Annotated in this window: 55 protein-coding genes; 31 read left to right on the forward strand and 24 right to left on the reverse strand. The window is 66.4% G+C overall.

Going from position 1 to position 56753, the window contains the following annotated elements; genetic code table 11:
• Positions 1-333: 333 nt before the first annotated feature.
• The 5 genes from K6T56_03000 (at position 334) to pssA (ending at position 5167) form a co-directional block, all read left to right on the forward strand.
• Positions 334-2040 (forward strand): acetolactate synthase 3 catalytic subunit, encoded by a 1707-nt coding sequence (locus K6T56_03000; protein MCL6555312.1) that lies wholly within the window; start codon positions 334-336, stop codon positions 2038-2040.
• Positions 2041-2049: 9 nt separating this feature from the next.
• Entirely contained in the window at positions 2050-2541 is a 492-nt protein-coding gene (ilvN, locus tag K6T56_03005; GenBank protein ID MCL6555313.1) for an acetolactate synthase small subunit, read from the forward strand.
• Between the two features lie 102 nt (positions 2542-2643).
• Positions 2644-3660, forward strand: coding sequence for a ketol-acid reductoisomerase (gene ilvC / locus K6T56_03010; protein ID MCL6555314.1), 1017 nt, complete (start codon positions 2644-2646; stop codon positions 3658-3660).
• 38 nt (positions 3661-3698) lie between these two features.
• Positions 3699-4346, forward strand: a complete 648-nt coding sequence (locus tag K6T56_03015; GenBank protein MCL6555315.1) for a phosphatidylserine decarboxylase — start codon at positions 3699-3701, stop codon at positions 4344-4346.
• 56 nt (positions 4347-4402) lie between these two features.
• Positions 4403-5167, forward strand: a complete 765-nt coding sequence (gene pssA / locus K6T56_03020) for a CDP-diacylglycerol--serine O-phosphatidyltransferase (protein MCL6555316.1) — start codon at positions 4403-4405, stop codon at positions 5165-5167.
• A 21-nt stretch (positions 5168-5188) separates the two neighbouring features.
• Here the strand turns inward: pssA and K6T56_03025 are convergent, their stop codons facing one another.
• Positions 5189-5374, reverse strand: coding sequence for a hypothetical protein (locus tag K6T56_03025; GenBank protein ID MCL6555317.1), 186 nt, complete (start codon positions 5372-5374; stop codon positions 5189-5191).
• 308 nt (positions 5375-5682) lie between these two features.
• Here K6T56_03025 and K6T56_03030 point away from each other — a divergent pair, with 308 nt between their 5' ends.
• A complete protein-coding gene (locus K6T56_03030; protein MCL6555318.1) occupies positions 5683-7221 on the forward strand; it encodes a 2-isopropylmalate synthase in 1539 nt (512 codons plus the stop codon).
• Between the two features lie 2 nt (positions 7222-7223).
• On the opposite strand, the gene K6T56_03035 is transcribed toward K6T56_03030, so the two are convergent.
• The 4 genes from K6T56_03035 to K6T56_03050 are packed head-to-tail and all read right to left on the reverse strand — an operon-like array spanning position 7224 to position 11221.
• Positions 7224-9104, reverse strand: coding sequence for a hybrid sensor histidine kinase/response regulator (locus K6T56_03035; GenBank protein ID MCL6555319.1), 1881 nt, complete (start codon positions 9102-9104; stop codon positions 7224-7226).
• 4 nt (positions 9105-9108) lie between these two features.
• Entirely contained in the window at positions 9109-9870 is a 762-nt protein-coding gene (locus tag K6T56_03040; GenBank protein MCL6555320.1) for a flagellar brake protein, read from the reverse strand.
• Complete coding sequence (locus K6T56_03045; protein ID MCL6555321.1) at positions 9867-10268, reverse strand: hypothetical protein; 402 nt, start codon at positions 10266-10268, stop codon at positions 9867-9869. Before K6T56_03045 ends, K6T56_03040 begins: the two co-directional genes overlap by 4 nt.
• Positions 10265-11221 carry a phosphoribulokinase gene (locus tag K6T56_03050; GenBank protein MCL6555322.1) on the reverse strand — a complete coding sequence of 319 codons (957 nt, stop codon included), beginning with the start codon at positions 11219-11221 and terminating at the stop codon, positions 10265-10267. The genes K6T56_03045 and K6T56_03050 overlap by 4 nt, the downstream gene beginning before the upstream one ends.
• A 272-nt stretch (positions 11222-11493) precedes the next feature.
• Here K6T56_03050 and K6T56_03055 point away from each other — a divergent pair, with 272 nt between their 5' ends.
• The 9 genes from K6T56_03055 to K6T56_03095 all read left to right on the forward strand — a co-directional run bounded on the left by K6T56_03055 (position 11494) and on the right by K6T56_03095 (position 19690).
• Positions 11494-12018, forward strand: coding sequence for a hypothetical protein (locus tag K6T56_03055; GenBank protein ID MCL6555323.1), 525 nt, complete (start codon positions 11494-11496; stop codon positions 12016-12018).
• Positions 12015-12524, forward strand: coding sequence for a TlpA family protein disulfide reductase (locus K6T56_03060; protein ID MCL6555324.1), 510 nt, complete (start codon positions 12015-12017; stop codon positions 12522-12524). The genes K6T56_03055 and K6T56_03060 overlap by 4 nt, the downstream gene beginning before the upstream one ends.
• A gap of 98 nt (positions 12525-12622) precedes the next feature.
• Complete coding sequence (locus K6T56_03065) at positions 12623-14071, forward strand: radical SAM protein (GenBank protein ID MCL6555325.1); 1449 nt, start codon at positions 12623-12625, stop codon at positions 14069-14071.
• 3 nt (positions 14072-14074) lie between these two features.
• Positions 14075-15322: an ATP-grasp domain-containing protein gene (locus K6T56_03070; protein ID MCL6555326.1), complete on the forward strand. Its 1248-nt coding sequence runs from the start codon at positions 14075-14077 to the stop codon at positions 15320-15322.
• Positions 15323-15378: 56 nt separating this feature from the next.
• Positions 15379-15921, forward strand: a complete 543-nt coding sequence (gene rfbC, locus K6T56_03075; protein ID MCL6555327.1) for a dTDP-4-dehydrorhamnose 3,5-epimerase — start codon at positions 15379-15381, stop codon at positions 15919-15921.
• A complete protein-coding gene (rfbD, locus tag K6T56_03080; protein MCL6555328.1) occupies positions 15918-16841 on the forward strand; it encodes a dTDP-4-dehydrorhamnose reductase in 924 nt (307 codons plus the stop codon). Before rfbC ends, rfbD begins: the two co-directional genes overlap by 4 nt.
• A 24-nt stretch (positions 16842-16865) precedes the next feature.
• Entirely contained in the window at positions 16866-17744 is an 879-nt protein-coding gene (gene sucD / locus K6T56_03085) for a succinate--CoA ligase subunit alpha (GenBank protein ID MCL6555329.1), read from the forward strand.
• Positions 17741-19342: an NAD+ synthase gene (locus K6T56_03090; GenBank protein MCL6555330.1), complete on the forward strand. Its 1602-nt coding sequence runs from the start codon at positions 17741-17743 to the stop codon at positions 19340-19342. Before sucD ends, K6T56_03090 begins: the two co-directional genes overlap by 4 nt.
• 9 nt (positions 19343-19351) lie before the next feature.
• Positions 19352-19690, forward strand: a complete 339-nt coding sequence (locus tag K6T56_03095) for a P-II family nitrogen regulator (GenBank protein MCL6555331.1) — start codon at positions 19352-19354, stop codon at positions 19688-19690.
• Positions 19691-19698: 8 nt separating this feature from the next.
• Here K6T56_03095 and K6T56_03100 read toward each other — a convergent pair whose 3' ends face one another.
• Positions 19699-20487, reverse strand: coding sequence for an outer membrane protein assembly factor BamD (locus tag K6T56_03100; protein ID MCL6555332.1), 789 nt, complete (start codon positions 20485-20487; stop codon positions 19699-19701).
• Here K6T56_03100 and K6T56_03105 point away from each other — a divergent pair.
• The 4 genes from K6T56_03105 to K6T56_03120 all read left to right on the forward strand — a co-directional run bounded on the left by K6T56_03105 (position 20486) and on the right by K6T56_03120 (position 26025).
• Positions 20486-21439, forward strand: a complete 954-nt coding sequence (locus K6T56_03105) for an RluA family pseudouridine synthase (GenBank protein MCL6555333.1) — start codon at positions 20486-20488, stop codon at positions 21437-21439. The two genes, K6T56_03100 and K6T56_03105, sit on opposite strands and share 2 nt — an antisense overlap.
• Positions 21436-22182 carry a peptidoglycan editing factor PgeF gene (pgeF, locus tag K6T56_03110; GenBank protein ID MCL6555334.1) on the forward strand — a complete coding sequence of 249 codons (747 nt, stop codon included), beginning with the start codon at positions 21436-21438 and terminating at the stop codon, positions 22180-22182. The genes K6T56_03105 and pgeF overlap by 4 nt, the downstream gene beginning before the upstream one ends.
• Before the next feature lie 194 nt (positions 22183-22376).
• Positions 22377-25193: a diguanylate cyclase gene (locus tag K6T56_03115; protein MCL6555335.1), complete on the forward strand. Its 2817-nt coding sequence runs from the start codon at positions 22377-22379 to the stop codon at positions 25191-25193.
• 55 nt (positions 25194-25248) lie between these two features.
• Entirely contained in the window at positions 25249-26025 is a 777-nt protein-coding gene (locus tag K6T56_03120) for a ZIP family metal transporter (protein MCL6555336.1), read from the forward strand.
• Here the strand turns inward: K6T56_03120 and K6T56_03125 are convergent.
• Positions 25960-26166 (reverse strand): hypothetical protein, encoded by a 207-nt coding sequence (locus K6T56_03125; GenBank protein ID MCL6555337.1) that lies wholly within the window; start codon positions 26164-26166, stop codon positions 25960-25962. The two genes, K6T56_03120 and K6T56_03125, sit on opposite strands and share 66 nt — an antisense overlap.
• Positions 26167-26292: 126 nt before the next feature.
• Here K6T56_03125 and rimO point away from each other — a divergent pair, with 126 nt between their 5' ends.
• Positions 26293-27609, forward strand: a complete 1317-nt coding sequence (rimO, locus tag K6T56_03130) for a 30S ribosomal protein S12 methylthiotransferase RimO (GenBank protein MCL6555338.1) — start codon at positions 26293-26295, stop codon at positions 27607-27609.
• Between the two features lie 74 nt (positions 27610-27683).
• The gene (locus tag K6T56_03135; GenBank protein ID MCL6555339.1) at positions 27684-28724 is read left to right on the forward strand and encodes a hypothetical protein; all 1041 of its coding nucleotides are present in this window, start codon (positions 27684-27686) and stop codon (positions 28722-28724) included.
• Between the two features lie 34 nt (positions 28725-28758).
• Here K6T56_03135 and K6T56_03140 read toward each other — a convergent pair whose 3' ends face one another.
• The 3 genes from K6T56_03140 to K6T56_03150 form a co-directional block, all read right to left on the reverse strand.
• Positions 28759-29055 carry a hypothetical protein gene (locus K6T56_03140; GenBank protein MCL6555340.1) on the reverse strand — a complete coding sequence of 99 codons (297 nt, stop codon included), beginning with the start codon at positions 29053-29055 and terminating at the stop codon, positions 28759-28761.
• Positions 29056-29235: 180 nt separating this feature from the next.
• Positions 29236-29445: a copper ion binding protein gene (locus tag K6T56_03145; protein ID MCL6555341.1), complete on the reverse strand. Its 210-nt coding sequence runs from the start codon at positions 29443-29445 to the stop codon at positions 29236-29238.
• A gap of 22 nt (positions 29446-29467) precedes the next feature.
• Positions 29468-31849, reverse strand: coding sequence for a heavy metal translocating P-type ATPase (locus tag K6T56_03150; GenBank protein ID MCL6555342.1), 2382 nt, complete (start codon positions 31847-31849; stop codon positions 29468-29470).
• Positions 31850-32204: 355 nt separating this feature from the next.
• Here K6T56_03150 and K6T56_03155 point away from each other — a divergent pair, with 355 nt between their 5' ends.
• A complete protein-coding gene (locus K6T56_03155; protein ID MCL6555343.1) occupies positions 32205-32462 on the forward strand; it encodes an acyl carrier protein in 258 nt (85 codons plus the stop codon).
• Positions 32459-33691 (forward strand): beta-ketoacyl-[acyl-carrier-protein] synthase family protein, encoded by a 1233-nt coding sequence (locus K6T56_03160; protein MCL6555344.1) that lies wholly within the window; start codon positions 32459-32461, stop codon positions 33689-33691. Before K6T56_03155 ends, K6T56_03160 begins: the two co-directional genes overlap by 4 nt.
• A 15-nt stretch (positions 33692-33706) precedes the next feature.
• On the opposite strand, the gene lysS is transcribed toward K6T56_03160, so the two are convergent.
• The 5 genes from lysS to K6T56_03185 form a co-directional block, all read right to left on the reverse strand.
• Entirely contained in the window at positions 33707-35221 is a 1515-nt protein-coding gene (gene lysS / locus K6T56_03165; GenBank protein MCL6555345.1) for a lysine--tRNA ligase, read from the reverse strand.
• A gap of 131 nt (positions 35222-35352) precedes the next feature.
• Positions 35353-36457, reverse strand: a protein-coding gene (gene prfB, locus K6T56_03170) for a peptide chain release factor 2 (protein ID MCL6555346.1) whose coding sequence is annotated in 2 segments (ribosomal slippage) — positions 35353-36375 and positions 36377-36457 — 1104 coding nt in all. Because the reading frame shifts where the segments join, the coding sequence is not laid out codon by codon here.
• A gap of 117 nt (positions 36458-36574) precedes the next feature.
• The gene (locus tag K6T56_03175; GenBank protein MCL6555347.1) at positions 36575-37840 is read right to left on the reverse strand and encodes an MgtC/SapB family protein; all 1266 of its coding nucleotides are present in this window, start codon (positions 37838-37840) and stop codon (positions 36575-36577) included.
• A complete protein-coding gene (gene recJ, locus K6T56_03180; protein MCL6555348.1) occupies positions 37840-39531 on the reverse strand; it encodes a single-stranded-DNA-specific exonuclease RecJ in 1692 nt (563 codons plus the stop codon). The genes K6T56_03175 and recJ overlap by 1 nt, the downstream gene beginning before the upstream one ends.
• Before the next feature lie 27 nt (positions 39532-39558).
• Entirely contained in the window at positions 39559-40596 is a 1038-nt protein-coding gene (locus K6T56_03185; protein MCL6555349.1) for a hypothetical protein, read from the reverse strand.
• A gap of 54 nt (positions 40597-40650) precedes the next feature.
• Here K6T56_03185 and K6T56_03190 point away from each other — a divergent pair, with 54 nt between their 5' ends.
• Entirely contained in the window at positions 40651-41100 is a 450-nt protein-coding gene (locus K6T56_03190; protein MCL6555350.1) for a histidine phosphatase family protein, read from the forward strand.
• Positions 41101-41133: 33 nt separating this feature from the next.
• Here K6T56_03190 and K6T56_03195 read toward each other — a convergent pair whose 3' ends face one another.
• The 4 genes from K6T56_03195 to K6T56_03210 all read right to left on the reverse strand — a co-directional run bounded on the left by K6T56_03195 (position 41134) and on the right by K6T56_03210 (position 45695).
• The gene (locus K6T56_03195; GenBank protein MCL6555351.1) at positions 41134-41916 is read right to left on the reverse strand and encodes an MBL fold metallo-hydrolase; all 783 of its coding nucleotides are present in this window, start codon (positions 41914-41916) and stop codon (positions 41134-41136) included.
• A 12-nt stretch (positions 41917-41928) separates the two neighbouring features.
• A complete protein-coding gene (locus K6T56_03200; protein ID MCL6555352.1) occupies positions 41929-43167 on the reverse strand; it encodes a methyl-accepting chemotaxis protein in 1239 nt (412 codons plus the stop codon).
• Positions 43168-43275: 108 nt separating this feature from the next.
• Positions 43276-45366, reverse strand: a complete 2091-nt coding sequence (locus tag K6T56_03205; GenBank protein ID MCL6555353.1) for an EAL domain-containing protein — start codon at positions 45364-45366, stop codon at positions 43276-43278.
• Positions 45363-45695, reverse strand: coding sequence for a hypothetical protein (locus K6T56_03210; protein ID MCL6555354.1), 333 nt, complete (start codon positions 45693-45695; stop codon positions 45363-45365). Before K6T56_03210 ends, K6T56_03205 begins: the two co-directional genes overlap by 4 nt.
• A gap of 191 nt (positions 45696-45886) precedes the next feature.
• Here K6T56_03210 and K6T56_03215 point away from each other — a divergent pair, with 191 nt between their 5' ends.
• Positions 45887-47131: a lipoprotein-releasing ABC transporter permease subunit gene (locus K6T56_03215; GenBank protein MCL6555355.1), complete on the forward strand. Its 1245-nt coding sequence runs from the start codon at positions 45887-45889 to the stop codon at positions 47129-47131.
• Positions 47124-47825 (forward strand): lipoprotein-releasing ABC transporter ATP-binding protein LolD, encoded by a 702-nt coding sequence (gene lolD / locus K6T56_03220; protein ID MCL6555356.1) that lies wholly within the window; start codon positions 47124-47126, stop codon positions 47823-47825. The genes K6T56_03215 and lolD overlap by 8 nt, the downstream gene beginning before the upstream one ends.
• A gap of 11 nt (positions 47826-47836) precedes the next feature.
• Here lolD and K6T56_03225 read toward each other — a convergent pair whose 3' ends face one another.
• Positions 47837-48148, reverse strand: coding sequence for a hypothetical protein (locus K6T56_03225; protein ID MCL6555357.1), 312 nt, complete (start codon positions 48146-48148; stop codon positions 47837-47839).
• A 146-nt stretch (positions 48149-48294) separates the two neighbouring features.
• Here K6T56_03225 and K6T56_03230 point away from each other — a divergent pair, with 146 nt between their 5' ends.
• A complete protein-coding gene (locus tag K6T56_03230) occupies positions 48295-48987 on the forward strand; it encodes an SDR family oxidoreductase (GenBank protein MCL6555358.1) in 693 nt (230 codons plus the stop codon).
• A 3-nt stretch (positions 48988-48990) separates the two neighbouring features.
• Here the strand turns inward: K6T56_03230 and K6T56_03235 are convergent, their stop codons facing one another.
• The 4 genes from K6T56_03235 to K6T56_03250 form a co-directional block, all read right to left on the reverse strand.
• A complete protein-coding gene (locus K6T56_03235) occupies positions 48991-49302 on the reverse strand; it encodes an AF1514 family protein (protein ID MCL6555359.1) in 312 nt (103 codons plus the stop codon).
• Between the two features lie 2 nt (positions 49303-49304).
• Entirely contained in the window at positions 49305-49844 is a 540-nt protein-coding gene (locus tag K6T56_03240; GenBank protein ID MCL6555360.1) for a glycine cleavage system protein R, read from the reverse strand.
• 144 nt (positions 49845-49988) lie between these two features.
• Positions 49989-51332, reverse strand: a complete 1344-nt coding sequence (locus K6T56_03245; GenBank protein ID MCL6555361.1) for a cyclic 2,3-diphosphoglycerate synthase — start codon at positions 51330-51332, stop codon at positions 49989-49991.
• A 238-nt stretch (positions 51333-51570) separates the two neighbouring features.
• Positions 51571-52224 (reverse strand): 2OG-Fe(II) oxygenase, encoded by a 654-nt coding sequence (locus tag K6T56_03250; protein MCL6555362.1) that lies wholly within the window; start codon positions 52222-52224, stop codon positions 51571-51573.
• Between the two features lie 154 nt (positions 52225-52378).
• On the opposite strand from K6T56_03250, the gene K6T56_03255 reads away from it, so the two are divergent.
• From K6T56_03255 to K6T56_03270, 4 genes are read left to right on the forward strand one after another with little or no spacing between them, the layout of a single operon-like run.
• Positions 52379-52936, forward strand: a complete 558-nt coding sequence (locus K6T56_03255) for a 2-oxoacid:acceptor oxidoreductase family protein (protein ID MCL6555363.1) — start codon at positions 52379-52381, stop codon at positions 52934-52936.
• Positions 52920-54089: a pyruvate ferredoxin oxidoreductase gene (gene porA / locus K6T56_03260; protein MCL6555364.1), complete on the forward strand. Its 1170-nt coding sequence runs from the start codon at positions 52920-52922 to the stop codon at positions 54087-54089. The genes K6T56_03255 and porA overlap by 17 nt, the downstream gene beginning before the upstream one ends.
• 26 nt (positions 54090-54115) lie before the next feature.
• Complete coding sequence (locus K6T56_03265) at positions 54116-55072, forward strand: pyruvate ferredoxin oxidoreductase (GenBank protein MCL6555365.1); 957 nt, start codon at positions 54116-54118, stop codon at positions 55070-55072.
• The gene (locus K6T56_03270) at positions 55063-56748 is read left to right on the forward strand and encodes an FAD-dependent oxidoreductase (GenBank protein MCL6555366.1); all 1686 of its coding nucleotides are present in this window, start codon (positions 55063-55065) and stop codon (positions 56746-56748) included. The genes K6T56_03265 and K6T56_03270 overlap by 10 nt, the downstream gene beginning before the upstream one ends.
• The last annotated feature ends 5 nt before the right edge of the window (positions 56749-56753 follow it).

Genomic DNA, 56753 nt, shown 5'->3' on the forward strand with positions numbered 1-56753 from the left:
CGCCTGAACTGGAAAACACCTCATCAGGTATTTATGCAATCATACAGCCGCGTTGCACTTCGAGATTGAATCCACCCCTCATTTTAGCGCGAAAGCGCGCCGCCTTTCCCAAGCCGGCTGGCGATGCCCCTTGGCTTCCTTATAACGGGGCGGCGGCCAGGGCGCTGGGGCGAAGGGGTGCCGTGGGCCGGCGCCAAAGCCCTGTTTTTCCGCCTTCCCCTTGACCGGAATGCAGCCAAACGTTAGTGTTCCAAGTTCTTTTTCCAAAATCCCCACACCCGGCGGGATGCGGGGCATCACCTCTGGCAATCACCTTTGGAGCTGACGGGCATCATGGAGCTGACGGGCGCCGAGATCGTCGTGCGCTGCCTGCAGGAGGAGGGCGTGGAATACGTCTTCGGTTATCCGGGCGGCGCGGTGCTGTACATCTACGACGAGATTTTCAAGCAGAACAAGATCAAGCACGTCCTCGTGCGCCATGAGCAGGCGGCGGTGCATGCCGCCGACGGTTTCGCGCGGGCTTCCGGCAAGGTGGGCGTAGCCCTGGTCACCAGCGGGCCCGGCGCCACCAACGCGGTGACCGGTATCGCCACCGCCTACATGGACTCCATCCCCCTGGTGGTCATCAGCGGCCAGGTGCCCACCGCCGCCATCGGCATGGATGCCTTCCAGGAGGTGGACATGGTGGGCATCACCCGTCCCTGTGTGAAGCACAACTTCCTGGTGAAGGACGTCCGCGAGCTTGCCCTCACGCTGAAAAAGGCCTTCCACATCGCATCCACCGGGCGGCCGGGGCCGGTGGTGGTGGACGTGCCCAAGGACGTCACCATCCAGAAAGCCGAATTCGACTACCCGAAAAAAATCAGCCTGCGTTCGTACAACCCGGTGCTGCGCGGCCATCCAATGCAGATCAAGAAGGCGGTGCAACTTCTTTTGTCCGCCAAACGGCCCTATGTCTATTTTGGCGGAGGCGTCATTCTCGCCAATGCGGCGGACCGTCTCACCCGTTTGGTGAAGACGCTGGGGGTGCCCTGCACCGGCACCCTCATGGGCTTGGGTGGCTTTCCCGCCACCGATCCCCAGTTTCTGGGCATGCTGGGCATGCATGGTACCTACGAGGCCAACATGGCCATGCAGCACTGCGATGTGTTGCTTGCCGTGGGCGCCCGCTTCGATGATCGGGTGATCGGCAATCCCGAGCACTTCTACCAGGAAAAGCGGCAGATCATCCACATCGACGTCGATCCCTCCTCGATTTCCAAACGCGTGCGGGTGGATGTGCCCATTGTCGGCGATGTGGGCAACGTCCTCGAGGAAATCCTCAAGCTGGTGCAAACCTCCAAGGAGCGCATCGATCCCGCCGCGCTGAAGACGTGGTGGGCCCAGATCGAGCTTTGGCGGGCGAAGAACTGCCTCAAGTACGATCGCACTTCCAAGATCATCAAGCCCCAGTTCGTCATCGAGAAACTGTGGGAGGTCACCAAGGGGGATGCCTACATCACCTCGGATGTGGGGCAGCATCAGATGTGGGCGGCGCAATACTACAAATTCGACAAGCCGCGGCGCTGGATCAATTCTGGGGGGCTCGGCACCATGGGCTTCGGCCTGCCCGCGGCCATGGGGGTGAAGCTTGCCTTCCCGCGCGCCACCGTGGCCTGCATCACCGGGGAGGCGAGCATCCAGATGAATATCCAGGAACTGTCCACCTGCAAGCAGTACCATCTGCCGATCAAGATCATCAACCTCAACAACCGCTACATGGGCATGGTGCGCCAGTGGCAGGAGTTCTTCCACGGCAACCGTTATTCCGAATCCTACATGGATGCCCTGCCCGATTTCGTCAAACTGGCCGAGGCATACGGGCACGTGGGGATGCGCATCGAAAAACCCGCCGACGTGGAAGGGGCGCTGCGGGAGGCCTTCAAGCTCAAGGACCAACTGGTGTTCCTGGATTTCGTGACCGATCAGACGGAGAACGTCTATCCCATGGTGCCGGGCGGCAAGGGACTGTCCGAGATGATCCTGGCCGAAGACTTGTGAAGAAAGAACATGCGCCACATCATTTCCATCCTCATCGAGAACGAAGCGGGTGCCCTGTCGCGGGTGGCGGGGCTTTTCTCCGCCCGGGGTTATAACATCGAGTCCCTCACCGTGGCGCCCACGGAGGACGCCTCGCTGTCGCGCATGACCATCGTCACCAGCGGCTCGGAGGAGGTGATCGAACAGATCATCAAGCAGCTCAACAAGCTCATCGACGTGATCAAGGTGCTCGACCTCAACGAGGGTGCCCACATCGAGCGCGAGCTGATGCTGGTCAAGGTGAAGGCCGAGGGCGAGGCGCGTGAGGAGATGAAACGCATGTCCGACATTTTCCGCGGCCGGATCATCGACGTTGCCGACAACACCTACACCATCGAGCTGACCGGCAATGGCAGCAAGCTCGATGCTTTCCTGGAAGCGCTGGATCCGGCGCAGATCCTGGAAACCGTGCGCACCGGTGCCTGTGGCATCGGCCGCGGGGCGCGCGTGTTGAGGGTTTGAGGGGTCCTGCCGCCGCGGGCATGACCTCTGGTTTCACCACAAAGGCGCAGGGTGGGCCTGTGTCTCTGTGTCCCGATGGTTGCTCATGAAAAGGAAGACGAAATGAAAGTGTATTACGACAAGGACGCCGACCTCTCCATCATCCGCAAAAAGAAGGTGGCCATCATCGGCTACGGTTCCCAGGGGCATGCCCATGCGCTGAATCTGCAGGATTCCGGGGTGAAGGTGACGGTGGGGCTGCGCAAGGGAGGCGCTTCCTGGGAGAAGGCGAAGAAGGCGGGCCTCACCGTGAAGGAAGTGGGCGCCGCGGTGAAGGATGCCGACGTGGTGATGGTGCTGGTGCCGGACGAGCAGCAGCCCGCCGTCTATACCAACGAGATCGAACCCAACATCAAGAAGGGTGCGGCACTCGCCTTTGCCCATGGTTTCAACATCCATTACGGGCAGATCAAGCCCCGTGAGGACCTGGACGTGATCATGATCGCGCCCAAGGGACCGGGGCATCTGGTGCGCTCCACATATACCCAGGGCGGGGGTGTGCCCTCCCTCATTGCCGTCCACCAGGACGTTTCCAAAAAGGCGCGGGACATCGCCCTGTCCTATGCGGCGGCCAATGGCGGCACCCGCGGGGGGGTCATCGAGACCACCTTCCGCGAAGAGTGCGAGACCGATCTCTTCGGCGAACAGGCGGTGCTCTGTGGTGGCGTGGTGGAGCTGGTGAAGGCAGGTTTCGAGACGCTGGTGGAGGCCGGTTATGCGCCCGAGATGGCCTACTTCGAGTGCCTGCACGAATTGAAGCTCATCGTCGATCTCATGTACGAGGGCGGCATTGCCAACATGAACTACTCCATCTCCAACAACGCCGAATACGGCGAATACGTGACCGGCCCGCGGGTCATCAACGAGCATTCGCGGCAGGCCATGCGGGAGGCGCTGGCCAACATCCAGAATGGCAGCTACGCCAAGCAGTTCATCCTGGAAGGCCGCATGGGCTATCCCGAGATGACGGCCAGCCGCCGCCTCATCGCCGAACACCCCATCGAGACGGTGGGCGCCCGGCTGCGCGCCATGATGCCCTGGATCGCCAAGAACAAGCTGGTGGACACCTCCAGGAACTGAGGCCGGATGCAGGGCGCGCGCCCTGCACCGTTTGCGGCATGCGTTACCCCCACCCCATCATCGCCCGCGAGGGCTGGCCGATTCTCGCCGCCTCCCTGCTCCTCGCCCTCCTCGTCCATGCGCTCGCCGGCCGCTGGGCGGCGTTCCCCTTCTGGTTGTGGGCGGTCTTCGTTTTGCAGTTCTTCCGCGATCCGCCGCGCATCCCCCTGGCAACCGGGCCCGACGTCGTGCTGTCGCCGGCGGATGGCCGGGTGATCGTGGTGGAAAAAACCCTGGACCCCTACCGCCAGTTGCCGGCCCTCAAGCTGAGTGTGTTCATGAACGTCTTCAATGCCCATTCCCAGCGCAGTCCGGTGAGCGGCCGGGTGGAGGCGGTGAACTACTTTCCCGGCGCTTTCGTCAATGCTGCGCTCAGCAAGGCATCCCGGGAAAACGAACGCAACGCCGTGCTGATCACCACCGATAGCGGGCAGCCGGTGACCGTGGTGCAGGTGGCTGGTCTCATCGCCCGCCGCATCCTCTGCTATGCCAAGGCTGGCGATCACCTGCAAGCCGGGCAGCGTTACGGGTTCATCCGCTTCGGCTCCCGGCTGGATGTCTATCTGCCCCCAGACAGCACCCCCGAGGTCAGTCTGGGGGAGAAGGTCTATGCCGGGCGGACGGTGCTCGCCCGGCTGCCCGCCTGAGGGAAAGCAGCGATGGGCCTGCCGAGGGCAAAATTGAGTTGAGTGGGCTTACCGTCATGCCGGAACGCCGTCCCTGGATCGATCCCACGCTGCGCCGCAAGGGCATTTTCCTCCTGCCCAACTTGTTCACCACGTCGGCGCTCTTTGCCGGGTTCTATGCCATCGTGCAGGCCATGAATGGCCGGTTCGAACATGCGGCGGTGGCGATTTTCGTCGCCATGATCCTCGACGGCCTCGATGGCCGGGTGGCGCGTCTCACTAAGACCCAAAGCCCCTTTGGCGCCGAGTACGACAGCCTGTCCGACATGGTCTCCTTCGGTGTGGCGCCGGCGCTGGTGATCTATGTCTGGGCGCTCAAGGACCTGGGCAAGCTGGGGTGGATTGCCGCCTTCATTTTCTGTGTGGGCGCGGCGTTGCGTCTGGCCCGCTTCAACACCAAGCTGGACGTGGCCGACAAACGCTGGTTCCAGGGCCTGCCCAGCCCTTCCGCGGCAGCCCTAGCGGCGGGGCTGGTGTGGGTGATGACGGATTACGGCATCCCCGGCCGCAGCGTCGCCTGGGGGGCCTGGGCGCTCACGGTCTTCGCCGGCCTCAGCATGGTCTCCAACCTGCGCTACTACAGCTTCAAGGAGATCAACATGCGCAAAAGCATCCCCTTCGTCGCCCTGCTCCTCATCGTGCTGGGGTTTGCGCTGCTGGTGTACAAGACGGCGCAGGTGCTGTTTCTCTTTTTCGTCGGCTATGCCCTGTCCGGCTACGTGCTGGCCGTGGCGGACCTGATCCGGCGCCGCGGGCGGCCCGGCATCCCCGGTGCCCGCTGAAGGAGGGGCAACTTTCCGCCGTCAGCGGGCATGGAGGCGGCCAAGGCAGCCCGCCACCATCAGCCCCACCCCGGCGTTGAAGAGGGTCATCGCCTCGAAACCGCCCAAAGTGAAATGCCCGGTGAGGCGGGCAAGCCCCGCCACCAGGCACACCGCCACTCCGATTACGCCCACGACGCTGCCAAGCCACCCGACAAGATTTGCCATGACGTTCTCCCCCGACGTTTTGGCGTAGATTAACCCAAAAACCGCGGGAAGCGTTTCCACCCCCACCCGTGGAGCCGGCCATCTTGCAGGGGGCGGGGGAAGCCGTTATATTCCAAGCATGTCCAACGCTCATCGTCACCGGTTCGTCTCCTTCCTGGCCAACGTCCTCCTGGCCAGCCTGCTGCTGCGCCCCGGGCGCTGAAAGCTTCTTTTCCACCCCCTTCGCGGTTTTCGGTCCAATCGGCTAAACTGCCGGTTTCATTGAGTTTTTTGGTATGCCTCGGCATGCCCTGTTGCGGGAGCCCACCATGGCCAAGGAAAAGTTGATCATTTTCGACACCACCCTGCGGGATGGCGAGCAGAGTCCCGGTGCCTCCATGACCCGGGAGGAGAAAGTCCGCATCGCGCGCCAGTTGGAGCGCATGCGGGTGGATGTCATCGAAGCCGGTTTCCCCGCCGCCTCCAATGGGGATTTCGAGGCGGTGAAGGCGGTAGCCGATGTCATCCGCGACAGCACGGTGTGTGCGCTGGCCCGCGCCCTGGAGCGGGACATCGACCGTGCCGGTGAGGCGATCCGCGGCGCCGTCTCCGGCCGCATCCACACCTTCATCGCCACCAGCCCCATCCACATGGAGAAGAAGCTGCGCATGACGCCGGAGCAGGTGTTGGAGCAGGCGGTGAAGGCGGTGCACTGGGCGCGCAAGTGGACGGACAACGTGGAGTTCTCGCCGGAGGATGCGGGCCGTTCGGAGCTCGATTTCCTCTGCCGGGTGATCGAGGCGGTGATCGACGCCGGGGCCACCACCATCAACATCCCGGATACCGTCGGCTACAACCTCCCGCACCAGTTCGGGGAGCTCATCCGCCAGTTGCGGGAGCGCGTGCCCAATTCCGACAAGGCGGTCTTCTCCGTGCACTGCCACAACGATTTGGGGCTGGCGGTGGCCAATTCCCTGGCCGCCGTGCTCAATGGGGCGCGTCAGGTGGAATGCACCATCAACGGTCTCGGTGAGCGGGCCGGCAACGCCGCGCTGGAGGAGATCGTCATGGCGGTGCGCACGCGGCAGGACGTCTTCCCCTGCGACACCACCATCGACACCACGCAGATCGTGCCCGCCTCACGCCTGGTGGCGTCCATCACCGGTTTCGCCGTGCAGCCCAACAAGGCCATCGTCGGTGCCAATGCCTTCGCCCACGAATCCGGCATCCATCAGGATGGTGTGCTCAAACACCGCCAGACCTACGAGATCATGCGCGCTGAAGATGTGGGCTGGACGGCCAACCGCATGGTGCTGGGCAAGCATTCCGGGCGCAATGCCTTCCGCACGCGCCTCAAGGAATTGGGCATCGAACTGCCCTCCGAGGAGGCGCTCAACGCCGCCTTTGCCCGCTTCAAGGAGCTCGCGGACAAGAAGCACGAAATCTTCGACGAGGACCTGCACGCCCTGGTGAGCGACGAGGCACAGTTGCTGGAAAGCGAGATTTACCGTCTGGTCTCCCTGCGCGTGTGCTCGGAGACGGGGGAGATTCCCCATGCCCGCGTCGTCATCGCCGAACACGGCGTGGAGAAGGCCGCGGAGGCCGATGGCAGCGGTCCGGTGGATGCCTCCTTCAAGGCCATCGAGGCGGTGGTGAACAGCGGAGCCGAGCTGCTCCTCTATTCGGTGAACAACATCACCAGCGGCACCGATGCCCAGGGCGAGGTGACGGTGCGCCTCACCCGGGGCGGGCGCATCGTCAACGGCCAGGGGGCGGACACCGACATCGTGGTCGCTTCCGCCAAGGCCTACATTCACGCCTTGAACCGGCTGCATTCCCGGCTGGAGCGGGCGCACCCGCAGGTCTGAGCTCAACCCGTCGCTTCGGCGCGGGGCTGGATGCTGGCCACCAGGGCGCGCAGCTTGGCCGGCGGCACCGGTTTGTGCAGAACCGGGTAGCCGTGTTCCCGTGCCTGTTTCAGGTGTTCGGCGGCAGCATCGCCGGTGATGAGCACCGCCGGTGTGTTCGTGCCCACCGCCTCCTGGATGGTGCGGATGGCATCGATGCCGGTGCGGCCGCCGGCCAGCCGGTAGTCGGCGATGATGAGGTCCGGGGCGCGGCCCAGTTGGCTCAGCTGGCTCACCGCTTCCTCGGCGCTGGCGCTGGCGATGACCTTGCAGCCCCAGTCGGAAAGCAGCGTCTGCGTCGCTTCGCGGATGATGCGTTCATCCTCGATCAATACCACGGTGCGTTCGCCGGTAGCGCGCAGGGCATCGAAGACGGCCGCCGTTTCTTCCGGCGCGCTGCTTTGCCGCAGCACCCCCCGCGGCACGGTGACGGCGAAACAGGAACCCACGCCGGGCTCCGAGCGCACTTCGATGGGATGGTGGAGCAGCTCCGCCAGCCGTTTGACGATGGCCAGACCCAGCCCCAGCCCCTTGCTGCGGTCCCGCTCGGGATTGGCGATCTGATAGAACTCCTCGAACACCCGCTGCTGCTCTTCGCGGGGGATGCCGGGCCCACTGTCCCACACTTCGATGCGCACCAGCTTGCCCCTTCGCCGTGCGCCGATCACCACGCCCCCCTGTTGCGTGTAGTTCACCGCATTGGCCGCCAGGTTGCGCACGATGCGCTCCAGCAGCACCGGATCGCTGCGCACCACCAGGCTGGTGTTGGCCACCTGGAAGCGGATGCCCTTGTGGTGGGCCTTGCCGGTGAAATCGCGGCGCACGTTGTCGAAGAGGTCCTGCAGCCTGAAGCTGACGATACGCGGCTGCACGGCCCCCGCGTCCAGCTTGGAGATGTCGAGGAGGGAGTCAAAGAGGCTGGTGAGAGCGATGATGGAAGCCTGCATCTGGTCGGCGATGTGGCGCACCTCTGGGTAGCGCAGGCGTTCGACGAGGGTGGCGGCGAAGAGGCTTAAGGCGTGCATGGGCTGGCGCAGGTCGTGGCTCGCCGCGGCGAGGAAACGGGACTTGGCGCGGCTCGCTGCTTCCGCCTGATCCCGTGCCCGTTCCGCGGCGATCTTTTCCACGGTGAGGGCGGTTTCCAGGCTTTCCCGGCGCGCGATTTCCGCCAGAAGCGTCTCATTGGCCAGGCGTTGCGCCTCCAGGGCGGCGAACTCCCGCCGCCGCAGTTGGCTGAACCGGTAGGCGGCCACGGCACCGAAGCTGTTGATGAGGAGCAGCACCCCGAGAAGCGACAGCGTGGTGGTGCGGTCGGGCTGGGCCCAGCCGTAGAGATAGACGAGGAAGGAGAGCGTTCCCACCAGCGCCACGCCCAGGGCGGGCAGGAAACGGTTGGGGACAAACACGTACACCGCGACCAGGATCACGATCATGGCGCTGGCGTGGGCGGTGAGATCCGCCGGTCGGCTGAGGAGAATGACGAAATTGCCGGCGATGGCGAGCAGCTCGATGAAGCTGGGCACATAGCCGCTGCTCAGCCAAACGGGATGCCGCGCCGCCCAGAAGACCATCAGGATGGCCGTGGCGGTGATGGATGCCCGCAGAAGGAAAAGCCGCCAGAAGGTGGCCGTATCCCCCAAGGAGGTGTAATCGGCAAGGGCAAAGGCGAAGTAGAAAAAGGCGCCCACCGCCACGGTGGCGCGAAAGTCGGTCCACAGTTCGGGGTGGAAGGCCTCGCGGTAGCGCCGTTCCAGCTCAGGGTCGGCGAATTCGGCGGAAAGGGGGGACAGGCGCGCATCCAGCGACGCAGCCGCTGAAGGGGTGGTCGCGGCAGTCTGCCTCACGTCCTCACTCCCGCACCAGGGCGCGCCGGGTCTGTTCCACCTTGACCAGGAAACGTTGCAGGCGCGCCTGATCGGCCGCGGGAAGGTCGAGAAAACGGAGTCCCACGTGGACTTCCACCCGGCCGCCGCGCAAATGCACCGGGGTGACATGCCTCACCTCCACCGCCACCCGCAGATCCCCGAGGGGTTCGCCGAGAGCAAGGATGCAGTCTTCGAAGCGGTCCAGGATTTGTGCCCGGGCGAGCTGCTCGTTGGCGATCACGCACACGCCGCCGACGCTGATGTCGTGGATGCGCAGACCCTCGCGGCCGCTTCCCACCGCCGGCAGATGCGCCCGCGCGCCCATGGAGAGGGGCACCACGGCGCGGAAGAAGTTCCGCCGCTGCAAGCGGAGGACACTGCCGGGCAGCCAGGCGACGAAGGCGGGGCTGCCACCGAACTGGGTCCTGGCCGCCGGCCCCGTGCTCCATTGCACCCGGATACCGTCCTGACTGCCGACGAAGACGAGGCGGTCACTTTTGAGCAGGCGTTCGTTCATCTCCGCCTGGCTGCCCACATCGAAGACGAAGGTCTCCTGCGCCGGACGCACCTCAAGCAGGGCGGTGAGGATGAAATGGCGGCCCTGGTCGAAATAGACGGCCAGGGATTCGGCGCGGGTGTTGAGGCATTTCAGAATCTGCACCACCTCGGTGCGGGATTCCAGATAGTACTGCCCCAGGTCTTCCTGACCATCGATGGGGGTCAGGCCATGCTCGGGCGCACTCATGAGGTCTCCCCCCCGGTGATGGTGCCGGCGGGGCGATGGCAGCGGATCACGCCTTCCGAGACTCGCTGGGCCACGCCGAGGGCATCATGGGCAAGGCCCTGGGTGTACTCCAGGATGGTGTAGCCGGCGCAACCCTGGGTGGCGACGATTTCCTCCGCCCGGCGGCGGAAGATGGGCTCCGCCTCCCCCTGTCCGCTGCGGGTGAGTTTGCCCTGACGCACGGTGATGCGATAGAGGTCCGGCCCGATTCTGCGATCCTCCACCTCCCAGCGGAAGCCGTCGTGGGTGTAATACACCACCGCCGCCGCAGCCAGCACCTCCTTGTTGGAGAGCTTGGGCAAATCGAGGGTGGAACACCCTGCAACCAGAGGCAGCAACCACGGCAGGAGGCGCTTCATGTCCGTCGGCGGGGCCGTTTCCGTCCCGCGATGAGTTCCTCGATGAGGGGCGAGCAGATTACCTCCAGGGCAAGCCGCAACTTGCCCCCCGGCACCACCATGGTGTTGGGGCGCGACATGAAGGAACCGCTGATGCGCCGCAAAAGGTCGGGGAAATCGAAAAGATGGGGATCGCGGAAATGGATGACGAGGATGCTCTCGTCCGCGGTGGGCACATCACGGGCGATGAAGGGGTTGGAGGTGTCCACCAGGGGCATGCGCTGGATGTTGATGTCGGTGATGCCGAACTGGGGGACGATGAAATGCACGTAGTCGCGCATGCGGCGCAGAATGGTGGCGGTGACTTCCTCCACGGTGCAGCCGGCCTTGGAACAGTCGCGGTGGATTTTCTGGATCCATTCCAGATTCACCGCCGGCACGATGCCGATGAGCAGGTCCACGTACTGGGCGGCGTTGACGCCATTGCCTCCCTTGCCGCGTCGGTCGGGCATGCCGGTGGGGAGATGGGCGGGGCTTGCGCGGCGGCGTGTCCAGGTGTGGGCCGCCACTCCCCCGTGCATGCCTTCGTAGAAAAGCAGATCGGTGCCCTTGGGCAAAGGCTCCCAGGGGGTGAAGGTGCCCACCGGCTGGCCAAAGCGCCGGGCGTCGTCCTCGTCGCGGACGTAGTGGCGGATCATGCCGGTGCCCGAGCGGGAATAGGTGGCGAAAAGCTCCTCCAGCTTGTCGAAGAGATTGCACTCCGGGCCGAACAGGCTCACCGGCTTGCCCGCCGCGGTGGATTCGGCGATGAAGCGGTCCATCTCCGGCTTTTCGAAACGGAAGAAGGCATCGCCTTTCACGAGGGCGGCGTTGATGCCCTGGCGGCGGAAAATGTCGGTGAAAGCATGGCGAACGGTAGTGGTCCCCGCCCCCGCCGAACCGGTGATGGCGACGATGGGATGTTTGGCTGACACGGCGGCTCCTCCCGGTGGCGCTTGCTTCATGCTTTGCGCATGGGCGAGAGCATAGGCCAAGGGCGCGGGGATTAGCAAGGCAGGGCAGTGGTCAGTGGTCAGGGAGCAGGGAGCGGGGGCGGTTCCGTGGTTTCAGTTTCCGCGCCAGGATGGGCGCTGTTGGGGCGGTGTTTCTGCGTTAAGATGCGGCCATGCGGTGTGGTTTTTCCCTGAATGGGGCGGGTGTGCGCCGTGGGTGGGCTTGCGCGCGGGGGTGGCGATGCGCCGGCCGCATGGGATGGATAGCGCTCGGTTTGGCCCTGCTTGCCACGGCGGGCGCGCAGGCGGAGCGGGTGGAGGGGGCGGGCCTCAACTTTTCCGTCTCGGTGCGCACGCCGGAGCAGCTTGCCGCTTTCTATTCCGCCCGGGGGTTTGCGCCGGAGACGGTGGCGCTCATCAGCCGCGCCTGTTTCCTCACCGTGGGCCTCACCAACACGCGGCAGGAGGTGGTCTGGCTTGTGCCCGCCCGCTGGCGGTTCGAGACCATGGACGGCCACCCCGTCCGGCGCATTGCCCGCGCCGACTGGGAGGCCGCCTTTGCCGCGGCGGGGGTGCCGCTTGCCCATCGCGCCACCTTCGGCTGGACCCAGTTGCCGGAAAGCCGGGACCTTCAGCCGGGGGAGCCGGTGGGCGGCAACGTGACCGTGGAACCCCCCGCAAAGCCGCTTCGCCTGATCGCCGTTTTTCCCACCGGCGAGGATGGCAAGGGATCGCCCATCGAGCTGCGGGTAGAGAACCTGAGCTGTCCTGCGCCATGAGGGTTTTCCTTCTCCTCGTCCTCTTCCTCTGTGAGGTCGCGCTGGCCGCAGAGCCCCCCGGCCTGATGCGGCTCACCCCCCGCCCCGCGCCGCCCCTGGTGCTTGCCGACATGGATGGGCGCGTGACCGATCTTGCGAGCCTGCGCGGCCGCTGGGTGATGGTGCATTTCTGGGCCAGTTGGTGCGGCCCCTGCCGGCGGGAAATGCCCACCCTGGTTTCCGTGATGCGCACCTTGCCGCGGCAGCAGCTGACGGTGCTCCTCGTCAACACGGCGGAAGGGGACGACGAGGTGTTCGCCTTTCTTGCCAGCGTGGCACCGGAACTGGATACCCTCATGGACCGCGACGGGCAGACCACCGCGCGTTGGGCACCGCGGGGTTTGCCTTCCACCTTCCTCGTCGATCCCGAAGGACGCCTGCGTTACATTGCCTTAGGGGGCCGCGACTGGTCGGCACCGCTCTATCTCGATTTCCTACGGGCGCTCACCGAGGCCAGGGGGCCCTGACCGCAGCAGCCTTCTCCCTGGTGGCGGAAGGGCTGTTAATTGCAGGGCGACGCGACGCCCGGTAGGCTAGATGCCTTTCCCCATCCGTTCCGCGTCCCATGCATCGCGATCTGCCTGCCCCTGCCTGCTGTACAGCCTCTGCCCCCCCCGCCGGCGGGGGATTCCGTGTCGTACTCATCAACCCTTACGAGCTGGGTCGGCAGTCTTTCGCCATCGCCGAGGCTTCCGCCTGGTTCAAGCGGGCGGGCATGGAGGTGATCTGCCTCGACCTTGCCCTTGAGAAGCTTTCCCCCGAGGCGCTCGCGGGCGCCGGCGCCGTGGCCATCCATCTGGGCATGCACACCGCCACCCGGCTTGCGCTCGAGATTCTGCCCCGCCTGCGGGCCTGGGCGCCCGCTGCGGCGCTGGCCGCCTTCGGTCTTTATGCGCCGGTGAACGAGGCACTGCTTCGCGAGTTGGGGGTGGAGGCGGTGTTTGGTGGTGAGTCGGAGCCGGACCTCGTGCGTTGGGCGCAGGCGGTGCGCGGCGGCAGCAGGGGGGCGGTGGGGCGCGTACACACGGGAAGGATCGAATTTCTCCCCCCCGACCGCTCGGGGCTGCCCCCCCTTTCCCGCTACGCCCAGCTCGTTCTCCCCGATGGCAGCCGGCGGGTCGCGGGCTTCGTGGAAACCACCCGCGGTTGCAAACACCTCTGCCGCCATTGCCCGGTGGTGCCTGTGTACGAGGGACGCTTCCGGGCGGTGCCCCTGCCGGTGGTGATGGCCGACATCGAACAGCAGGTGGCCATGGGGGCGCAGCATATCTCCTTCACCGACCATGATTTCCTCAATGGTCCCGGCCATGCCCTGAAGGTGGTGCGGGCGATGAAGGCGCGCTTTCCGGGTTTAAGCTTCGATGCCACCATCAAGGTGGAACACCTGGTGCGCCATGCCGCGCTGCTGCCGGAGCTTGCGGCCGCCGGCTGCACTTTCGTCATCAGCGCGGTGGAATCCCTTGACGATGCCGTGCTGGGTTATCTGGCGAAGAACCACACCCGCGCCGACTTCCTCCGGGCGGTGGCCCTCATGCGCGAGGCCGGATTGCCCCTTGCCCCAACTTGGGTGGCCTTTCATCCCTGGACCACGCTGGAAGGCTATCTCGATCTGCTTGCCACCCTGGTGGCGCTGCGGCTGGTGGAGGCGGTGGCGCCAGTGCAGCTTTCCATTCGCCTGCTGGTGCCGGCGGGCTCGCGCCTTTTGGAACTGCCGGGCTTCCGGAGGCGGCTTAAGGCCTTCGATCCCCGCCTGCTGGGTTACCCCTGGGTGCATGAGGATCCGCGTGTGGATCACCTCCAGCAGGAGGTCTCGGCCCTGGTCGCGGCAGGGGAGCGGGCCGGCCAGCCGCGCCGCGCCATTTTCGAAGCCGTCTGGCAGGCTGCCCATCGTGCCCTCGGGCGGGAGCCGGAAAGCCTGGCAGGTCGGGATCTGGGCGAGCCTGTGGCCCATCTTTCCGAGCCCTGGTATTGCTGTGCCGAGCCCACCGAACAGCAGCTCAAGGCCCTGTTCTGACCCATGAAACGCGTGCTGCTCCTGTTGCCGGTGGCAAGCTACCGCAATGAGGATTTCCTCGCCGCCGCCCGCCGTCTGGAGGTGGAGGTGATCCCCGTGGCGGACTATTGTCCCCGGCTTGCGCCCCGCTGGGGGCTTACGCCGCTCTTGGCCGTGCCCTTCGACCGGCCGAAGGTGGCGGTGGAAATTGTGTTGGCGCATCTTCGCCAGCGCATCGATGCCGTGCTGGCGGTGGACGATCACGGGGTGGAGCTTGCCGCCCTCCTGCGGGAGAGGCTTGGGCTGCCGGGCAACCCCCCGGCGGCGGTGGCGCGGCTGCGGGACAAGCTGGCCTTCCGCGAGCTCCTGGCGCGGGAGGGTTTCCTCCATCCGGCGTTTGCGTGGTTGCCAGAGACGGTGGACCCGCAAACCTGGCCGGCACGCCCCCCCTTCCCTCTGGTGGTGAAGGCGCGCCGGCTGTCGGGCAGCCGCGCTGTGATCCGGGCCGATGACGGGCCTGCCTTCGTCGCCGCCGTGGAGCGGGCACGGCGCATCCAGCGCCGCGCCGACCGCGAGGCGGCAAGCCTGGGTCTTGTGGTGGAGTCCTTCATCCCGGGCGCGGAGTTCGCCCTGGAAGGCCTTCTCGATGGGGGGCGGCTCACCGTGCTGGCCCTCTTCGACAAGCCCGATCCCCTCGATGGCCCCTATTTCGAGGAAACCCTCTATGTGACGCCCTCCCGGCTGCCGCCAGCAAGGCAGACGGAAATTGCGCAGACGGTGGAGCACGCCTGCCGGGCGGCGGGGCTTGTCAGCGGCCCGGTGCACGCGGAAACGCGCGTCAATGACGAGGGCATCTTCCTGCTGGAGATCGCCCCCCGTTCCATTGGCGGCTTGTGTGGGCGGGTGTTGCGCCATTGTCTGGGGATGAGCCTGGAGGAGCTCATCCTCCGCCACGCCCTGGGGGAAAGCCTGCCGCGCGCCCGGATGGAGGGCGGCGCCGGGGTGATGATGATTCCCATCCCCCGCCGCGGCATCTACGAAGGCGTGAGCGGCGTGGCGCAGGCTCGCGCGGTGCCGGGGGTGACCGGGATCGACATCGCCGTGACTCCCGGCACGCTGCTCCTGCCGGTGCCGGAGGGGGCGGCCTATCTCGGCTTCCTCTTCGCCCGCGCCTCCTCCCCGGCGGCCGCGGAAGAGGCCCTGCGCCAAGCCCACGGCCAGCTGCGCTTCCACATCCGGCCGGAAGTGGAGATCGCTCCCGCCGGACGGTAGACTAGCGCCTTCGCGATCATCACGCCCATGGTCTGGGCGAAAGGAAGGTAACCCGCGTGAAGGTGGAGGCGACGATCCTGCCCGAAGTGTTGCTGCTCACGCCGACGGTGTTCAGCGATGAGCGCGGGTTTTTTTTCGAAAGCTACAACCGGCGGGCGTTTGCCAGCGCCACCGGGCTCGATGTGGAATTCGTGCAGGACAACCATTCCCGTTCCGTCCGCAACGTCCTGCGCGGTCTCCATTACCAGATCCGGCGGCCCCAGGGCAAACTCATCCGGGTGGTGGCGGGGGAGGTGTTCGACGTGGCGGTGGATCTGCGCCGTTCCTCGCCGCGCTTTGGCCGCTGGGTGGGCGTGCATCTTTCGGCGGAGAACAAGCGCATGCTGTGGGTGCCGCCGGGCTTCGCCCATGGTTTCCTCGCCCTGACCGACGCCGAAGTGCTCTACAAGACCACCGATTACTACGCGCCGGAACACGAGCGTTGTCTGCGCTGGGACGATCCGGACCTTGCCATCGCCTGGCCCCTGGCTTCCGCGCCGCTCCTGTCGGCCAAAGACCGGCAGGGGGTGGCGCTTTCTCAGGCCGAGGTGTATCCGTGAACATTCTCCTCATCGGCCGCAACGGCCAGGTGGGCTGGGAGCTGGCCCGCGCCCTGGCCCCGCTGGGACACATCACCGCCCTAGGCAGCCGGGAACTCGATCTTGCCGACGGCGAGGCGATCCGCCGGACGGTGCGCCATCTGGGGCCGGACCTCATCGTCAACGCCGCCGCCTACACCGCCGTGGACCGGGCGCAGCAGGAGCGGGAGCGGGCCTATGCCATCAACGCCGAGGCGCCCCGGGTGCTGGCCGAGGAGGCGCGCCATTGTGGGGCCGCCCTCATCCACTACTCCACCGATTACGTCTTCGACGGGGCGAAGGGTGCGCCCTATCAGGAAATCGATCTGCCGCGGCCCCTCAATGTCTATGGCGAATCGAAGCTCGCCGGCGAGCGGGCCATCGAGGCGGCGCAGGTGCCCCATCTGATTCTGCGCACGAGCTGGGTGTACGGCCTTAGGGGCCACAACTTTCTCCTCACCATCCTGAGGCTTGCGCGGGAGAAGGACCGGCTGCGGGTGGTGGAGGACCAGATCGGTTCACCCACCTGGAGCCGGGCGGTGGCCTCCGCCACCGCCGCCATCATCGCCCAGGCCCATGCCCACGGTGGCATCCGCGCCCTGCTAGAGGACAAGGGCGGCCTTTATCACCTCACCGCCGGCGGCCAGACGAGCTGGTGGGGGTTTGCCCGAGCCATTGTGGAGGCCGCGCCAGGCCTTGCCCGCCGGCCACCGGTGGAGCCCATCCCCAGCGCGCAGTATCCGCTGCCGGCCCCCCGCCCGGCCTATTCGGTGCTGGACAACGGGCGCCTTACGCGCAGCTTCGGGATCGCGCTGCCGGACTGGCGGGCGCTGCTTGCCCTGTGTCTGATGGATCTCGAAGCCTGTGCCGCGGTCACCCCCATTGTTAGTGTCAGCCGGTAGAATGATGCTTTTTACGCCAGTCCCATGAGCATCCTCGTTGACAAGCACACCAAGGTCCTCTGTCAGGGTTTCACCGGCAAGCAGGGGACCTTCCATTCCGAACAGGCGATTGCCTACGGCACGCGCATGGTGGGTGGAGTCACCCCCGGCAAGGGGGGCCAGACCCACCTGGGGCTGCCGGTGTTCAACACCATGCGGGAAGCGGTCGAGGCCACCGGCGCCGATGCCAGCGTGATCTATGTGCCTTCCCCCTTCGCCGCCGATTCCATCATGGAGGCGGCCGACGCGGGGGTGCGACTCATCGTCTGCATCACCGAGGGGATCCCCGTGCTGGACATGCTCAACGTCAAGGCAGCGCTGCGGGCCAATGGTGCCCAGCTTATCGGTCCCAATTGCCCGGGCATCATCACCGCCGGCGAATGCAAGATCGGCATCATGCCCGGCTTCATCCACAAACCCGGCAAAATCGGCATCGTCTCCCGGTCCGGCACCCTCACCTACGAGGCCGTCTACCAGACCACCCAGCTCAACTTGGGACAGACCACCTGCGTGGGCATCGGTGGCGATCCCATCAAGGGGCTGGACTTCATCGACTGCCTCGCCCTCTTCGAGGCGGACCCGGCCACGGAAGGCATCATCCTGGTGGGGGAGATCGGTGGCACGCGGGAGGAGGAAGCCGCGGAGTACATCAAGGCCCACGTGAGCAAACCCGTGGCCGCCTACATCGCCGGGGTGGGGGCACCCGCGGGCAAGCGCATGGGCCATGCCGGGGCCATCATCAGTCAGGGCAGGGGAACGGCGGCGGACAAAATCCGGGCTTTGGAAGCGGCCGGGGTGATGGTGGCGCGCTCGCCGGCGGAGATTGGGCTCGCCATGCAGCGGGCGCTGGGAGGGGCGGCGTGAAAATCGCCTTGGCCCAGATCAATGTGGTGGTGGGCGATCTCGAGGCCAACGCCGCCCGCATCCTCGATAGCGCGCAACAGGCCAAGGCCGCGGGGGCAAGCCTCCTCGTCACGCCGGAGCTTGCGCTGTCGGGCTATCCCCCCGAGGACCTGCTCCTGCGCAAGGGTTTCAACGAGGCTTGTCTTGCCACGCTTGAGCGCCTGAGCGCGCAGGTGGCGGGAATCACGGTGGTGGTGGGGCATCCCGATGTCCGCGGTGAGCAGCGCTACAACGCCGCCTCGGTGCTGCAGGATGGCCGGATCGTGGCCACTTACCACAAACACAAGCTCCCCAACCACACGGTGTTCGACGAGGTGCGTTATTTCACGCCGGGCAACGCGCCTTGTGTGTTCGAGCTGGAAGGGGTGAAGATCGGCATCAACATCTGCGCCGACATCTGGGAGCCGGAGCCGGCGCAGCAGGCGCGGGAGGCGGGCGCGCAGCTGCTCCTCGTGCTCAATGCCTCGCCCTATCACATGCACAAGCAGGCGAGCCGGGAGGAGGTGGTCTCCCGCCGCGCCCGGGAAACCGGCATGGCCATGGTCTATTGCAACCTGGTGGGGGGTCAGGACGAGCTGGTCTTCGACGGCGCTTCCTTCGCCGTGGACGCCGCCGGCAATCTCACCCACCGCCTGGGCTTCTTCGAGGAAACCCTGGGTTTCATCGAGCTTGCCGGCGCGACCCCCAGGCCCGGCGAGATCGTGCCGGAGCCGGCCCTGGAGGAACTGGTCTATCGCGCGCTGCGCCTGGGGGTGCGGGACTATGTGGAAAAGAACGGCTTTCCCGGCATCGAATTGGGGCTATCCGGGGGCATCGACTCCGCCCTCACCCTGGCCATCGCCGTCGATGCCCTGGGCGCCAAGCGGGTACATGCGGTGATGATGCCCTCCCAGTTCACCGCCAACATGAGCCTGGAGGATGCGCGGGAGATGGCGCGCGCCCTGGGGGTGCGCTATTCGGAAATCCCCATCAAGCCCATCTACGATGCTTTCCTCAACAGCCTGGCTGACGAGTTCGACGACCTGCCCTTCGACACCACCGAGGAGAACATCCAGGCGCGCATTCGCGGCACGCTGCTCATGGCGCTGTCCAACAAATACGGCACCATCGTGCTCACCACCGGCAACAAGAGCGAGCTCGCGGTGGGGTATGCCACCCTCTATGGCGACATGGCGGGCGGTTTCGCCGTGCTCAAGGACATTCCCAAGACTTTCGTCTATCGTCTGGCGCGCTGGCGCAACAGTGTCGCGCCGGTGATTCCCGAGCGGGTCTTCACCCGCCCCCCCTCGGCGGAGCTGCGCGCCAATCAGACCGACCAGGACAGCCTGCCGCCCTATGACATCCTCGATGCCATCATGGAGCGCTACGTGGAGCGCGACCGCTGCCCGGAGGAAATCATCGCCGAAGGCTTTGACCCGCAGGTGGTGCGGCGGGTGGTCACCCTCATCGACCGCAATGAATACAAGCGCCGTCAGGCACCGGTGGGCGTGCGTGTTACGCCGCGCGGTTTCGGCAAGGACCGCCGCTACCCCATCACCAACCGCTACCGACCCGAGTGAGGACCTGCCATGAAAAAGATCGAAGCCATCATCAAGCCGTTCAAGCTGGACGAAGTGCGTGAAGCCCTGGCCGAGGTGGGCGTGACCGGCCTCACTGTCACCGAGGTCAAGGGCTTCGGCCGGCAGAAGGGGCACACCGAGCTCTACCGCGGCGCGGAGTACGTGGTCGATTTCCTGCCCAAGGTGAAGATCGAGCTGGTGATCGCTGCCGACAAGGTGGACGCCGCCATCGAGGCCATCGTCCGTGCGGCGCGCACCGGCAAGATCGGCGATGGCAAGATTTTCGTGAGCTCCGTGGAACACGTGGTGCGTATCCGCACCGGCGAGACCAACGAAGCGGCGATCTGAGGGGCCCGCTACCAGAACTGGTACCAGGGGCGGGGATTGCCGGGCTGTTTCCCCCTGAGATAGGCGCTTTGGGGGAAATTGCGCTCCAGGATGCGCCGCGCATCGTCGCGCAACTCGGTGAGGCCCAGTTTGTCGTAGCTCGCCCAGAGGATGGCCAGCGCATCCTCATTGGCCGGAGCCTGGGGATACTGTTTGAGCAGGTTCTGGGCGCGGTTCACCGCGGCCACATAGGCGCCGCGGCGAAAGTAGTAGTGGGCCACGGCCGCCTCGTGTTTGGCCAGCGCATCCAGAAGGTAATTCATGCGCGCCAGGGCATCCGGGGTGTACCTGCTTTCCGGGAAACGGGTCACCAGCTCCTTGAAGGCCTCGAAGGCATCCCGCGCCGCCTGGGGATCGCGGTCGGACAAATCCTGCGTCACCAGATAGCCGAGGAAACCCAGATCGTCGTTGAAGTTGATCAGCCCCTTGAGATAGTAGGCGTAGTCCACATGGGGATGATTGGGATGCAGCTTGATGAAGCGGTCCGCCGCGGCCAGCGCGGAAGCGGTTTCGCGGGATTTGTAGTAGGCGTAGGCGATTTCCAGTTGCGCCTGCTGGGCGTAGCGGCCGTAGGGAAAGCGGGCTTCCAGGGTTTCGTAATATTTGATGGCCTTGTCGTAATCGCCCTCGGAGAGGGCGGCCTTGGCCTCTGTGTAGAGCTTCTGCGCCGACCAGCCGCGGGTTTCATCCTGCAGGTCGGGAAGCAGGCTGCAGCCGCCAAGCCAGAGGAGCAAAGCCAAAGCCAGAGCGTGGCGCATGGTGGAATCCACAACGATGAACAGCCGGGATTATAACGCAGCCGCTGCCACCCCCCCGCGGGAGTTCGTGGTGCCGCTGGAGCTCGCCGGCCGCCGGCTGGACCAGGTGCTGGCCCTGCTCATGCCGGAATACTCCCGCTCCCGCATTCAGTCCTGGATCGAGGCCGACGCCGTGAGGCTCAACGGCGCCAGCGCGCGCGCCCGGCAGAAAGTGTGGCCGGGTGCCGTAATCCGGGTGGTGCCGCGTCCCCATCCGGGGGAGCTGCCGGCGCAGCCCGAGGCCATGGTGCTCCCCATCGTTTACGAGGACGAGGCCATCCTGGTGCTCAACAAGCCGGCGGGGCTGGTGGTGCACCCCGGCAGCGGCAACTGGAGCGGCACCCTGATGAATGCGCTCCTCCACCATGCACCGGGGCTTGCGGCGGTGCCCCGCGCCGGCATCGTGCACCGCCTGGACAAGGACACCAGCGGCCTCATGGTGGTGGCGAAAACCATCGAGGCCCAGACGGACCTGCAACGGCAGCTTGCCGCCCGCAGTGTGCGCCGCGTCTATCTCGCCGTGGTGGAGGGACGGCTGTCCGGCGAAGGGCGCATCGAGGCGCCCATCGGCCGCCACCCGAAGGAACGTACCCGCATGGCGGTGGTGGAAAGGGGGAAGCCGGCGCTCACCCATTACCGGGTGCTGGAAACCTTCGCCACCGCGAGTCTGGTCGAATGCCGCCTTGAGACCGGCCGCACACACCAGATTCGCGTCCACATGCAGGCGTTGGGCCATCCCTTGCTGGGCGATCCGGTCTATGGCTCCCGCGAGGGCCGCCGGCGCCATTTCCGTCAGGCCCTGCACGCTACCGCCCTTTCCCTCACCCATCCCCTCAGCCGGGCCAGCTTGAGCTGGCAGGCGCCGCTGCCCGCCGACCTCGCCGCCCTCCTCGCGGGACTTGCCGCCCCATGAGGCCCTCCTCCTGGCTCGTTCCCGACTGGCCGGCGCCGGCTTCGGTGAGGGCTTTCGTCACCACCCGCGCCGGGGGGGTGAGCCGGGGCGCCTACGCCAGCATGAACCTTGCCGACCACGTGGGGGACGATCCCCGCAATGTCGCGGAAAACCGGGCGCGGCTGCGGGCGTTTTTGCCCGCCGAGCCCCATTGGCTGCGCCAGGTGCACGGGACGGGGGTCTATCGGGTGGAGGGGGGCGGCCCCCGGGAAGCCGATGCCTGCGTGTGCCGCACCCCGGCTGAGGTCTGCGTCGTTCTCACCGCCGATTGCCTGCCGGTGCTGCTGTGCGACCGGGCCGGGCAGGTGGTGGCCGCCGCCCACGCCGGCTGGCGGGGTCTTTGTCAGGGGGTACTGGAACGCACGGTGATGGCCATGGAAACCGACCCCGCGGCGCTGCTCGCCTGGCTGGGGCCGGCCATCGGCCCGCAGGCTTTCCAGGTGGGTGAGGAGGTGCGCGCCGCCTTCCTCGCCCATGACCCGGCGGCCGCCGCCGCTTTCGTCCCCGACGAGGCGGCCGGGCAGAGGGGCCGCTGGCGCGCCGATCTCTACCAGCTCGCCCGTCAGCGCCTCGCCCGCGCCGGCGTGCAGGCCGTGTATGGCGGCGGCCGCTGCACCTTTTCCGAGCCCGCGCATTTCTTCTCCTACCGCCGCGACGGCGCCACCGGCCGCATGGCGAGCCTCATCTGGCTTGAGCGGCGATGAGGGGGTGGCAGGGGACAGGTCCAGGGATCAGAGGGCAGGGATCAGGGCTCGGAAACTCTCCCGAAATTCTGCGGAGCTCCCTTTTATTCCTCGGGTGCCTTTGCCTCCCCGGGGTTTGAACCGCGGTCTGGTTTGCGAAAACGCCGCCATCGCCCTGGCTCAAGTTCCGACTTTGGCTGCCGTTGAAAGCCGGGATGATCCGGTTTCCTCTCTTTGCCAGCCTGCGCGGCCGTTTACTGCTTTTGCTTGCCCTGGTGGTTTTGCCCTGGGCGGCGGGCATGGCCTGGGATTTCTATGAGCAGTGGCGCGCGGAGCGGGCGCGGGCGGTGGAGGCCTTGCAGGCGCACGCCCGCGCTGCGGCACGGGAACAGCGCCTTTTCGTCGATCAGACGCGTACCCTGCTTTCGGTCCTGGCGGCCCTGCCCGAGGTGGCCCGGGGCGATGGGCCGGCCTGCCAGGCAAGGCTTGCCGGCCTGGAGTTGGCGGCTTCCGGCTATGGAAACATCGGTGTCATCGGTCCGGACGGGCGGGTGCTGTGCGACCTCGCTAAAGGCGCGGGCACTTACCTGGGTGACCGCGACTACTACCAGGCGGCGCAAAGCCGCCGTGACTTCGTCGCCGGCCATTACATCCTGGGGCGCATCACCGCGCGGCCGGTCCTGCCCGTGGCCTGGCCCGTGGTGGATCAGGAGGGCCGGGTGGGGCGGGTGGTTTATGCCGCCTTGGACGTGCTGTGGTTGCAGCGCCTTTTGGAGACGACGGGCCTCAGGCCGGGGGCGGCAGCAAGCCTCCTGGACCGGGAAGGCATCGTCCTGGCTCGGGTGCCCGCGGATGAGGGGCGGGTGGGCCGGCCCCATTCCGACCCCGCCCTGGTGGAGGCGATCCGTCGCGGTGGGGAGGGGCTTTTGGAGGCGACAGGCGAGGGGCGGCTCATCGCCCATGTCCCCCTGCGGGTGGGGCAGGAGGAGGTGGCACATCTGGCGGTGAGCGTGCCGCTGGCGGCGATCGAAAAGCCCCTGCGGGCCCGCTTCATCCGCCAGACCCTCTTCCTCGTCCTGGCCACGCTAATCCTTTTCGGCTTCGCCTGGCTCATCAGCGAACGCCTCCTCATCCGGCAGCTCACGGCCCTGCGTGGTCTGGTGCATCGCCTGGCGGCGGGGGAGTGGAGTGCCCGCTCCGGCATCGAGGCGAGCGGCGAGCTGGGGGAACTTGCGCGCAGTCTCGATGCCCTGGGCGCAGTCCTCAAGCAATCCCAGCTCCGTTTCGAGCGGGTGCTGGAGGTGGCGCCAGAAGGCATCCTGCTCACCGATGCTGCGGGACGCATCGTCATCGCCAATGGGCGCTGCGAAACCCTTTTCGGCTATGCCCGGGAGGAACTTCTGGGACAGCCCATCGAGCTACTGCTACTGGAGGAGCGGCGGGCGCCCCACCGGGAGATGCGCGCAGCCTACATGCAAAAGCCGCGGCTGAGGGAAATGGGTAGCCCAGGCCTTGACTTGGTGGCGCGGCGCAAGGATGGCACGGTCTTCCCGGTGGATGTGAGCCTCGGGCCCCTGGAAACGGAGCAGGGCACCTGGGTGGTGGCGGTGGTGCGCGATATGAGCGAGCGCAAACGCTTCGAGGAGGAGATTTTGCGCCAGGCCACCCACGATGCCCTCACCGGCCTGCCGAACCGGACGTTATTCCGCCAGCTGCTGGAACAGGCCATGAGCCAGGCGCAGCGGGATGAAACCCTGCTGGCGGTGATTTTCCTCGATCTCGATGGTTTCAAGACCATCAACGACACCCTGGGGCACAGCGCGGGAGATGGGCTGCTCACCCAGGTGGCGGCACGGCTTCGCGCCGCTCTGCGGGCTTCCGACGTGGTGGCGCGACAGGGTGGAGACGAGTTCACCATCCTGGTATCCGGTGTCCGCCACATCCAGGACGTGACCCGGGTGGCGGAAAAGCTCCTTGCCGTGATCGCGAAGCCCTACGAGGTGGAGGGACGGGAGGTGGACGTCACGGCGAGTCTGGGCATCACCCTCTATCCCATCGACGATGCCGATGCCGACAATCTCCTGCGCAACGCCGACACCGCTATGTACCGTGCCAAACACGAGGGGCGCAACCGGTACAGCTTCTATACGGCGGAAATGAACGCCGAGGTGCGTCACCGCCTGGAAATGGAAACCGGCCTACGCCGCGCGCTGCGGGAGGGGCAATTCGAGGTCTTCTACCAGGCCCAGGTGCGGGTGAAAGATGGGGCCTGGGTGGGGCTGGAGGCGCTGATCCGCTGGCGCCATCCCGAACGGGGCCTGGTGCTCCCCGGCGAATTCATTGCCATCGCGGAGGAGTCCGGGCTCATCGAGCCCATTGGCGAGTGGGTGCTTGCCACCGTCTGTCGCCAGATCGCGGAGTGGAAGCGGCGCGGGCTGCCGCCCCTGCGGGTGGCGGTGAATCTCTCCGCCCGCCAGTTCGGCAAGGCAAGCCTCCTCGACGACGTGGCGGCCATCCTCACTGGGCCGGGCATGGGGCAGTGTGGCAGCCTGCTGGAGCTGGAGGTGACGGAAAGCATCCTCATGGGCGATTCCCAGCGCAGCGCCGCCCTCCTGGAAGGGCTGCGGGCGCTGGGGTTGGGGCTTGCCATCGACGACTTCGGCACCGGTTATTCCAGCCTGAGCTACCTCAAGCGTTTTCCCCTACGGCGCTCAAAATCGACCGCAGCTTCATCGACGGCGTGGTGGAGGATGCCAACGACGCCGCCATCGCCCGCGCCATCATCGAGCTTGCCCATAGTCTGCATCTTGCCGTGGTGGCCGAGGGGGTGGAAACCCCCGCCCAGTGGCAATGGCTCAAGGAGCACGGCTGCGACCTCGCCCAAGGCTATCTCTTCGGCCGGCCCATGCCGGCGGCCGAGGTGGAGGCCCAGATGCGGGAGCGCTGCGCCCCCATTGAGGCCTGAGGGGCCAAAACCGGCAAGGGCGCCAGGGATCCCGGCCGTCACCCATGGGCCCCGAAAGGCCCCCTGATCGCCGACAAATGCGATAATCACGCTTTTTGCCGGCCCATTTTGCCGGGGTGAATGTGAGCAGCCTGAGTCTGATCGTGCTGGCAAGCCTTGCCGGCGGGGTGCTGAGTCTTGCCGTGGCGGCCGGGGTGGCCTTTTCCGCCAGCGCGGCGCTGGTGCCGGTGCTGGTGAGCTACGCCATTGGCGCCCTGCTGGGCGCGGCGTTTCTGGAAATCCTGCCCCATGCGGTGGAGCAGGCGGGCAGTGTGGAGCGGGTGAGCGCCACGCTGCTTTTGGGTATCCTCGCCTTTTTCCTTCTGGAAAAACTCGTGTTGTGGCGGCACTGCCACACCGATGCCTGCGAAGCCCACGCGCCGGACCAGGACCACCACGATCATGGTCGCAGCGGCCTCATGATCACCATCGGCGATACCTTCCACAACTTCGTCGATGGGGTGATCATCGCCGCGGCCTTTCTCACCAGTGTGCCCCTCGGCATCATCACAGCGCTGGCCATCATCGCCCATGAAATCCCCCAGGAGGTGGGCGATTTTCTCATCCTGCTCCATTCCGGTTACAGCAAGGCGCAGGCCTTCGCCCTCAACCTGGCATCTAGCCTGGCCACCCTGGTGGGCGGGGTGCTTGCCTGGTACACCCTGGAATCGATGCAGCAATGGGTGCCCATTGCCCTGGGGCTCGCCGCGGCGAGCATGATTTACGTGGCGGTGGCCGACCTCATCCCCGGCCTGCACAGGCGGGTGGAGTTGCGCGCCACCCTGCAGCAGGTGTCATTGATTGCCCTCGGGGTGGCCACCATCCTGGGCGTGGAGGGATTGACGGGCCACCTTGCGTAGCCTGCGACCCATGAGCCAGAGCAGGCTCGCTACCGGCAGCACGCCCCAGGCGAGGAAAAGGATGAGCCCTTGGCTGAAACTTTTTGCCGTGAGCGCCATCAGCAGGACCACATAAAGCCAGCCGATGACAACGATATACATGGGATCCATCCCCCGCGAGCCATGGTTCCGCTGCCATTGTAGAGGATCAGAGGGGCAAGGCAGAAAGCCCCCTTGGAGCCGGGCCTGGCCGGCTTTTGACGTTTCCCCAGCCACACAGGTTTTGCCATGAAAACGGCCCCCAGAATCGGTTTTGTCTCCCTTGGCTGTCCCAAGGCGACGGTGGATGCCGAACACATCCTCACCCGCCTGCGCGCCGAGGGTTATGAAGTGGTGGGCAGCTATGCGGAGGCGGATGTGGTCGTGGTCAACACCTGCGGCTTCATCGACGCCGCGGTGGAGGAATCCCTGGATGCCATCGGCGAGGCGCTGCAGGAAAACGGCAGGGTGATCGTCACCGGCTGCCTCGGGGCGCGGCGGGAGGTGATCATGGCGCGCCATCCCGAGGTGCTGGCGGTGACCGGTCCCCATGCCCTGGAGGCGGTGATGGAGGCGGTGCACACCGTCCTGCCCCGGCCCCACGATCCCTTCCTGGACCTGGTGCCGCCCCAGGGGGTGCGGCTGACGCCGCGGCATTACGCCTACCTCAAGATCTCCGAGGGCTGCAATCACCGCTGCGCCTTCTGCATCATCCCCAGCCTGCGCGGCGATCTCGTCAGTCGGCCGGTGCACGAGGTGATGCGGGAGGCGGAAAGCCTGGTTGAGGCCGGCGTGAAGGAGATTCTGGTAGTCTCCCAGGACACCAGCGCCTACGGGGTGGACGTCAGATACCGCACGGGCTTCCACAACGGCCGGCCCCTGCGCACGCGTCTTACGGAACTGGCCACTGCCCTGGGGGAATTGGGGGTGTGGGTCCGTCTGCACTACGTCTATCCCTATCCCCATGTGGACGAGCTGATTCCCCTCATGGCGGAGGGCCGCATCCTGCCCTATCTCGATGTTCCCTTTCAGCACGCCAGCCCGCGCATCCTCAAGGCCATGAAACGCCCCGCCGCTACGGAGGACGTGCTGGCGCGCATCCGCCGCTGGCGGGAAATCTGCCCGGAGCTCGTCATCCGCAGCACCTTCATCGTCGGCTTCCCTGGTGAGACGGAAGAGGACTTCCAGGCGCTGCTCGCCTTTCTGGAGGAAGCCCGGTTGGACCGCGTCGGCTGTTTCACCTATTCGCCGGTGGCGGGTGCAGCGGCCAACGCACTGCCTGACCCGGTGCCGGAGGCGGTGAAGGAGGAACGCCGCCAGCGGCTCATGCTGGTGCAGGAGGACATCAGCCGCGAGCGTCTGCAGGGGCGCGTGGGGCGGCGGCTTAAGGTGCTGGTGGACGAAGTGGACGAAGAAGGGGCGATCGCCCGCTCGGTGGCCGATGCGCCGGAAATCGACGGTCTGGTCTATGTCACCGACGGTCAGGATCTCCACCCTGGCGAATTCGTCGAGGTCACGGTGACCGACGCCGACACCCACGATCTCTGGGCGCATCTTGCCCCTTGACCCCGAGCCCCATGGGGATGTTGCCCGCAGCCGGCAGGCGGGATGCTAGGATTAGGTCAGCGAGGAGTGCCGCCATGCAGAATTTCCACCACATCATCGAGGCCGTCCAGACCAACTGCTACATCAACGATGCGCGGCATGCCCAGGACATGACCATGTGCACCTATCTCCTGGAAATGCGCCAGTTCTACCGCTGGGAGCACAGCCTGCCCCACTTTGCCCGTTTGCCCAAGGAAGAGCTGGGGGCGTGGCTGTCGGAGCGGGAGGCGCTCTGGCAGGACCTGGAGGATCAGGACTACCGCCCGGTGCCGGTGCCCTCCGGCCCACGCGATCCCTTCGATACCGAGGCCATCAACGCCGATCTCGTGCCGGAGGGTTATGTCTATGGCGGCGGCATCGGCCGCTTCCAGCGCCCCCATTTCTTTCTTGCGCGCCTTCACCGGCATGAAGTGCGCCAGGGTTTCACCGTGCTCGTTGCCGATTGCGAGTATGCCCGCGATCTCATCGCGCCGCCCGCGGCCCTGCAAAACCGCACCATCTATCTGCGGCGGGAGGCGGTGCAGGATTTCCTCTGGAGTAAGGTGGAGGAGTGGAGCTGGAAGCGGCAGGACAATGCCCTGGGGCGGGCGCTCGCCTGCTACGACTTCGACGCCCATCCCGATGCCGCCCTGGAACGCATGACCGAGGTGGAAGGGGAGGCGATGATCCTCCACGAACTGGGCGAGGGGCTGGCGGGGGAATGCCTCGGTGAAGCGCGCTGGCAGACGGTGCTGGCCGGCTGCACCCGGCACAAGCCGGAAATCGTCGCCCGCGCGGTGCGCGACCATCTCGCCGACTGCCTGGTGACGCTGCCCACGCTCTTGGAACGGGGCGTGGACAGTTCCATCCACTTCTACTTCGGCAATTTCACCGGCATGCGGCGCAAGCTCTTCCCCGCCGCCTATGCCGCCTACCGGGAGAGTCTCGAGGCGGGCAACTGGTCACGGCTTGCCGAAACCGTGGCAAGGGGACGGGAGCACTGGGAGGCCGTGGCGCGCCGCATCCTGGCGGTGGACCCCGCCGACCCCGAGCGGGAGCGCAGGCTCGCCGAGCTTGCCGACTCGGCGGTGCTTTAGCCCGGCACTCCAGCGTATCCCTGGTCGCGGAGGCTTACTCGCCGTCGTTTTTTGCCGGGCGGACGAGTTTCACCACCTTGGCCGACTTGGGCGCCTCGTCGGGATAGTAGGGCCGCATGGGGGCCAGTCCCAGTTGTTCGGCCAGTTCCCTTTCCCGTGCGGCGATGAGGCCGAAACACTCGCGGATGTCGCGGATGGTGCTCTCCCGCAGGGGATTGGGGCGGCCGCCGACAGGGGTGACGTCCTTGACCACGGCGGCCAGCACCTTGCGCATCACGCGCAGGATTTGCTGTTCCTTGGTCAATTCCTGATGGGAAGTGGGGTCGTTCATGGCTTCACCTCGGATCACGGCTTTCACGCCGAGGGGCACACTGTACGCCCTTGCGCGCGCCCCGTCCATTCCCCGCCCAGGGAGGGGCTTGGCAGGCGTGCCCTTTTTGTCCCGCGGCCGCCGGTGCGCCGCATGTTCCGGGCCACCCCCGGGGTCTGATGCTTTTGCGCGGGATGATGGTCAGCTCACCTCGTAGCCGGCTTCGCGGATTGCGGTCTTCAACTGCTCCGGCCGGGCGCGGGCCGGGTCGTAGTTGACATCCACCCTGCCGGTATTGAGGTCCACCTCCACCAGCGACACGCCATCGATGGCGGTGAGCACCCGCTTGACGCTGTTGGCACAGCCGCCGCAGGTCATGCCTTTGACATCGAGGGTGATGTTTTCCAACATGGCTTCTCCTTCCGTTGCGAAATCAAAGTCCGGGCCGCCAACGCTTGAGGAGCAGGGCATTGCTCACCACCGAGACCGAACTCATGGCCATGGCGGCGCCGGCGATGACCGGATTGAGCAGCCCCAGGGCGGCCAGGGGAATGCCCAGCACGTTGTAGACGAAGGCGAAAAAGAGATTTTGCCGGATCTTGGCCAGGGTGGCGCGGGAAAGGGAGATGGCATCGGCCACACTCATCAGGCTGTTGCCCATGAGGGTGATGTCCGCCGCCTCGATGGCCACGTCGGCGCCACTGCCGATGGCAAAGCCCACATCGGCGGCGGCAAGCGCAGGGGCATCGTTGATGCCATCCCCCACCATGCCCACGCGCCGGCCTTCCCGGCGCCGTTGCTCCACTGCCGCCGCCTTGTCCGCCGGCAGCACTTCCGCCAGGTACTCCTCGATACCTGCAGCCTGGGCGATGGCGCGCGCGGTATGGGCGTGATCTCCGGTGAGCATGATAAGACGCAGACCCATGCCCTTGAGCCGCCTCACCGCCGCCGGCGTGTCCGGCCGCAGGCGGTCGGCAAGCGTAAGCCAGCCAAGGAAGCGGCTGCGGCTGCCCACCCCCACCACCGTCTTGCCCTGGGCAAGCAGGGCCTCCACCCCGCCTGCGGTGGGGACGCCCATTTCCTTGAGCCAGGCCGGCGAGCCGGCGTACCAGGTTTCGTCTTCCCCGTTCATCAGCCGGGCCGAAACCCCCTTGCCGGCCACGTTTACGAAATCGCTCACCGGCCGGGGGACGAGGCCCCGCCGCGCGGCCTCGTCGAGAATGGCCACGGCCAGGGGATGACGCGACCCCTGTTCAAGGCTTGCGGCGTGGCCCAGCAAGGTGGCTTCCTCCACGCCCGCCGCCGGCAGGATGTCGGTGAGCCCCGGCCGGCCTTCGGTGAGGGTGCCGGTCTTGTCCACGATGAGGGTGTCGATGCGCCCGGCAAGCTCGAGGGCGCGCGCATCCCGCACCAGGATGCCGGCCTGGGCGCCGCGGCCCATGCCCACCATGATGGCCGTGGGGGTGGCGAGCCCCAGGGCACAGGGGCAGGCGATCACGAGCACGGCGACGGCATTGATGAGGGCCTGGGTGAAATCCCCCGCGAGCGTCCACCAGAGGGCGAAGGTGAGTAGCGCCACCGTCATGACCGCCGGCACGAAGATGCCGGAGACTTTGTCCGCCAGCCGCGCGATGGGGGCCTTGGATCCCTGCGCCTCCTCCACCAGACGCACGATGTGGGCAAGTTGCGTGTCCGCCCCCACGCTGATGGCGCGGATCATGAGCCGCCCTTCCAGGTTCTGTGTGCCGGCATAGACCCTGCTGCCGGCGGTCTTGCGCCGTAGCCGGCTCTCCCCGGTGAGCATGGCTTCGTCCACGCTGGAATCCCCCTCCACCACCTCACCGTCCACCGGTACCCGCTCCCCGGCTCCCACTTCGCAGAGGTCGCCGACGCGGACCTCGTCGAGGGGGATCTCACGCACGGTCTCTCCGCGCCGCACGCGCACCGTGCGCGGGGTGAGTCGCAGTAAGGCTTCCACCGCCGCGGAGGTGCGGCTCTTGGCTCGCGCCTCGAGCAGCTTGCCCAGCAGTACGAGGGTGATCACCGCCGCGGAAGCCTCGAAATAGACGTGCTGATCGAGGCGGAAGAGGGTGACTACGGCAGAATGGAGCCAGGCCATGCTGGTGCCCAGCGCCACCAGCACGTCCATGTTGGCGCTGCCGCCGCGCAGGGCATGCCAGGCCCCCACATAGAAGCGGCGACCCGCCCAGAATTGCACCGGCGTGGCGAGGATCAGCTGCAACCAGCGGGGCAGGAGCTCATGGGGCAGTCCGAAAAGGGGCGCCACCATCTGCAGGAGGAGGGGCAGGGTGAGGAGCAGAGCAAGCGAGAAGAGCGCGAGCTCCCGCCGCCAGGCCGCCTCCCGTTCCCGCCGCAGGGCTTCCCGGTCACGCGCCAGGATGGGCCGCGCCTCGTAGCCGGCGCGCCGCACCGCCTGGATGAGGTCTGCCGTGGAGACACGGCCCGGATCGAAACGGACCTGCGCCCGTTCGGCGGCGAAATTCACCTGCGCCTCCACCCCGGGCAGCGCATTGAGCACCTTCTCGATGCGGGTGGCGCAGGCGGCGCAGGTCATGCCGTCAAGGGCGAGATCGACGCGTTGGGGAGGCACCTCGAAGCCGCTTTTGCGAATGAGGGCGATGAGGTCGGTGGGCGCTACCTGGCGCGGGTCGTAGACGATACGCGCTTTTTCCGCGGCGAGATTGACCTCTGCCTTCACCCCCGGCTGGCGGTTCAGGGCCTTCTCGATCCGCGCCGCACAGGCGGCACAGGTCATCCCCTCAATGGGTAGCTCAATGCGGGTTTCGTCGTTCATACAGGGGTCAGGGGTCAGGGATCAGGGATCAGGCATCAGAAATCAGGGATCAGGAATTGTTCCGGGGCCTTCTGCGTCCTCCACACCAGCAATTAGACCTCGGGTATCAGAAACTCTCCCGAGCCCCTCCACGTCTTCCGTGATTCAACGCCCCCTTCGGGGGTCGTCGCGTCCGTTTTGGTTTGGCTTTCCCAGGGCTTCAAGACTGCCTCCCCATGGACGTTATTGTAGCCAAGGGGGCATGCGGGTTGCCCCCGGCGCGCGGATGTTTGACAATGGCATCGGTGCGTAGCGGACTACGGTGTCGGAATGCGCCGGGTGCGCCGCAAGCCGTCGTCCTCAGGAAGGGGGAACCATGGAAACCTACGAACGGATTCGCAGCCTGATCGCCAAGGAATTCAACATCAACGAAGCCGATCTCAAGCCCGACAGCAGGCTCGAGGATTTTGGTCTCGATTCGCTGTCGGTCATCGAGTTCATGTTCACGCTGGAAAGCGAGTTCGACATCGTCCTCTCCGAAGAGCGGGAGAAAATCGAGACGCTGCAGGACATCGTGAACATGGTGGACCGTCTGCTGGCGGCCAAACAGGCCGGCGGGAGTGCCCCTGCATGACACGGCGTGTGGTGGTCACGGGGCTGGGCGTGGCCTCGGCCTGCGGCATCGGCTGCGAGCCCTTTCTTGCCAATCTCATGGCGGGGCGGTCCGGCATCAGCCGGCTGCCGGTGGAGATGGGGCCGCATCCCATGCACTGCGTGGCGGCCCGCATCACTGAGGACCTCGCCCCCCATTGCCCGAAGGAGGCGACGGGGACGGACCGCGTCACCCAGCTCGCCATGATCGCCGCGCAGCAAGCCCTGCGCGATGCCGGGATCGAACCCGGCAGCGTCGATCCGCTGCGGGTGGCGGTCTATCTTGGCACCGGCATGGGTGGGGCCACGACGCTCGATGAGTCCTACAAGGAAGTCTACGAGAAAAAGGCGGCGCGCCTCAAACCCACCACCGTGTTGCGGGTGATGAACAATGCGCCGACGGCGCACATCTCCCTCGCCTGGGGTTTCAAGGGGCCCACCCTCACCTACAGTGTGGCCTGTGCCTCTTCCGCCGTGGCCATCGGTGAGGGAATGCGCCTCATCCAGCACGGCCAGGCGGACGTGGTGGTGGCGGGGGGCAGTGAGGCGCTCCTCGCCTACGGCATCGTCAAGGCGTGGCAGGCCCTGCACACCCTCGCCCTGGAGCCGCCGGAAGGGCCGCAGGCGGCTTCGCGGCCCTTTGCCAAGGATCGCACCGGCCTGGTGCTGGGCGAGGGGGCGGGCATCCTCATTCTCGAATCCCTGGAACATGCGCGGGGGCGGGGCGCGAAAATCTACGGGGAAATGGTGGGCTATGGATTGTCCAGCGATGCCGCCCACATCACCAAGCCTTCGGCCGAGGGCCAGGTGCGCGCCATCCGCGGCGCGCTGGAGGATGCGGGACTGGCGCCGGAGGCCATCGGCTACATCAATGCCCACGGCACGGCCACCCAGGTGGGTGATGAGGCGGAAACCGCCGCCATCAAGGAAGTGTTCGGCGCGCACGCCTACCGGCTTGCCGTGAGTTCCACCAAGTCCATGCACGGCCATACCCTGGGGGCGGCGGGGGCGCTGGAGATGGTGGTGACCCTGCTTGCGCTGGCCAGACAGGCGGTGCCGCCCACGGCCCATCTTTTCCTGCCGGACCCGGCCTGTGATCTCGATTACGTTCCCCACGTGGGGCGCAGCAACGTGCCCCTCGAGGCGGTCATGTCCAATTCCTTTGCCTTTGGCGGCACTAACGCCGTGCTGGTGGCCAGACGCCTCGACTGAGGCGGCTTTCGCCACTCACTCCCCCCGCGGGTGGGATTCCGGCCGCAGATGGGGGAAGAGGATCACATCGCGGATGTTGGCGCGGTCGGTGAGGAGCATGACAAAGCGGTCGATGCCGATGCCGCAGCCGGCAGTGGGAGGCAGGCCGTATTCCAGGGCGCGGATGTAATCGGCGTCGTAGTGCATCGCCTCCACATTGCCCGCTTCCTTCTGCCGGGCCTGTTCCAGAAAGCGCTCGGCCTGATCCTCGGGATCGTTGAGCTCGGAAAAGCCATTGGCGATCTCCCGCCCGGCGATGAAGAGCTCGAAGCGTTCGGTGATTTCCGGATGCTTGTCGCTGCGCCGCGCCAGCGGGGAGGTCTCCGCCGGATAGTCCACGATATAGGTGGGCTCGAAGAGAAGTGCCTCGGTGGTCTCCTCGAAGAGGGTGGTCTGCAGCCCGCCCAGGCCATCCTCCTTGCGGTACTCCACGCCATGCTCCTCGAACCAGCGGATGAGGAAGGCGCGGTCAGAAAGCTGGGCGGTGGTGAATTCCGGGTGATGGTGCAGCACCGCCTGCACCATGGTCATGCGCTGGAAGGGTTTGGCGAAATCGATGCCACGGCCCTGGTATTCGATGCGGGTGCGGCCCAGCACCTTTTGCGTGATTTCCCGCAGCATGGTTTCCACGAAGTCCATGAGGAAACGGTAGTCCTTGTAGGCCGCGTAGAACTCCAGCATGGTGAATTCCGGGTTGTGCCGCGGCGACAAGCCCTCGTTGCGGAAGTTGCGGTTGATCTCGAACACCTGCTCGAAGCCCCCCACCACCAGCCGCTTGAGATAGAGCTCCGGGGCGATGCGGAGATACAGGGGCATGTCCAGCGCGTTGTGATGGGTGACGAAGGGCCGCGCCGCCGCCCCGCCGGGAATGGGGTGCATCATCGGCGTTTCCACTTCGAGAAAACCCTGGGCATTGAGGAAATCGCGAAAGGCCTGGACGATGCGCGAACGAAGGACGAAGGTGAGCCGGGAGTCCTCGTTCATGATGAGGTCCACATAGCGCTGACGGTATTTGAGCTCCTGATCCGCGAGGCCATGGAACTTGTCCGGCAGAGGGCGGATGGCCTTGGTCAGGAGGCGCACCTCCTTGGCCCGCACCGACAGCTCCCCCTTGTTGGTCTTGAACAGCACGCCACGCACGCCGATGATGTCGCCCAGGTCATAGTGTTTGAACGCGTCGTGGGCGGCTTGGCCGGTGTGGTCGTCGGAGACGTAAATCTGGATGCGTCCGCTCATGTCCTGCAAGGTGGCGAAGCTTGCCTTGCCCATCACCCGCTTGAGCATGATGCGCCCTGCCACGGACACCGGCACGGCGAGGGCCTCCAGCTCCTCCCGCGAGCGGTCTTCGTAGGCGGCGGCAAGGGCCTGCGCGAGGTGCTCCCGCTCGAAATCGTTGGGGAAGGCCACGCCTTGGTTGCGCAGGGCGCGCAGCTTGGCGCGGCGCTCGGCAATGAGTTGGTTTTCGTCGTGAGTGGGCTGCGCGTCGTTCATGGAATCACTCGGCTCTGTGGGGCGTGAACAATGGTGCTCCAGTATATGCCGCCGGCAAAAGGCCTGCCACGCGGGCATGGGATGCCGATGCCCGGCAGTATCCCTTGCGACAAGGGGGGCGGGCCATCGAATCAGACGCCCTGCTTGAGACTCGCCTCGATGAAGACATCGAGATCCCCATCGAGCACCTTCTGCGTGTTGGCCACCTCCACATTGGTGCGCAGGTCCTTGATGCGCGACTGGTCCAGCACATAGGAGCGGATTTGATGGCCCCAGCCCACATCGGATTTGGCGGCCTCCAGTTTCTGCTGTTCCGCCTGACGCTTGCGCAGCTCCAGCTCGTAGAGGCGTGCCTTGAGCATGGCCATGGCTTCCGCCTTGTTGCGGTGTTGTGAGCGGTCGTTCTGGCATTGGACAACGATGCCAGTGGGCAGATGCGTGATGCGCACTGCGGAATCGGTCTTGTTGATGTGCTGGCCGCCCGCTCCAGAGGCGCGGAAGGTGTCGATCTTGAGGTCCGCCGGGTTGATGTCGATCTCGATGGACTCATCCACCTCCGGATAGACGAAGACACTGGCGAAGGAGGTGTGGCGGCCGCCGGCGGAATCGAAGGGGCTCTTGCGCACCAGCCGGTGCACGCCGGTTTCCGTGCGCAAGTAGCCGTAGGCGTAATCGCCTTCCACCTTGATGGTGGCGGAACGGATGCCGGCCACATCGCCTTCGGTCTGCTCCAGAATCTCCGTTTTGAAGCCCTTGCGCTCGCAATACTTGAGATACTGCCGCAGCAGCATGGCGGCCCAGTCGCAGGCCTCCGTGCCGCCGGCGCCGGCCTGGATGTCGATGAAGCAGTTGTTGGGGTCCATGGGGTTGGAGAACATGCGCCGGAATTCCAGCTCGGCGACGGTGTTCTCCAGCCGGCGCGTGTCGGCTTCCAGGGCCTCGAGGGTGGCGTCGTCGTTTTCCGCGCGCGCCATCTCGAAGAGCTCGCGCGCATCGCGCAGCTCCGCGTCAAGGGTGCTCAGGGTGTGGACCACTGCCTCCAGGGCGCGCCGTTCCTTGCCCAGGGCCTCGGCCTGCTTGGGGTCATTCCAGACTGCGGGGTCCTCCAGTTGCTGGACGACCTCGGCAAGACGGGTTTGCCGGCCTTCGAAGTCAAAGATACCTCCGTAACTCGGCGCTGCGCTGGGCGAGATCGTCGAGACGGTGGGCGAGGGCATTGAGACGTTCTGCTTCCATGGGGATTTCCGCAAAAACGCTTATTTTAACGTGAAACGCCGCGCTCCACATTGCCGAAGGTGAGGCACCGGGATCATTGGCGCATCCCCGGCAGGCCTCTCCCAGGGCATGGCGCCTTCAGCGGGCGGTGAAAAGCAGCATGGCGGCGGCCCCCACCCCCGTTGCCAGCATGGGAGGCAGCGTCCGCCGGCCGAGGGCCTGCCCGCCGAGGACGAAGGCAAGCCCCAGCTTCACCACCAGGTTGGCGAGAAAGGCCGCGAGGATGAGCCGCGTCACCTCCAGGGCGCCCAGGTTGCCCAGGCTGAAGAGGCGCAGGCTGGATAGCGTGATGGCATCCACATCGGCTATGCCCGCCACCGCAGCCACGCCATAGAGACTGATGGCATCGCCGCGGGCGGAAACCCAACTGGCGATGAACAGGATGAGAGCATAAAGGAGCGCGAAGCCGATGGCGGTTTTGAGTTCCGTGGGGTTGGCCGTCTCCGGCACCGGCAGCTCGCCTGTGGGTGTGTGCTGCCAGAGGAGGCCGGTGATGACGAGCCCCACGACGAAACCGCCGCCCAGCACCGGCAGGAGAGTCGGCAGCACGCCGGGCGCCACGGCCGCCGCTAGCACGGCCAGGCGCGCGAGGACGACGAGATTGGCCAGCGCAATCACGGTGGCGGCCACCGGCATGAGCTCGGCATGGGTGCGCCCGTGCCGGGCATAGACCAGCGTGGTGGCGGTGCTCGACACCAGGCCGCCGAGGAAGCCCAGCACCAGGGTGCCATAACGCTGGCCGAAAAGACGCAGCGCCACGTAGCCGGCAAGCCCGATGCCGGAGATGAGTACCACCATGAGCCAGGTCTGGTGGGGATTGAAGGCGTGGAAGGGGCCGAAGTCCCGATCCGGCAGGATGGGCAGGATGACGAAACTCAACACCGCAAACTGGAGCATGGAAACCAGATCGCGTCGGGTGAGGCGGCGGGCCATGCCCTGCATTTCGGGCTTGAAATAGAGGAGCACGGTGATGACGATGGCGAGCATGATGGCGAGTTCCCGCTCCCCATGCCACACCAGCGCCCCGAGGAGGTAGCTTGCGAGGAGCGCCGCTTCGGTAGTGGTGCCCGGCTCCGTCTCCGGCAAAGCCTCGCCCAGATAGGCGGTGACGATATAGGCCGCCACCGCGGCAAAGCCCGCCACCAGAAGCCAGGGCGAAGCCGTGGTTTGCGCCAGCATGGCGCACAGCGTGCCCAAGAGGGCGGTGAGGGCGAAAGTGCGCAAGCCCGCCTTGGCGCGGGGATTGCGTTCCCGCTCCAGGCCGATGAGGAGTCCCAGACCCAGGCTGACCAGGAAAGGGAACAATTGGCCGAAGGGCGAATCGGGCGGGAAAAAGTCTTCCATCACGCAGCCTGCCAGTGCTCCACCACGAACTGCAATGTTTCATTGCCATTGTAGTGGTTGATGTCCAGTCGATAGACGGCCGCGATCCTCTCCGGCAGCTCATCGGTGCGGAAAAAGCATATGGCATCGAAACGCCGGTCCTCGCGTTCCAGCACGAGGCGCAGATGGCGCTCCCCCACCACCCGCTGGGAAAGCACCCGGAATTCGTCAAAAAAGCGCGGCTCGGGAAAGCCCTGGCCCCAGACTTCATGGGCGAGGTGGCGCGCAAGCTGGAGGTGGGCCTCTTCCACGGGCAGGCTGCCGTCGGTTTCCAGGGTGCGGGTGAGAACGTGTTGCGGGATGAGTTCCCGTGCCACGGCTTCGAAGGCCTGGGCGAAGCGGGGGAAATCTTCCTCTCCGATGGACAGACCCGCCGCCATGGCATGACCGCCGAATCTGCGCAAAAGGTCGGGCGCGCGTTTGGCGACCAGGTCCAGGGCATCGCGCAGATGGAAGCCGGGAATGGAACGGCCCGAGCCTTTCAGTTCGCCGGGGCCGCCGGGGGCGAAGGCGATGGCGGGACGGTGGAATTTGTCCTTGAGACGCGAGGCGAGGATGCCGATCACGCCCTGATGCCAGCCGGGGTCGAACAGCACGACACTGTGGCTGTGGGTGTTGCGGATGTTCTCCACTGCGGCAAGCGCCGCCTGCTGCATGTCCGCTTCGATTTCCCGCCGTTCCCGGTTCAGGCTGTCCAGTTGTCCGGCCAGCAGAAGCGCCGCTTCGGCGTCGTCGGTGGTGAGGAGTTCAATGCCGAGCGACATGTCGTCGAGTCGTCCGGCGGCATTGAGACGGGGGCCAAGGGCGAAACCCAGATCCCAGGGCGAGGCCCGCGCCGGGTCACGCCCGGCGACCTCAAACAGCGCCTGAATGCCGGTGCAAGCCGCCCCGCGGCGGATGCGCGCGAGCCCCTGCGCCACCAGGCGCCGGTTGTTGTCATCCAGGCGCACCACGTCGGCCACGGTGCCCAGGGCCACCAGGTCGAGGAGACGGGCGAGATTGGGTTCCTCGCGTTTTTCATAAAAACCCCGCGTGCGCAGCTCCGCCCGCAGCGCCAGCATGACATAGAAGATCACGCCCACTCCCGCCAGGTGCTTGCTGGGAAAGGGACAGCCCGGCTGATTGGGATTGACGATCACCGCCGCCGCTGGCAGCGACTCCGCCGGCAGGTGGTGGTCGGTGACGAAGACCTCCAGCCCCAGGCGGCGGGCCTCCTCGATGCCGGCATGACTGGCGATGCCGTTGTCCACCGTGATGAGGATGTCCGGGGATTTGCCGGCGGCAAGCTGCACGATTTCCGGCGTCAGGCCGTAACCGTACTCGAAGCGGTTGGGCACCAGATAATCGACATCGGCGCCGAAACTCTGCAGGGCACGCAGGGCGACGGCGCAGGCGGTGGCACCATCGGCATCATAGTCGGCGATGATGAGTAGGCGCCTGCCCAGCGCAATGGCATCAGCGAGCCGGCGCGCCATCTCCCGCGCGTTGAGCAGGGTGTCGGGCGAGGCCAGGTGCTGGGCGCGGCAATCGAGCTGGGCGGCATCGCCAATACCCCGTGCCGCGTAGAGGCGCGCAAGAAGGGGTGGCACACCGTGGCGGATGAGGGAATCCAGTTTATCGCGCGGCACCTCGCGCACGGTGATGCGGGTCATGGTGACATTATGCAGTCTGGCCGGTGCTCAGAAAATGTCGGCGTAGTGACCCAGGGGGCGCGGCCGGCGCCAGAACCGCCAACGGGCGCGGCGTCTGAGGGTGAACACCATGTTGTGCCGCGCGCCCAATGCAAGCAGGGTGAGGCTGGCAAGCCGCCCTTTGCGGAATGCCTCGGCCAGGGGCGCGAACCATTTCTCCTCCAGCTGGCGCAGGCGGCGCTGCCAGGCTTCGGCATCACCCCGGGCGGCGGCGCCACGCAGTGCATCCAGCACCACGAGGAAGGCGCCTTCACCCCGGTTCGTGGGGAGGATGTCGGCCGCACCCTGCGGCAGGGCCGCAAAGGGTATGCCGGCGGCCCGGGCAAGCCCCTGTGCCATAAGATCGTCGGCCCAGAGGTGGGCATAGGGTCGCGCCTCCACGAGGGGCAGCCGTCCGCCGCCCCAGGGCCAGAGGCTGTTTATTGTCGGCCTGCCGGCGGCTTCCCGGGCCTGGTTTACCGGGTGCGCAAAAAGCAGCATCTGCGCTTCGGTGAGGAGCCGCAACAGCCGGGGCGCATCCTCACCGCTGGGCAGCAGGGCATTGACGGTGCGACCCTCCACCTCGGGAAGGGCATGGGTGGTAAGCCGCAAGGGCTGGGGAAAACGCAGGTACCAGCGGTCGGGGCGCAGGGCATGGAAACTCGCCGCGCCCGCCGTGAAATGGGCCTGCAGGGCGGCGATGAGCTGTTCCGCCTCGGCGCGGGACAGACCGAGCGCTTCCGGCCCCATCAGCCTCACCTCCCCCTGCTGGGGCGCCAAGTGCACGGGATCGGCACACAGCCACCAGGCTTCGCCGGGATTTCCATGCTCGGCGAGCAGGCTTAAGGCGGCGACGGGCACTTCCTCTCCCGCGAGCTGAAAGGCCCTTCCAAGCCAGGTTTCCAGCGACGTGCCCGGCAGGCTCCGTTTGCTGGCGCGGGCAAGGAGAAAGGCAAGCCGGGGCAGACGCAGGTCGCGGTAGACATCCACCAATGCCGCCGCCGGACGCGGGGGAATGAGGTCGGGAATGACGACGGTGCACTCCATGGCGGCAAATGTAACATCGTCCGGTTACACTGGTGTTTTTTATCGGAGGTTCAAGTGGATTTGATCCTTTGGCGACACGCCGAGGCGGAAGATGGGGTGCCGGACAAAGCCCGCGATCTCACGGCAAAAGGGGAAAAACAGGCCAGCCGCATGGCGGCGTGGTTGAAGTCCCGGCTGCCCCAGGAAACGAAAGTGCTCACCAGCCCCGCCACGCGGGCGATCCGCACCGCAAGCTACTTGGTGGATGAGCCGGAAGTGGTGCGTGCGCTGGACGTGGGAGCCACGCCCGCGGCGGTGCTTGCGGCGGCGGGCTGGCCGGAGAATGGCAGTGTGGTGGTGGTCGGCCACCAGCCGACCCTGGGCCGCGTGGCGGCACTCCTCCTTTCCGGCGAGGAGGCGGACTGGGTGATCAAGAAGGGTGCCATCTGGTGGTTCACCAACCGCGTGCGGGGTGGCGAGGCGCAGACCGTGCTGCGCGCAGTGATGGCACCGGACCTGCTGTAGGCGGTGGCGATGCGCCGCGGGGCGCGTCGGCCTTCAGGCGGGGATGCGGTAGATCTCCGGCCCCATGAGGTCGATGCCGCAGGGCAGGTTCTCGAACCAGTCGAGGAAGCGGTTCACCATGGCCCGGCCACGGAAGGGCGGGCCATGCTGGGGCACCAGCCATTCCACCTCCAGCTTGCGCACCATCTGCACCCAGCCGCGGGCGGCGCGGTTGGAGACCATGATGCGCCGGTGGAAGGGCTCCATATAGGGCAGATGGGCATCGAAGTCCTCCACGGGACTGCCTGCTTTGGCCACCTCCACCATGGAGGCGCCCACATCTCCGGAAAAGAGGATTTTGCTCACCGGATCGTAGAAGTGGAAATTGCCCTCGGCGTGGAGAAAATGCGCGGGCAGGGCGATGATCTCGCTTCTGCCCAGTGGAATGCGCATGCCCTCGTCGGGAATGGCAACAATGCGACCGGCGGTGTTGCCCACGGTGCAGAAATGGGGCACGAAGCGGGCCCAGAGTTTCGAGATGTAGATCCTGCAATCGGTGTGCACCATCCACTTGTTGGCGGAGGCGACGATGTCCGGGTCGGCGTGGGAGGCCAGCACGTAGGCGAGCCTGCGCGGCGGGAAATGGGCGTGCATGGCCATGAACAGCGCGTTGTAGGTCATGTTGCCACCGGGGTCGATGAGCGCCCCCACGTGGTCATCCACGACCAGGAACTGGTTACTCTGCACCGCGCAATGGTCGATGGTGCACTCGTCGGTGACCAGATCGGTGAACGCGAGGCAGACGTGCCGGCCATCGTCGTACAGGGTGAGGGGCATGGGCGAGCTCCTTCAGGTGAGATGGAAACGATCGATGCTTCGCTTGAGCGCGTCTGCCGCATTGGCGAGCGCTGCCGCGGTGGCCGTGGTGTGCTGGCTGCTTTGCGCGAGTCGGGTGGAGTGGGTGCGCATCGCGTCCAACTGCGTGTCGATGGTCCGGGTGGCGGCGAGCTGTAGCATGAGGGCGTGGGCGATGGCCTCCACGGCCGCCACCACGTCTGCTTGGGCGCGACCGATGTCGTGCATGGCCTGAGCAGCCTGAGCCGAGCGGGCGGCACCGGCCTGCACGCCGGCTACCGTCTGTTCCATGATTTCGACGGCCTTTTGCGCTGCGTGGGCGACGTTCTCCACCAGCGCAGTGATGTGGTCGCTGGAGGCGGTGGTCCGTTCGGCAAGCTTGCGCACTTCGTCAGCAACGACGGCAAAACCGCGCCCCTGTTCCCCCGCGCGGGCGGCCTCGATGGCCGCGTTGAGGGCGAGCAGATTCGTCTGGTCGGCCAGTTCCCGGATGACCTGGACGATGCCGCGGATGTCGCGGGTGTGCGCATCCAGGCCGCGCAGGGAGTCGGCGGTGGCGCCCACCAGGCTGGCGATGCTGCGCGTCTCTTCCGCTCCCTGGGTGACCAGGGCAGCAGCTTGAGTGGCGGTTTCACTGGTGCGTTCCGTGAGCTCCCGCGCCCGGGCCGTGCGTTCGGCCACTTCGCCCAGGGTGTGTTGTAATTGCCCCACCAGCGCGCCCACGTCGTGAATTTCCCGGACCAGCGTGGTGATCACGCGTGCATTGTCGTCAGCTGCCGCCTGCAATGCGGGCGAAGTCTCCGTCAACAATCCCATCTGGCTTTTGATCTCCTGCACCAAGCGACGCAGATGGTCCCGCATGGAGGCGATGTGGCTCGCCAGTTGGGCCATTTCATCCGTGCCGCGACAATCCACCTCATGGTCGAGGCGTCCTTCGGAAATGGCGTCTGCGGCGTACATGGCCTGTTTCAGTCCGGAATGCAGGCGACGCAGGGCGGCCAGCCCCATGCCCGTGCCCACGATGGCGGCGACCACGGCGAGCACTACGAACAAGAGGCGGGCCTGGTCGCGCACGGCCAGCATGGATGCGATGCTGTCCGTGGTGGGCGATTGTGCCAGGTCAATCACCTGGTCCAGAGCCAGCCAGCCCACGCCGATAGCGGCATAAAAGACCGCGGTGGCAAAGGCGGCCCACAGCCAGATGCGGTTTTGCAGCGTCAGTCTAGGTAACATGATCATTTCCTCCAACTCACCAAGCATCGTCCGCTAGCAGTCTGTTGCGCATCCCCCGCCCTCAACGCGGGGAGAGGCAAGCGGCCCAAGGCGTTTTTCGACAGACGGCTAGCGGGCCCCCAAAAAGTGCATGAACTCGGCCATCACCATCGGCCGTGCGAAGAGATATCCCTGGGCCTTGCGGCAGCCCATCTGCAGCAGCATCTGCCGTTGCGTTTCGCTCTCCACGCCCTCGGCGATCACCTCTATCTCCAGACTTTCGGCCATGCGGATGATGGCCTCCACCAGCTTGCGGTTGTGGACGTTGTGCTCCATTCCGCTCACGAAGCCCATGTCGATCTTCAGCCGGTCCACGCTGAAACGCAGCAGATAAGCCAGATTGGAATAGCCGGTGCCGAAATCGTCCACTGCCAGCTGTACGCCCAGTTCATGCAGGCGCTGCAGGGTCCTGACCTGGACACTATCCTCTCCCATGAGGCTGGATTCGGTGATCTCCACTTCCACCCTGCCGGGGGGAAGGGCGATGCGTCCCAGTTGTTCACCCAAGATGTCTGGCAGTAGGGGTTCGTGCAGGCTGCGCGCGGAGAAATTGAGCGCGAATTGCAGGGAGTCCTGGGGTTGTGTCAGCAGCAGGGTCTTCAGGTCGCCACAGAACGCTTCGATCAGCCAGGCGGTGAACTTGGGGGCGAGCCCCGTCTCCTCCACCACCGGAATGAAGCGGGCGGGGCTGATGGGTCCCAGCCGGGGATGCACCCAGCGGGCCAGGGCCTCGACGCCTACAACCCTGCCATCGCCAAGATGCACCTGCGGCTGCCAGGCAAGGTGCAGCCCCTCCCCCGAGTCCAGCGCGGCGCGCAGCGCGTTGGCGAGTTCCAGTCGTTCGCTGGCGCGGCGCCCCATGCCGGGTTCAAAAACGCACCAGCGGCTACCTGCGCCCTGTTTGGCCGCATACAGGGCGGTGTCCGCGTGGCGCATCAAGGTTTCGGCATTGTCGCCGTGATCGGGGAAACAGGCGATGCCTATGCTGGCGCTTACCCGCAGTTCGCGGTCTGCCAGCTGGAACGGCCGATCGAAGGCAGCGAGCACCTTGCGCGCCACGGTGCGGGAATCGCCTTCGTGTTCCATCCCACACAGAATCAGGGTGAATTCGTCTCCGCCCATGCGCGCCACGGTGTCCGACTCCCGCAGCGTACTCCGCAGGCGCTGACCCACCTCCTGCAGCAGGGCATCCCCGGCCGAGTGGCCCAAGGCGTCGTTGATCTCCTTGAACCGGTCCAGGTCGAGGAACATCACGGCGAAGCGCTCTTTCGTCCGCTGGGCGTGCCCGATGGCGGCCGTCAGGCGTTCGCGGAAGAGGGCACGGTTGGGCAAGCCGGTGAGGGGATCGTGGAAGGCCAGATCGTAGAGTTGTCGCTGGACTTCCTGATCGCGGCTCATGTCCGAAAACACACCCACGTACCGATGGGGTTGACCGTGCTTGTCGCGGATGACATCGATGTGCAGATATTCCGGATACACCTCGCCGTTCTTGCGCCGGTTCCAGATTTCGCCGCTCCAGCGGCCTTCGCTCAGCAACTTCCCCCACATGGCGCGGTAAAAACCCTCATCATGCCGGCCGGAGGAGAGAACGTGGGGTGTTTTGCCCGCGACTTCTTCCAGGGTGTAGCCGGTGGTTTCCACGAAGGCGCGGTTGACGTAAAGGATGCGCGCCTGGGCGTCCGTCACCAGGATGCCCTCGCTGGTCGCTTCGAACACCGCCGCCGCCATGCGGTGATGGGTGAGCTCCTCTTCCAGCAGGCGGATTGTCGAGGCCAGCCGTTCGCGGCTGGCCTGTTCGCGCTGAAGCAGGCAGCGGAAGACCGACAGCCTCGTGACCACACCGATGAAGGTGCCCTCATCGTTGGTCACCGGCAGGCTGTCCCAGGGTCCCTCTTCCAGCCTGGCCAGGGTCTGCTCCAGGCTGGTGGTGGCAGCCACTGTCGGCGGCTGGCGTAGCAGCAAAAGATCGGCGAAGATGCGGTCGGGAAAGAGCGCCGCCTGACGCTCGCTGACGATGCCGAGCAACTGGCCGTTTTCCATGACGGCGAAGATGCGGTCGCTGGGGGCGGGGGGAAGGTCCCGGTAGCGGGCTTCCGTCTCGACTGCAACACAGGCATCCACCAGGCAGTCGGCGGCGCGGGGGTCGTAGCTGGCGTTCATAATGCTTGGATGTCCAGATGCGTGGTGACTTCGAGCTTGAGGTGGAGGATTTCGTCCGCCGCCATGAAGGGTTTCACATGGCGCAGGACCAGGCTTACCAGTTCCTGCTCATCCAGTTTGCGCAGAATGGCCTCCCGCACCAGGATGTCGCTCACCACATCGTCCTCCACTGGCACGCGGCGGTAGGGCGTGGTGCTGAGCAGGGACAGGGCGCGACTCATGGCGACATGGCCGATGGGGGAGCGGGCGCCCATCACCAGGCCGTCCTCGATGGGGGGCAGCAGGAATTCGGAGAGGCTCAGGCGGACACTATGGCTATGAGAGATCACGGTTTTTCTCCAAGGCGGTGAGGTATCGTCGAAAAAAGGGATATTATTGTCTTAAAGTCTTTATCGTCCGTCAAAAACAAAACTTAAGGGGGTTCAGGGGCCCGGTTGCTCGTAGCGGGAGGCGGCCGGCTGGCCAAGGGTGCCGGGGCTGTGGCACACTGCCGCTCCGTGTTTTTGCCCGGTGTTGCTCCGTGACGCCCTACGAGCTTTTCGTCGGCCTGCGCTATACCCGCGCCAAGCGGCGCAACCACTTCATTTCCTTCATCTCCCTCATCTCCATGCTGGGCATCGCCCTGGGCATCATCGTCCTCATCACGGTGCTTTCGGTGATGAACGGCTTCCAGCAGGAGTTGCGGGCCCGCATCCTGGGGGTGGCTTCGCACGTGGAGATATCGAGCTTCGGTGGCCTGCTTGCCGACTGGCGCCAGGTCATGGAGGCGGCCCGGGCGCACCCGCAGGTTAAGGGCGCGGCCCCCTACATCCTGGGGCAGGGCATGCTGGCCTTCGACCAGGCGGTGCAGGGGGCGCTGATCCGCGGCATCCTGCCGGAGCGAGAGGACGAGGTGGCAGACATCGGCCGGCACATGAAGCAGGGCCGGCTTGCCGATCTCAAGCCAGGCGAATTCGGCATCATCCTCGGCGTGGAGCTTGCCCATGCCCTGGGCGTGCGGCTTGGCGACAAGGTGACGGTAATCGCGCCGCAGGGCAATGTCACGCCCGCGGGCATTCTGCCGCGGCTCAAGCAGTTCACCGTGGTGGGCATTTTCGAGGTGGACATGAATCTCTACGATGCCGGGCTTGCCTTCGTGCACATGGAGGATGCCGCCCGGCTCTACCGCATGGGCGATGCGGTGTCGGGGGTGCGGCTCAAGCTCGCCGATCTTTTCGCCGCTCCTGAGGTGAGCCGGCAACTGGCGGTGGCTCTGCCGGGCAACCTCCTCATCCGCGACTGGACGCAGCAGAACGCCAACTTCTTCCGCGCCGTGCAGATGGAGAAGCGGGTGATGTTCGTGATCATGTTCTTCATCGTCGCCGTGGCCGCCTTCAACATCGTCTCCACCCTGGTGATGGTGGTCACCGACAAACAGGCGGACATCGCCATCCTGCGCACCCTGGGGGCCACTCCGGCCAGCATCATGAAAATCTTCATCGTCCAGGGCACGCTCATCGGTCTGGTGGGCACCGTGGCCGGCGTGGTGGGCGGGGTGCTGCTTGCCGCCAACATCGACGTGGTGGTGCCGGCCATCGAGCGGCTGTTCGGCGTGCATTTCCTGGCCAAGGATGTCTATTACATCTCCGAATTGCCCTCGCAGGTGCAGACCTGGGATGTGGTCGCCATCGCGACGGTTTCCTTCGTGCTGTCGCTGCTGGCGACCCTCTATCCCTCCTGGCGGGCGTCGCGCACCAATCCCGCGGAGGCATTGCGTTATGAATGACTCCGCGAAAGATGCCGGGCTGGTGCTGAGCTGCCGCGGGCTGGCCAAATCCTATTGGCAGGGCAGGGTGGAGGTGCCGGTGCTGGTGGATGTGAATCTGGAAGTGCGGCGGGGTGAGCGGGTGGCCATCGTCGGTGCTTCCGGTTCCGGCAAAAGCACGCTCCTACACCTGCTGGGCGGCCTGGATGCGGCGGACCGGGGTGAGGTGCGCATCCTCGGCCGCGACATGCAGGCCTTGAACGATGCCGACCGGGGACGACTGCGCAACGAGGCCCTGGGCTTCGTCTATCAGTTCCACCATCTGCTGCCGGAATTCACCGCGCTCGAGAATGTGATGATGCCGCTACTCATCCGCCGCACCCCGCTCGCGGTGGCGCGGCAGAAGGCGGCGGAGATGCTGGCGCAGGTCGGGCTTGCCCATCGCTTGAGCCACAAACCGGGAGAGCTCTCAGGTGGGGAGCGTCAGCGGGCGGCGGTGGCGCGCGCCCTGGTGACACAGCCGGCCTGTGTGTTGGCGGACGAGCCCACCGGCAATCTGGACCGGAAAACAGCGGCGGGCGTACTGGATTTGATGCTGGGGCTTAACGACCGGCTGGGCTTGAGCCTCGTCATCGTCACCCATGATGGGGAGCTCGCCTCGCGCATGCAGCGGGTGCTCGCCCTGGAGGATGGGGTGCTCAGACCCTTAAGCTGAGGGTGGAGGCCTCAGGCCCGCCCCACGTTGGCGTCGGTGGGGCTGTGGTAGTAATCGCTTTCCTCGGCGAATTCCTTGGTTTCTTCCAGGAGCAGCTTCATGCGCTGCTCCGCCGTCGCCACCTCGGCGCAGGATTCGCAATAGGGATCGGTGCACGGCTGGTGCGCGTACAGCCAGTACTGGATGGCGCCGGCGAGCAGGCCGGAGGCGACGTCCCACGGGTCGGCGTCCTTGTTCCGGTCCATCATCCGGTTGCCGAGGTCCACCACCGCCGCGGCCGCTTCGTCGAAGAGGGAGGATTCGTTCTCAGGAATGTCCATCATGGGCCTGTCTGTCCCCGGGCAGGTGACAAATGCTGTGAAAACCCGGCATTTTACTGCAACAGGCCGGGCAGTCCATAGCTGCCGCCGCCGGACGTGTGCCTTTATTCTTTGCCACTCGCCTTGAGCGGGGGAATCGGGGGTCAGGGATGGAGGCGTTTTCCGGCAGGGGTGTGGTGGTGACGGGCGGGGCGCGGGGCATCGGTCTTGCTACCGTCGAGGCTTTCGTTGCGCGGGGGGCGCGGGTGGCCTTCTGCGCGCAGCATCAGGCGAGCGTGGAGCGGGCGCTCATGCACTTCGACGCCGCGCAGGTGTGGGGCATGGCGGCGGATGTGGCGGACGCTGCCAGCGTGCGCCAGTTCGTGGAGCAGGCCGCCCGTTTCCTCAACCGTTTCGATGTGCTGGTCAACAATGCCGGCATCCTGCGCCACGGCCCGTTCCAGGAAGCCCGTTACGAAGACATCGCGCGGGTGGTGGCGGTCAACCTGACGGGACTTTGTTTCGTCACCCGCGCCATCCTGCCCTTCATGCTGCGCGCCGGGCAGGGCACCATCGTCAACGTCGCTTCCGGTGTGGGGCTCTACGCGGCGGGGGGACTCGCCGTCTACAGCGCCACCAAGTTCGGTGTGGTGGGCTTCACCCAGGCCCTGGATCAGGAGGTGGCGGCGGCCGGCGTGCGGGTCTTTGCCGTCTGCCCCGGCCGAGTGGCCACCGACATGCAGGTGCAGTATGCCGGTGCCCGCATCGGCATGCCGGCGAGCAAGGTGGCGGCGCGCATCGTGGCGCTTTGCGGCCCGCATCCCCGGGCGCGTACCGGCACCTGTGTCGAGCTATACGAATGAGGCCTACAGCGCCTCGCGGTAGAAGAAAACGAAGCGCCCGTCGTTGAAGTCGATGGCCAGGACCGCGCCCCGCGACAGGGCGTAATCCACGTAGCCGGGCACCGCGGCCTGTCCATGGCATTCGGAGACGTGTTGCGGCGCTTCGAAATTCCGGTCCCGGTCATACCAGGAGAGGAGCATGGGCGAGGCAAAACGCCGCGCCGCCTCCTCGTTGGCGCGGGCAAGGGCTGCGCGGTAGTCGGGAGGAGACTCCTTGAGGCGCACGACCTCCACCCCACTGAGGTCGGGCTGGCGTGGTGTGCAGGCGGAGGCCATGGTCAGCTCCGGACGGGCTCGAAGGTGGCGTCCAGGTTCAGATCGTCGCAATAGTCGAAGAAATCCGCGCGCAGGGCGGGGATGTGGGTGCTGGCCGGCACTCCCACGTCCATGTGCACGGAGAACATGCGCGTGCCGGTGTGGGGGGCGGGGTAGGTGTCGGTGGAAAGTTCCTCGATGTTGATGCCGCGGCTGGCAAAGAAACGGGAAAGTTTGTGCACGATGCCCGGATGGTCGAGGGCCACCACTTCCACGTGATAGGGCAGAGTAGGCTCCCGTTGCTCCCGCTGCCGTGTGCGTTTGTAGGTGATAGCAAGGCCAAGCTGGCGGCCGAGGGATTCGAGCTGGCCCTCCAGTTTCGACAGGGCATTCCACGGCCCCGACACCAGCATGAGGATGGCGAACTGTCCCCCCAGCACGGTCATGCGGCTTTGCTCGATGTTGCAGCCGGTTTCGGTGATCCTGGCGGTGAAGGCTTCCACCAGTCCCACCCTGTCATCGCCGCTCGCCGTGAGCACGAGGTAGTCGTTGTGCGCTTGCATGGGGATTCCTGCTGGCCCGAAGAGACGTTAGTTTAACGTGAAACCACGCCAAGCGTTTCATCCCCTCCCCTTGGGGCGGGGCAGCGCGGCTCATGGAAGCGATCAGGATGATTCGCCCTCTTATCGCCGCGGGCCCCCGCGCCGCTATGCGCCGTTTAAGCTCCGCATCCAGTGCTTCACCACTTCGGCGAGGGTCGGCTCGCCGCGATCAGCATATTCGTAGCGGACCCGGCATACCGGGTGCGGGATGTCCATCAGGCGCGACAGGTCAACCGGTGTCGCAATCACCACGGCGTCGCACTCGGCGGCGCCAAGGGTCTGCGCCAGTTCCTGAATCTGCCGCGGGCTGTACCCCAGCGCCGGCAGCACCGGACCGAGGTGGGGATACTGGGCGAAGGCGTGACGCAGACTGCCCACGGCGAAGGGACGCGGGTCCACCAGCGCGGCGCCCAGTTGGCGGGCGGCGAGGACGCCGGCACCATAGGCCATGCCGCCGTGGGTGAGGGTGGGGCCGTCTTCCACCACCAGCGCCCGTTTGCCCCGGACATGCTGCGGCGCATCGACGGTGAGGGGCATGGCGGATTCGATGACCACGGCGTGGGGGTTTTCCCGCCGGATGCTGGCGCGCACGGTGTCAAGCTGGGCGGGGCTTGCGCTGTCGGCCTTGGTGATGATCACCACCTGCGCCCGCAGCAGGTTGGCCTCGCCGGGAAAATAACCGGTTTCGTGGCCGGCGCGATGGGGATCCACCAGGCAGAGGTCGAGGTCGGGGACGATGAGGGGCAGGTCGTTGTTCCCCCCATCCCAGAGGATGACATCGGCCTCCGCTTCCGCTAGGGCGAGCACGCGTCCATAATCGACGCCGGCATAGACCCGGTGTCCGGCCAAAAGGTGCGGCTCGTATTCCTCCATCTCCTCGATGGTGCAGTGTTGCGCGGTGAGGTCGGCGAGGCTGGCGAAGCGCTGCACCGCCTGGGCGGCAAGATCGCCATAGGCCATGGGATGGCGGATGATGCCGGGGACAAGTCCCGCTGCATCAAGGAGGGCGGCGAGGTGGCGGGCCACGGGGCTTTTGCCGCAGCCGGTGCGCACGGCGGTGACGCTGATGACGGGCTTGCGGCTTTTGAGCATGGTGAGGTGCGGGGGCAGGAGGCGAAAACCCGCCCCCAGCGCCTGCACCCGCGAGGCCACGTGCATGACGTGCTCATGGGAGACGTCGCTGTAGGAGAAGACCACCTCGTCGATGGCTTCCTCGCGGATCAGTCGCGGCAGGTCCCACTCCTCCACGATGGGAATGCCGTCCGGATAAAGGGGTCCGGCCAGGGGCGCGGGATAGAGGCGGCCGGCGATGTCCGGAATCTGGGTGGCGGTGAAGGCCACGACCTCGTATTCGGGCCGGTCGCGGAAGACGGTGTTGAAGTTGTGGAAATCGCGCCCCGCCGCCCCCATGATGAGGACGCGGGTGCGCGCCGGGACCGTTGGACGCATGGGCCCATTGTGGACCAGACCGGCGCGGCCCGCCAGAGGGTGAGAAGACATGGCCAACCACGCCATCCCCAACCGACAAAAGCCCCATTACCGTCTGCTGCGGCGCACACCACCGGGGCGGGGTGGTGCAGGGCGCACCCTGCCGCCGGGGAAGACGCCGCCACTCCCGCAACGGCCAAAAGACAGCCGCGCGAGGGTGGGCCGGCCCCGTCCGGCAGCCGGCCTGCCATCCGGCGCATCAAGGGCGGGCGAGAAACCAGCCGGTGAGGGATAGTCGGGCGCGGCGCGCCGGCAGCACCTCGTGCCAGAAACGGCCGCTCAAGAAGAGCACCAGCGTCCCCCCCGCCGGCAGCACCTCGATGGATTCCTCCCTGCCGGCCTCGTCCAGCCACAGGCGCAGGGCGCCGCCATCCTCCGGGCGCCAGTCTTCGTTGAGATAGAGGATGGCGGTCACGACGCGGCGGGCATTGTCCCGGAAGCGGTCCAGATGGCGCGCATAACGGGCCCCCGGCTCGTAGATGGCGAAATGGGCTTCCAGCTCCATGAGGCCGAGAAAAGCGACGCGGTTGAGGGTTCTGCGCAGCCGCTCGAGCCGCAAAAACCAGGCGCGCGTGGCCTCGCCTGCCTCATCCTCCTCGATCCAGTGGATGAGATCGCTGCGGATGGTGGGCGCCAGCCGCTGCTGCCGGGAGACCGTGGCCGGGCGGAAAGCGCCCGCGGCGCGCAGGGCGAGGAGTTCCCGCCGCAGGGCGGCCACCTCCGCGGCGGGCAGAAACTCGGGTAGGACGATGAAGCCCCGCTCGGCAAGCCGGATCGCCAGGGTTTCATCCGCACACTCCTGCAACTCCGCGATTTTCGTCCCGGTGATTTCGTTGCCAATGTTTCGGGTCATTGTTTCCTGCAGCATCCCGTGGCAGCATGAGGTGCTATCGTCAAATCTGCCAGGCCATGGCCATGAGCACAACACGGCTTGCCCTTCCCCCCGCGCGAAGACGTCCTGAGCGCCTCATCCGGCGGGGCCGAAACGCGTATCCGAGGCACAAGCTGTGATCGAAATCCGCATTCACGGCCGGGGCGGCCAGGGTAACGTGGTGGCGGCCTATCTCCTCGCCACTGCCGCCATCGACGAGGGCTGGCATGCCCAGGCCTTCCCCGCTTTTGGTGCCGAGCGACGGGGGGCGCCGGTGACGGCCTTCGTGCGCCTGGCCCGTTTCCCCTTCCGTCGCCGCAATCAGATTTTGCACCCGGATTTTCTCATCATTCAGGACCCGGCCCTCCTCCACGTGCCGGGCGTGCTCGACGGCCTCAAGGAAGGGGGCGCGGTGCTGATGGATGGCGCAAAGCCACCCGCGGGCGTGGAGGCGGTGGCGCTGCCCGCGACAAGGCTTGCCCAGGAATACCTGGGCCGGCCGGTGCCCAACACGGCGCTTGCCGCCGCCTTTTTCACACTCACCGGTCTTCTGCCCCTGACGGCCCTGGCGGGCGCCCTTAAAGCGCGTTTCCGCGGGCCGGTGCTTGAGGCGAATCTCCGCCTCATCGAAGCCGCCGCCGCGGCGGTGGAGGCGGGACGCTGGCGGGAGCGCATCCATGCGACAGCCCCTTGAAGGTTCCCAGGCCATCGCGCGGGCGGTGGTGGCGGCGCGCGCCCAGGTGGTGGCGGCCTATCCCATCACGCCGCAGACACACATCGTGGAGCACATCGCCAGAATGGTGGCCGACGGCGCCGCCAGCTGCGAGCTGGTGAGTGTGGAAAGCGAGTTCTCCGCCGCTTCGGTGGTGCTCGGCGCGGCCATGGCGGGTTCCCGCGCCTACACCGCCACGGCCTCCCAGGGTTTGCTCCTCATGGGCGAGGTGCTCTACAACATCGCCGGCCTGCGCGTGCCGCTGGTGATGACGGTGGCCAACCGTGCCCTGTCGGCCCCCCTTTCCATCTGGAACGACCAGCAGGATTCCATGGCCATGCGGGATGCGGGCTGGGTGCAGCTCTACTGCAGCGACAACCAGGAGGCGGTGGATACCACCATCCAGGCCTTCCGCATCGCCGAGACCCTGGAAGTGCCGGTGATGGTGTGCGTGGATGGCTTCACCCTCACCCACACCCTGGAGGCCATTGAACTCCCGGAGCAGGAGGTGGTGGACCGTTTCCTGCCCCCCTACCGCTTTGCCCGCGCCCTCGATCCCCTCCATCCGAAAACCTTCGGCACCCTGGTGGGGCCCGAGTACTATGCGGAAATGCGCGAGCTGCATCACCGGGCGCTGCTTGCTGCGCTGGAGGTGATTCCCCGCGTGGATGAGGAATGGGCGGCGGCGACCGGTCGCGCCAGCGGCGGCCTTCTGCGGATGGAAGGGGACAGCGAAGCGCGTACCGGCGTGCTCACCCTCGGCTCCATTTTCGGCACCCTCGCCGATGCGCGGGAGGTCTATGCCGATTGCCGTCCCTTGCGCCTTGTGCATCTGCGCTGCTTCCGGCCTTTCCCCGCCGCGGCGCTGCGCGCGGCCGCAGCAGGGCTCGAGCGTCTGGTGGTGCTGGAGCGGGCGATTTCCCCCGGCGCGGGGGGGATTGTCACCGCCGAGGTGCGCGCCGCCCTGGCCGAGCTGGATCGGCCGCCGCAGGTGCATGGCTTTGCCGTGGGCCTGGGGGGACGCGACGTGCCCCTCGATCTGCTGCCGCGGCTGCTCGCCAGTCTGCCGCCGCGGCCGGGGCCTTTCCGCATTTTCGATCTCGATGTGCAAAAACTGCCGGAGGGCGGGTCATGACAAATGAGACCGTAAGCCTCGACACCCTGCGCGCCAACCAGCCGCGCTTTTCCGGACTGACCAGCGGTCACCGCGCCTGTCTGGGCTGCGGCCAGGCACTGGCGGCGCGGCTGGTGCTCGAAGCGGCAGGACCCGATGTGATGATTGCCAACGCCACGGGTTGCCTGGAAATCTTCACCACACCCTGGCCGGAATCCGCCTGGCGTGTGCCCTGGCTGCATTCCCTGTTCGAAAACACCGGCGCCGTGGCCGCCGGCATGGAGGCGGCCCTGAAGGCCCAGGGCAAATCCACCCGGGTGCTGGCCTTCGGCGGTGATGGTGGCACCTTCGATATCGGCTTCCAGGCTCTGTCCGGCATGCTGGAGCGGGGCCATGAGGTGCTCTATGTCTGTTTCGACAACGAAGCCTACATGAACACCGGCATCCAGCGCTCCAGCTCCACGCCCCATGCCGCCGCCACCACCACTTCCCCCGCGGGCCGTGCGCGCATGGGCAAGCGCCACCTGAAGAAGGACATCCTCAGCATCATCGCCGCCCATCACATCCCCTATGCCGCCACCGCCTCCGTGGCCTATCCGGCGGATGTGCGCAAAAAGGTCCGTCGTGCCCTCGCCCTGCCGGGACCCAGTTTCCTCCTTGTGCATTCCCCCTGTCCCCTGGGCTGGGGGCACGAGGGAGCGCTGTCCATCGAAGTGGCGCGGCTGGCGGTGGAAACAGGGCTCTTTCCCCTGGTGGAGCTGGAGAGGGGTTCCGTGGTGGGCGTGCTGCCTTTGAGAGAGCCCAAGCCGGTGACCGAGTATCTGAAACTGCAGGGCCGCTTTGCCCATCTCTTCGCCGACGACCCGCGGGCACGGGAGGAGCTCGCCCATCTGCAGGCACTGGCCGATGCCAATATCGAGCGCTATGGGCTGCGCGCCACGGCCGGGGGGCTTGATACGGAAAGCGCCGATACCGTGCGGCGGGGAGGGGGCCAATGGGCGTGATCGTCACCCCCGGCGGCTTTGCCCTGCCGGGCACGGCCACAGCGTTCAAAACCGGTACCTGGCGCATCGAGCGCCCCACTCACGTGCACGGGGTGGCGCCCTGTCATGGGGCTTGTCTTGCCGGCGAGGATCCCCAGGCCTGGATCGACCGTCTTGCGCGGGGGGATCCGGAAGAAGCCTGGCGGCTCCTCGTTGCCGCCAACCCCCTGCCCGCCAGCACCGGCCGCGTCTGCCCCCATCCCTGTGAATCCGCGTGCAATCGCGGCGGCTACGACCAGGCGCTCAACATCCACGGACTGGAGCGTTTTCTCGGTGATGCCGCCCTTGCCCACGACTGGGCCTATCCGGTGACTTCGCCGCCCCCCGATGCGCCACGCGTGGCCATCGTCGGCGCCGGCCCCGCGGGGCTTTCCTGTGCCTGGCAGCTTCTGCGGCGCGGCATCCAGCCGGTGCTGCTGGAAGCCCTCAACCAGGCGGGCGGCATTCCCCGCACCGCCATTCCGCCCTACCGCCTGCCGCGCGCGGTGCTCGACGGTGAAATCACGCGGCTCTTGGCCACGGGCATCGAATGCCGCTTCCACGAGCGGCTGGGGCGGGATTTTTCCCTCGAGGAGCTGGAGGCGGAATATGCCGCCGTCTTCCTTGCCGTGGGCACGCAGAAAAGCCGCCCCTTCAGCGTCGAAGGCGCGGTGCCCCGCGATCTCCATTACGGCCTCGATCTGCTGCGCCATTGGCTCGCGGAAGGCGCGGTGCCCGCGTGGGACGAGGTGGCCATCATCGGTGGTGGCAACACGGCGGTGGACGTGGCGCGCATTCTCCGGCGCGCGGGCGTGCGGGCGGTGCACCTCATCACCCATGAACGCATCCCGGCTCGTGATGTGCCGGAGCACGAGCGGATGCGCGCAGCCCCCGATGAAATCGCCCAGGCCGTCGAAGAGGGCGTCATCATCCACGAAAACCGCATGGTGCGCCGGCTCATCCTGCGCGGGGAGCGGGTGGTGGGGGTGGAGCTCGTCCACGCGCGGAAACTCAGGGAAGGCGAACGGCTGCGCCTGCACGCCTTCGAAGGCACGGAATCCGTGCTGAAAGTGGAACACGTGATCCCCGCCATCGGCCAGGTGGTGGACGAGGCGGGCCTGGAAAAATTGCTGGGACAGCGCGAATTCCTGCGCATCGATGAGGAGGGCCGCCTCGCCGCGGGTAGCCGCCTCTTCGCCGGTGGCGACTGCCGGCCGGGTCTCGGCACCGTGGCGGGCGCCATCGCCGACGGCGCACGCGCGGCGGCGGCCATCGCCCGCCTGCTGGGGCGAGCCGAAGCCGCTTCGGCGCGGGGTCCCGTGGTGGGGCCATCCCGCCTCAATCTCCACTATTTCGATCATGCCCCGCGCCAGGAAGCCAGCGTGGTGCCGGTGGCGCAGCGCCACGGGGATCGGGAAGTGCAGGGGGGTCTCGAGGCGGCAGCCGCCGCGGCCGAGGCGGCGCGCTGTTTTTCCTGTGGCAACTGCATGGCCTGCGACAACTGCTTCACCCTCTGCCCCGACAACGCCGTGCTCAAGACAGTGACCCCCGCGGCCGACGGCAGCCACTATGTCTTCGACTACGACTACTGCAAGGGTTGCGGCCTCTGCGCGCATGAGTGCCCGGTGGGCTACATCGCCATGGTGGCGGAGGAATGAGTCGC

The organism is Burkholderiales bacterium, assembly GCA_023511995.1.
Lineage (GTDB): Bacteria > Pseudomonadota > Gammaproteobacteria > Burkholderiales > Thiobacteraceae > Thiobacter.

Coding starts and splice junctions, on each gene's coding strand:
- K6T56_03030 (MCL6555318.1), top strand. CDS start 5,683: ATGGCCAAGGAAAAGTTGATCATTTTCGACACCACCCTGCGGGATGGC.
- K6T56_03145 (MCL6555341.1), bottom strand. CDS start 29,445: ATGTTGGAAAACATCACCCTCGATGTCAAAGGCATGACCTGCGGCGGC.
- K6T56_03235 (MCL6555359.1), bottom strand. CDS start 49,302: ATGGCCTCCGCCTGCACACCACGCCAGCCCGACCTCAGTGGGGTGGAG.
- K6T56_03060 (MCL6555324.1), top strand. CDS start 12,015: ATGAGGGTTTTCCTTCTCCTCGTCCTCTTCCTCTGTGAGGTCGCGCTG.
- K6T56_03245 (MCL6555361.1), bottom strand. CDS start 51,332: ATGCGTCCAACGGTCCCGGCGCGCACCCGCGTCCTCATCATGGGGGCG.
- K6T56_03095 (MCL6555331.1), top strand. CDS start 19,352: ATGAAAAAGATCGAAGCCATCATCAAGCCGTTCAAGCTGGACGAAGTG.
- K6T56_03270 (MCL6555366.1), top strand. CDS start 55,063: ATGGGCGTGATCGTCACCCCCGGCGGCTTTGCCCTGCCGGGCACGGCC.
- K6T56_03185 (MCL6555349.1), bottom strand. CDS start 40,596: ATGGAGTGCACCGTCGTCATTCCCGACCTCATTCCCCCGCGTCCGGCG.
- recJ (MCL6555348.1), bottom strand. CDS start 39,531: ATGACCCGCATCACCGTGCGCGAGGTGCCGCGCGATAAACTGGATTCC.
- K6T56_03250 (MCL6555362.1), bottom strand. CDS start 52,224: ATGACCCGAAACATTGGCAACGAAATCACCGGGACGAAAATCGCGGAG.
- K6T56_03115 (MCL6555335.1), top strand. CDS start 22,377: ATGATCCGGTTTCCTCTCTTTGCCAGCCTGCGCGGCCGTTTACTGCTT.
- porA (MCL6555364.1), top strand. CDS start 52,920: ATGCGACAGCCCCTTGAAGGTTCCCAGGCCATCGCGCGGGCGGTGGTG.
- K6T56_03230 (MCL6555358.1), top strand. CDS start 48,295: ATGGAGGCGTTTTCCGGCAGGGGTGTGGTGGTGACGGGCGGGGCGCGG.
- K6T56_03100 (MCL6555332.1), bottom strand. CDS start 20,487: ATGCGCCACGCTCTGGCTTTGGCTTTGCTCCTCTGGCTTGGCGGCTGC.
- K6T56_03195 (MCL6555351.1), bottom strand. CDS start 41,916: ATGCCCCTCACCCTGTACGACGATGGCCGGCACGTCTGCCTCGCGTTC.
- pssA (MCL6555316.1), top strand. CDS start 4,403: ATGCCGGAACGCCGTCCCTGGATCGATCCCACGCTGCGCCGCAAGGGC.
- lolD (MCL6555356.1), top strand. CDS start 47,124: ATGAATGACTCCGCGAAAGATGCCGGGCTGGTGCTGAGCTGCCGCGGG.
- K6T56_03225 (MCL6555357.1), bottom strand. CDS start 48,148: ATGATGGACATTCCTGAGAACGAATCCTCCCTCTTCGACGAAGCGGCC.
- ilvC (MCL6555314.1), top strand. CDS start 2,644: ATGAAAGTGTATTACGACAAGGACGCCGACCTCTCCATCATCCGCAAA.
- lysS (MCL6555345.1), bottom strand. CDS start 35,221: ATGAACGACGCGCAGCCCACTCACGACGAAAACCAACTCATTGCCGAG.
- K6T56_03055 (MCL6555323.1), top strand. CDS start 11,494: ATGGGATGGATAGCGCTCGGTTTGGCCCTGCTTGCCACGGCGGGCGCG.
- K6T56_03000 (MCL6555312.1), top strand. CDS start 334: ATGGAGCTGACGGGCGCCGAGATCGTCGTGCGCTGCCTGCAGGAGGAG.
- sucD (MCL6555329.1), top strand. CDS start 16,866: ATGAGCATCCTCGTTGACAAGCACACCAAGGTCCTCTGTCAGGGTTTC.
- rimO (MCL6555338.1), top strand. CDS start 26,293: ATGAAAACGGCCCCCAGAATCGGTTTTGTCTCCCTTGGCTGTCCCAAG.
- K6T56_03105 (MCL6555333.1), top strand. CDS start 20,486: ATGGTGGAATCCACAACGATGAACAGCCGGGATTATAACGCAGCCGCT.
- K6T56_03040 (MCL6555320.1), bottom strand. CDS start 9,870: ATGAGTGCGCCCGAGCATGGCCTGACCCCCATCGATGGTCAGGAAGAC.
- K6T56_03065 (MCL6555325.1), top strand. CDS start 12,623: ATGCATCGCGATCTGCCTGCCCCTGCCTGCTGTACAGCCTCTGCCCCC.
- K6T56_03045 (MCL6555321.1), bottom strand. CDS start 10,268: ATGAAGCGCCTCCTGCCGTGGTTGCTGCCTCTGGTTGCAGGGTGTTCC.
- pgeF (MCL6555334.1), top strand. CDS start 21,436: ATGAGGCCCTCCTCCTGGCTCGTTCCCGACTGGCCGGCGCCGGCTTCG.
- K6T56_03140 (MCL6555340.1), bottom strand. CDS start 29,055: ATGAACGACCCCACTTCCCATCAGGAATTGACCAAGGAACAGCAAATC.
- K6T56_03205 (MCL6555353.1), bottom strand. CDS start 45,366: ATGAACGCCAGCTACGACCCCCGCGCCGCCGACTGCCTGGTGGATGCC.
- K6T56_03200 (MCL6555352.1), bottom strand. CDS start 43,167: ATGTTACCTAGACTGACGCTGCAAAACCGCATCTGGCTGTGGGCCGCC.
- K6T56_03015 (MCL6555315.1), top strand. CDS start 3,699: ATGCGTTACCCCCACCCCATCATCGCCCGCGAGGGCTGGCCGATTCTC.
- K6T56_03025 (MCL6555317.1), bottom strand. CDS start 5,374: ATGGCAAATCTTGTCGGGTGGCTTGGCAGCGTCGTGGGCGTAATCGGA.
- K6T56_03240 (MCL6555360.1), bottom strand. CDS start 49,844: ATGCAAGCGCACAACGACTACCTCGTGCTCACGGCGAGCGGCGATGAC.
- K6T56_03155 (MCL6555343.1), top strand. CDS start 32,205: ATGGAAACCTACGAACGGATTCGCAGCCTGATCGCCAAGGAATTCAAC.
- K6T56_03135 (MCL6555339.1), top strand. CDS start 27,684: ATGCAGAATTTCCACCACATCATCGAGGCCGTCCAGACCAACTGCTAC.
- K6T56_03175 (MCL6555347.1), bottom strand. CDS start 37,840: ATGGAAGACTTTTTCCCGCCCGATTCGCCCTTCGGCCAATTGTTCCCT.
- ilvN (MCL6555313.1), top strand. CDS start 2,050: ATGCGCCACATCATTTCCATCCTCATCGAGAACGAAGCGGGTGCCCTG.
- K6T56_03070 (MCL6555326.1), top strand. CDS start 14,075: ATGAAACGCGTGCTGCTCCTGTTGCCGGTGGCAAGCTACCGCAATGAG.
- K6T56_03150 (MCL6555342.1), bottom strand. CDS start 31,849: ATGAACGACGAAACCCGCATTGAGCTACCCATTGAGGGGATGACCTGT.
- K6T56_03125 (MCL6555337.1), bottom strand. CDS start 26,166: ATGTATATCGTTGTCATCGGCTGGCTTTATGTGGTCCTGCTGATGGCG.
- K6T56_03160 (MCL6555344.1), top strand. CDS start 32,459: ATGACACGGCGTGTGGTGGTCACGGGGCTGGGCGTGGCCTCGGCCTGC.